Below are 45,667 nucleotides of genomic sequence, written 5' to 3' on the forward strand. Positions count from 1 at the left end.
TGATGTATGCCAGATTGAGGAACTGGTGAGACTTGGAGAACTTACGAAAAGAGCTTGGGAGAAGGATGTGCAAGTTATGGTTGAAGGCCCCGGACACATGCCTATGGACCAGATAGAGGCCAATATGAAAATGCAGCAGACTATCTGTATGGGAGCACCTTTCTATGTTCTTGGCCCCCTTGTCACGGACATCGCACCCGGTTACGATCACATAACTTCAGCTATAGGCGGAGCTATCGCAGGCGCGGCAGGTGCAGCTTTCCTCTGCTACGTTACTCCCGCAGAACACCTTGCACTTCCTAATGTAGATGATGTTAAGCAGGGAATTATTGCTTCAAGAATAGCTGCTCACGCAGCGGATATAGCTAAGAAAATACCGCATGCCATGGATATTGATAACAAGATGGCCGATGCACGAAAAGAGTTCGATTGGGATGGCCAGTGGGAGTGCGCAATTGACCCTGAAACTGCAAAATCCATACGTGAGGATAGGGCTCCCGAATTTGATGATACCTGTTCTATGTGCGGGAAATTCTGCGCAGTTAGAAGCATGAATAAGGCACTTGCAGGAGAACATATAGATATTCTGTAAGTAATCTACACAACAAAAAGCAATCATAATTCCGTGATACAGTTTGACATAAGAAAGAAACGGAAATATAATCAGTTTGATTTAAGCAATGGCTAACAAGAAATTTGGAATCGATTATAAAAATGCTGCAAAATAAGAATCAGAAAAACCGTATACGGAATCTGATAGTCGCATACTTTGCGTTTGCGATGCTTTTTGTTGTGCTTTTTTCAGCGGTGTTTGTATCCGTTGAGACTTTCCATAACTGTGACGGAGACAGCTGCCCTGTCTGTGCGCTGCTGCAGCAGTGTGAAAATAATCTGAATCAGCTCGGAGATGGCAGCGCTAATCTTTACGCAGCTTTTTTGGCTGTAATCCTTTTTGTAGCTATTCTTGAATTAAAAGACAATGTCCTGGTGTATTCAACACCTGTAAGTTCCATGGTTCGAATGAACGATTAAATAGTCTGTCCCACTATAATTCTGTAATTTTTCAACATAATAAAAGTGAATAGAGAGGACATTACTATGAAAAAATTTTCGATTGCGGCGGCTGCAATGGCAGCGGTGCTTTGTTTTTGTGCGTGCGGAAAGAGTACTGACGAGAGTGTGATTACTTCCGCGACAGATAATGTTGCTGAATCTCCGGAGAGTGAAAATGTGGAGATAACTGACGAAGAAACTGCTACAAGCAGCGAAGTAGATGAAGACGATGGTGCTGCCAAAAATGACGGGATGAAAATCGTCTGCACTATTTTTCCGGAGTACGACTGGGTAAAAGAGGTTCTCGGAGAAAAGGCTGAGGATGCGGATATCACCATGCTCCTCGATAACGGCGTAGACCTTCACAGCTATCAGCCAACAGCTGAGGATATCATGAAAATCTCGGAGTGCGATCTGTTCGTATATGTCGGCGGCGAGTCCGACGAGTGGGTGGATGATGCCCTTGCTGAGCGAACAAATGATGATATGGTGGTTATAAATCTGATGGACGCTCTCGGAGATACGGTCAAGGAAGAAGAGGTTGTAGAAGGCATGCAGGCTGAGGAAGAGGAAAGCGAGGATGCAGATGAGAACGCTGCCGATTCTACAGAAACCGAGGAAGAGGTTGAATACGACGAACATGTCTGGCTTTCTCTGAAAAATGCGCAGGTTATCACTGAGAAGATCGCCGATGCTCTTGCAACCATCGATCCTGAGAATGCAGATACCTACAAGGCTAACGCAGATGAATATATGGGAAAACTTGATTCTCTTGATTCTGCCTACGAAAGCGCGGTATCCGGAGCATCCATAAAGACGGTTCTGTTCGGAGACAGATTTCCCTTCAGATATATGACTGATGACTACGGTCTCGACTACTATGCAGCCTTTGTCGGATGCTCTGCGGAGACTGAGGCGAGCTTTGAGACTATAGCTTTCTTATCGGGAAAAGTGGATGAGCTCGGACTTAAGAGCGTGCTTACGATTGAGGGACAAAATCACAAGATTGCGGAAACAATAATAAGCAATACAAAAGATAAAAACCAGCAGATTTTGACAATGGATTCCATGCAGAGCACAACCTCTGAGGATGTTGAGGGCGGCGTGTCCTACCTCGAAATCATGGAGCAGAATCTTGAAGTATTAAAGGAAGCGCTCGAGTAACGAAGCACATTCAGAAAGTGAGAATTATTATGAAGTTATTATCTGTCAGCAACCTGACTCTTGGTTATGACCACGCAGTAGTGGCAAGGAATTTGCATTTTGAGGTTAATGAGGGTGACTATCTTTGTATTGTCGGGGAAAACGGCTCCGGAAAAACGACTCTCATGAAAACACTCCTTGGCATTTGCGACAAGGTCTCCGGTGATGTAATTTTTGGAAACGGAATAACAAAAAATGAAATAGGATATCTTCCACAGCAGACGATCGTTCAGAGGGACTTTCCTGCGTCAGTAAAGGAAATCGTAATCTCCGGATGCCAGGCTAGGCTTGGGTTTCGACCTTTTTACACAAAGAAAGAAAAAGAGCTTGCGGCTAAGAATATGGAAAAGCTGGGGATTACAGAGCTTGCTGACAGATGCTACAGAGAACTCTCCGGCGGACAACAGCAGCGAGTCCTTCTGGCCAGAGCTCTCTGTGCTGCAGGGAAAATTCTTCTTCTGGATGAACCTGTGTCGGGACTTGATCCGCAGATTACAGGGGAGATGTACGAGCTTATAAGCAAGCTGAATGTTGACGGAATGACGATAATCATGATATCCCATGATATTCAGGCTGCGATAAGATATGCAAGCCATATTCTGTATATGTCGGATGATATCTTCTTTGGAACCGCAGGGGAATTCATGGCGAGCGAAAAAGGTAAACTTTTTATCGAATATGAAAAACTTAACACAAGGAGGGCAGTGTGACATGGAAAAGCTTTTGTTTTATATGCAATATCCCTTTGTAAGATACGCACTGATTGTCGGTGTTCTGATAGCCCTGTGTTCATCGCTTCTCGGAGTGACGTTGGTTCTGAAAAGATATTCCTATATCGGAGACGGTCTTTCACATGTGGCTTTTGGCGGAATTGCGGTAGCAAGCGTAGTGAATCTCACAAACAGAATGACGCTGGTCCTTCCAATAACAATAATTAGCGCGATTTTACTGCTAAGGACAGGCCATAATGCGAAGGTAAAGGGAGACGCTGCAATCGCCATGATATCGGTTGGGGCTTTGGCTTTCGGATATCTCATCATGAACGTGTTCGGGACGAGCTCCAATCTGACCGGGGATGTCTGCACAACACTTTTCGGGTCAACTTCAATACTCACCCTTACCATGACTGATGTATGGCTGTGTGTGATTATGTCGGTGTTTGTTGTGGCTGCGTATGTGCTTCTGTATAACAGAATTTTCGCAGTGACTTTTGATGAAAACTTCGCCAGGGCTGTCGGAACCAAAGTGGATTTTTACAACCTTCTTATCGCGGTGGTTACTGCAATTATCATTGTTCTTGCGATGAACCTTGTGGGTTCGCTTTTGATATCGGCACTTATTATTTTTCCGGCACTATCGGCGATGAGACTGTTTACCAGTTTTAAAAATGTGACTGTTTTTTCTGCAGTATTTTCCGTAGTGTGTGCTCTTGTGGGAATCATTGTTTCCATACTTGCCGGTACACCTGTAGGCTCAACCATTGTTGCTATCGACGCGGTTGGCTTTGCAATCTGCTGTGGCGGATCGCTAGCAGGGAGGAAGCTTGCATGAATAAAAATGTGAAAAGAAACCTGTTGTTAGTCTGCTGTATGCTTGTGCTTGCGACAGCGTGCGGAAGTAAAAACGAAGCAGTTGAAATAACGGAAGATTTAACTTCAGACGTATACGATACATCAACAGAGACAACTACCGTAGATGAAGTCGACACACCCATAGAAAGTACTTCTCCAGACGAGGTCGACACATCAACAGAAGCCACTGCTACAACCGCATCAGACGCATCAACACAAACCACTGGCACAGATTCAACCGACACCTCAGAGGTTGATCTCACAGCGATGTCATCCACCATGATCTACGCGGAGGTATATCAGATGATGATGACTCCGGGCATGTATGTCGGAAGAAAGGTGAAGATGCAAGGCCTTTATGACATCTACCACGACGATACCACCGGGAAGGACTATCATTCTTGCATAATAACGGATGCGACCGCCTGCTGCGCCCAGGGAATTGAGTTTGAGCTTGCAGATGGGAACTACCCGGGGACAGATATTTCGGAAGTGACAGTGGAGGGAATTTTCAATACCTATGAGGAGAACGGTGCGATGTACTGCACACTCACAGACGCAAAACTCCTAAATTAAACCAGGCTTCGCTGAGAGAAAAGGGCTTGTAATTTTTCTGATATGGATTAAAATAACAGTTAAATGCTAAGAACAGAAATAGTAGGTATCTTGAGACCTTCAGAGAGGAGCCGGTTGGTGAGAGGCTTCGGTTTTCGGATATTGAACCCGTCTGGGAGCAGCAGAAGGGAAAACTGATTTTATTCCAAAGATCAGAAACTTCTGACGGAGGTCACCGTGATCATAGACATGCAAGTGTCAGCTTGCAATGAGGTGCAGGTTTTCAGGCCTGAATTTAGGTGGTAACGCGGATAAAAACATTATTCGTCCTAAGTGTACAAATAAAGTATGCTTAGGACTTTTCTTTTGCGTGCGAAGCATTTTCGAGTCCGTGTCTGCTTCACATGCAAAGTGAAGAAAGGAGTTGTTATTATGAAACTTAGCAAATTAGTAGGAGTGAGATTCAAGGAAAAGCCCGCCTTCTGTGTGATTGACAGCCACACCTACAGCCTTCGCGGCGGTTATGTGAAGCGTGTATCAAACGGTATTTTTTCACTTTACACTCCCATGAAGAAAGTTACTCAGAACATCGAGAAGATCCTGAGAGAGGAAATGGACGGTGTGGATTGTCAGGAAGTTATGTTTCCTGTGGTTCTTCCGGGAGCTCTTTGGGAGGAATCAGGACGCTATGAGAGCGTTGGTGAAGAACTTTTGAGATTCAAGGATCGTAATGATACTCCCATGGTACTTGGTATGACTCATGAGGAGGCGGCTGTTCATCTTGCAAGAGAGTACGGAAGCACTTATGCAAATTATCCCTTCGCTTTTTATCAGATACAGACTAAGTATCGCGACGAGGCCCGTCCCAGAGCCGGACTTATAAGAGTACGTGAGTTTACAATGAAGGATGCTTATTCTTTCCATACTTCTCAGGAAGATCTTGAGAAATACTATGACAGAATGGCAAATGCTTATGACAGAATTTTCGAGAGAGCAGGAATTCCTGATGTTATCTCGGTTAAGTCTGATTCAGGTATGATCGGAGGAAGTGTATCTCACGAGTACATGCTGCTTACGGATGCAGGTGAGGATTCCATTGCACTGTGTGATGACTGCGGTTACAGCGCAAACATGGAAGCTGCGGAAACAACTGTGGATAATTCCGGATGCACGCCTGCTGGTGAGCTGAAGAAGGTTTACACTCCTGACTGCAAGACCATCGAAGATGTATGCACTTTCTTAAAGAGCAAGGTTGAGGAGTCCTGTAAAGCCGTTGTTTATCAGATAAATGCAACCGATGAGTATGTAGTTGTTTTCATTCGCGGAGACTACGAGGTCAATGAGACGAAGCTTGTAAACTACCTCCATGAGGAGGTTCACCCCGCTGAGATCACTGAGGAATCAGGACTTGTTGCCGGCTTCTGCGGACCTTACGAGCAGCACGGCAATTGCAGGATTGTTTATGATAAGTCACTTGAAGGCATCGAGAACCTGTGTTGCGGCGGCAACGAGACAAACTATCACTACACAGGCCTTAACATCAAAAGAGACATCGGAGATGTGGAGTACGTTGATGTCAGCAAAATTCGTGATGGTGACATCTGTCCCTGCTGCGGTAAGAAAACCATCAGAATCAGCAGAGGTATTGAGGTCGGTAATATTTTCCAGCTCGGTACCAAATACTCAGACAGCATGAAGATGACCTATACGGATGAGGACGGTAGTTCCAAGACACCCATCATGGGATGCTACGGAATCGGTGTTGGCCGCCTTGCAGCAAGTATCATGGAAGCCCGCCACGATGACAAGGGGCCTATCTGGCCCATCACTGTTGCACCCTGGAAGGTGCATGTTTGCTGCATGAGAAGAGATGACGATGCCTGCAGAGAAGCAGCTGACAAGATCTATGAGGAACTCACAAACATGGGCGTAGAGGTTATCTATGATGACAGAGATGTCCGTGCCGGCGTCATGTTTGCCGATGCAGATCTCCTCGGCGTTCCGGTTCGCGTGATTGTTGGTCCCAAGGCTCTTGCTAACGGCGAGATTGAGCTCTGCACAAGAGATAAGAGCGTACAGCTCTCTGTGAAAAAAGAGGACATTATCACTGAAACCAAGAAGCTCATGGACTCTCTTTATGAAGAGATTAATTCCAAGGTGAAGAGCAGAATATAATAAAATGCCCCTTTTACAGGATGAAAATAGTCCTGTAAAAGGGGTATTTTTATGCCCTGAATTATTTTTGACTAAAAATATAAAATTAGTCAGAAAAGTATTGACATCGATTTATGAGGAGGGTTATTATGACTAAAAATACTAATCTAGTCAAAAAGAGGACGAGTATATGCCAAAAACCTACACAGAAAGTGAAAGAGAGCAGATCATTATCCGTTTAAAGAAAGGAGCCAATGAGATGCTGATGAAAAAAGGTGTCAAGAAGACTACCGTGGATGAGTTGGTAAAGCTTGCCGGAATTCCAAAGGGAACCTTCTACCTTTTTTATCCATGTAAAGAGGTACTGTTTTTCGATGCGGCCCAGGATTTTCATGAAAAGGTTGATGAGTATATCACAAAGGGTTTTCTTGCAATAATCGCAAGTCACAATATTGATCCCGAGGAGGAGGGAGCCTTTTCCGAATGTATCGATGAGATCGCTGAAGTGATCCTCGGAGCAATGGAGATCACAACCACATCCTGTCTCAAGGTGCTGCTTGAGCCTGAGGCGATGAACCAGGTTCTTTCGAAGCTTCCGGAAGATCTGCTTCAAAACCACAGGGATCAGGACACCCGTATGGGAGCAGGTATTATAGCAAAAGTGGCTGCAAGGAAGGGGCTCGACGTCGAGGCAGTTGTTGGATCCTTTTCAATGATTTTATTCGGTTCTATGTACAAGCATGTCATTGGAGAGGAGAACCTCAGAGAGAGCATGCGCATGCTGGTAAAAGGACTGGTTATACAGATTTTGGAATAAAACTCAGGATTCAAATAACTGTACGATTTTTAGGACAGCATAAAAAAGAGGAGATCAGGCTATGACAGACAACAAGGTGATTGATGTTAGAAATGTTTATTTCAGCTACAGTAAAACTCCCTTTCTGAAGGACATTACTTTTTCTGTAGATAAGGGAGAAATCTTCGGATTCCTCGGACCCTCCGGTGCAGGTAAGAGCACCCTGCAGAAGGTGCTTACCGGAATATGCACAAACTATGAGGGGAGCGCCAGCATTCTAGGTACCGAGAGCAAAAATCACGGCAAGGATTTTTATGAGAAAATCGGTGTCGATTTTGAATTCCCGAGCCTTTTTGATAAGCTCTCCGCCAGGGAAAATCTCAAATACTTCGCGTCACTTTACAGCGGAAACAAAAGGAATATAGATGAACTTTTAAAGGAAGTCGGACTTTATGAGCACGCAGATAAGAAGGTTTCCGCCTTTTCCAAGGGCATGAAATCCAGACTGAACTTCATCAAGTCGCTGATCCACGATCCGGACGTGCTGTTTCTGGATGAGCCCACCAGCGGCCTTGATCCCAATAACGCCAAGATTATGAAGGACCTTATCCGGAAAGAGAAGGAGAAGGGTAAGACCATCATTCTCACTACGCACGACATGCAGGATGCGACCGAGCTCTGCGACAGAGTGGTGTTTATTGTGGACGGCCAGATGAAGGCGATGGATACTCCGCATAATTTCATTATGAGTCGCGGTGCAGCCAGAGTGACCTACACCTATATGGAGAACGGACAGGAGCGAATGGTGAGCACGATTCTTTCGGACATCAGTGGCGACGAGACTTTAAAGCAACTTATTGATGAAAACCGGATAACCTCGATTCACAGCGGGGAGCCCACACTCAATGATATTTTTATTGAGATAACCGGCACACATTTGGACTAACGGGTGATAACTATGAGACAAGCGAATGTAATAAAAGGTGACATTATCTTTCAGTGGAAGTACGGCTTCTATTTTCTGTACGTCCTTGTGATTCTGGTGTACATGATAATCTTCTCGTTTTTCGAAGGGAATATCAGGAACATCATTGTGTCCTGCTGCGTATATTCGGATCCGGCGGCAATGGGAATGTTCTTTATGGGAGCGCTGATCCTGCTCGAAAAGAGCCAGCATATCACAAGCTCAATAGTAATTTCGCCGGTTACACCCACAGAGTATATCTTCGGAAAAGTGATTTCCTTTGCGATAATCTCTCTGGTTGTGGGGCTTGTGCTGATCCTTTTTGGGTCTACCGATAACCTGTTTTTATGCATGGCGGGGATACTTGCAGGATCGATTCTTTTTAGCCTGTGCGGAGTTATAGTCGGAACAAAGGTCAGTAACCTCAATCAATACATACTGGGTACCGTGCCCTTTGAAGTTATAGGTTTCGCGCCTGTTATCGTGTATAGAGCAGGTATTATGTGGGACAATCCGATGATGCTGATTCATCCCGGATGCGCAGCTATGAGGCTGATTGAGGGAAATACCGATATGCTGCCATTTTCACTGATAAGCCTTGCTGCGTGGATTGGAGTTCTGTATCTTATCGCACAAAGATGCGTCATTAGAATGTATAAGAATGTTGGAGAATAAACTATGAGTGCTACATGTAAGATGTTCGGCTTTATGGTAAAACAGATAACCCGCGATATGATGATGATCATGCTGGTCATCGCACCCTTTTTTGTGGGGAGTATCTTCAGATTCGGAGTACCGATTTTTGAGGAAAAGATTCTTGCAGGGTTTGGCTATGGCAGCTTTCTTGTGCCTTACTATGATTTTTTCAGTTGGCTCCTTGCAATTCTCACAGGTATGATGTTTGCCTTCATAGGAGGACTTGTGGTTCTTGGAGAAATCGACGACGGGATCGCAAAATATATACTGGTGACGCCGCCAGGTGAGAACGGGTATCTTCTATCAAGAATCCTTCTTCCAGGAGTGATATCGGGAGCCATGATAGCGGTTATTCTTCCTATATTTGCCCTTACAAAGTTGAGTATTCCCGTAATCTTTGTTATGGTTATTTCATCAACACTTTGCGGAATAATCACATCCTTTCTTGTTGTGGCCATATCTTCCAACAAGGTAGAGGGCATGGCAGTTGGCAAGCTGTCCGGACTGTTTGGAATCACTTTCTTTGTTCCGTTTTTTATAAAGGGAGCAGTCAGATATGTGTTTATCCCATTTCCCATGTATCATGTGGGTGTGTGGTCGAAGGATGAGACGCCCGTAAGTCTTGTTATTGCAACTGTACTTTTTGCAATATGGGGCGCGGTGTTGCTTAAGCTTTTCAGAAGAAAATTTCAATAATGCCTTCCCCCCTTACATAAGGGGGGGAAGGTGTCATCGTAGCTGACGGATGAGGGGAAAAAGGAGATAATTATGTACAGCAAAGAACCGCTGAAAATTTACGTAGATTTTGATGATTGTCTATGCGAGACGGCACTATCTTTTGTCGAGATCGCATCCAGACTTTTTGGAAAAAATGTCCCCTACGAAGAGCTCCATTCCTTTAATCTTCAGGAGTCCTTTTCACTGAATGATGAAGAATACGCTGAGCTGATGAAGGAGGGACATCGCCCCGAGATTCTTCTTTCCTATGAAGAGACGCCCGGAGCATCAAGGGTTCTTAATGAACTAATTGATGAGGGACATGAAGTTTTTGTAATTACAGGCCGTCCTTTCGCAGCTTATGAGGCATCAAAACAGTGGCTTGAGGAGCATGATTTAAGTCGCCCGAAGTTGTTTTTCCTTAATAAATACGGAAGAGACTTTTTCTATAAAGGCGGTGAGTTCAATCTGGAACTCGAGGACTATTACAAGATGCATTTTGATTATGCGGTGGAGGATTCACCCATGGCTTTCGGATTCTTCGATCATCTGCCGGATCTAAATGTCCTGGTGTTTGACAGACCCTGGAACAGCAAAGCAGAATTTCCCGGTGCAAACTATCATCGCTGCACCGACTGGGATATAATTCGTGACTGGATCAGAAAAGGAGGAATAAAATGATTCTTTACATTGATGCGTGTGTTCGTGAAAATTCCAGAACAAAGAGGCTTGCGGATGCTCTTTTGGAAAAGCTCTCGGGGGAGGTTAGATATGTAAAGCTGGAAGATATCAGTTTTGAGACCACAAGCGAAGAATATCTGACTAAGAGAGAAAACCTCATTGAGCAGTGCGCCTTTGATGATAAGATGTTTGAGCTTGCAAGACAGTTTGCCAAGGCGGATACGATAGTTATTGCTGCGCCTTATTGGGATCTGTCTTTTCCTGCAAAATTGAAGCAGTATATTGAAGCCATAAATGTACTTGGAATCACCTTTTTATATACCCCGGAGGGCATGCCCAAGGGAATGTGTAAGGCTGACAAACTATACTATGTTACGACAGCCGGCGGCCCTGTGGTTCCCGATGAATACGGCTATGGCTATATAAAAGCGCTCGCTGAGAGTTACTACGGAATTAAGGACGTGAGCCTTATAAAGGCCAGCGGACTCGACGTTTTGGGAGCAGACGCCGATGCAATTATGAACGAAGCGATTGCTTCCATTTCAGTGTGAAAAGTTTGAACTATACTAATAAGAATGCCGTAAGGTTGAGAAAAAGGTTTTGATGTGGAGGTAATAAAGTGGGGGAAATTGAACTCGCAACAAAGAACGACAGAGAGCAGATACTGGCATTATATGAGATGCAAAAGGGCAGGGAGTTTTGTGCGTGGGATGAGGATTATCCGTCGAATGAAACGATTGACTTTGATCTGTCCAGAGATGCTCTGTTTATTATAAAGGAAGATGATAAGGTAATTGCTGCAATTTCTCTTGAAGTAGACGAAGCTGTGGATAGCCTGGAATGTTGGAATAAAGATCTTTTTCCCGGGGGAGAGCTTGCACGTGTTGCGGTGGATCCGTCCATGCAGGGTAAGGGAATTGCAAGAAAGCTGATGCAGCGCGGTATGGATGAACTCAAGGCGCGTGGCTACAAGAGCATCCATTTTCTTGTGAATAAGTACAATGTAAAAGCTATACGTTGCTACTCGGTTTTTGATTTTAATGTTGTCGGCGAATGCTTCATGTACGACCAGGATTTCCTGTGCTACGAGAAGGCACTGTAATGTGGATGTTCATAGATCAATGATATAGGAGGAAAAAGTTATGCCATTTATTTCAACAAAAACAAATGTAACAGTATCAAAAGAAAAAGAAGTTCAGCTCAAAGAACGCCTCGGAAAGGCAATCTCAATCATCCCCGGAAAGAGCGAGAGCTGGCTCATGCTGGCCATCGAAGGTGATATTCCGATGTACTTCAGGGGAGATGATTCTGCGCCTACCGCATTCATTGAAGTTAAGATTTACGGAAATGCATCTCCGGATACCTATGGGAAGATGACAAAGGAACTGACCGGAATATACGGCGACATTCTTGGGGTAGCGCCTGATCACATGTATATCCGCTATTTCGGATCTGATGATTGGGGATGGAACGGAAACAATTTCTGATAGATAGTGAGGATGCTTAAGGAGCGCATTGTGCATGCGCTCCTTTTATTTTATTATAGTATCTATGTGAAAAAAGACTTTTGCGGAGGAGATGAAATGGGCGATATTGCAGCTATGAAAAAATTTGATGCGGTAGTTTTTGATATGGACGGAGTCATCTTCGACTCCGAGAGAGCAACAATGTATTGTTGGATAGAGCTGGCTGAGAAGTACGGGATTGAAGGGATTGAGAAGCCTTATCTTGAGTGCACCGGCACAAATGATGCAAAGACAAGAGAAATCATGATGAACGCCTATGGACCGGATTTTCCTTATGATGAGTACGCGAAGGAAGCTTCGAAGATGTATCATGAAAAATATGATGGCGGAAGACTTCCGATGAAAATTGGAGTTTTTGAAATCCTGGATTTTTTGAAGAATAATGGGAAAAAGATTGCCCTTGCATCATCAACCAGAAGGCAGACCGTTGTTAACCAGCTAAGGGATGCGAAAATTCTGGACTATTTTGATGAGATAGTTACAGGAGACATGGTTTCAAAGAGTAAGCCTGAGCCTGACATTTTTCTGCTCGCCTGTGAGAAAATAGGCGTCGCACCGGAAAATGCCTATGCGATCGAGGACTCATTCAACGGCATAAGAGCCGCTCACAGAGGCGGCCTTCATCCGATAATGGTTCCGGATCTTCTGCCTGCGGATGATGAGATGAAACAGCTTTCGGAAGCAGTGCTCGATAGTTTGAACGACGTGGTTATTTATTTAAATTAGGAGGTTCCCATGAAAATCGGAATCCTATCCGATATACACAGCAATATAGTGGCCTTCAGGGAATGCATAAAGTATTTGGAGAAGGAAGGCTGCGATGAATATATTTTCCTTGGCGACTATGTGTCCGACACACCCTACACCAGGGAAACAATGGACTGTCTTTACGAGTTCACCAGTTCGCATACATGCCACCTTTTAAGGGGGAACAGAGAAGAGTACATGCTCGGGCAGCAGAAGGTACTAAAGGAAGGCAGGCGAGATCAGTTTTGGAGATACAATTCTGCAAGCGGGAATCTACTTTTTACTTACGAGCAATTGACAGATGAGGACCTGGATTTTTTCAGTAAATTACCGATTACCTTCGACTATGAGAAAACCGGTTATCCCACGATTAAGTGCTGTCACGGATCACCTGTAAGTTCACGCGAACTTATTCAGCTTGGAAGTGATGAAGCAAGATCCTGGCTCGATAAGATTCCGTGCGATTACATGATATGCGCACACACCCATTTTCCCGGAGAATATGTCTACAAAGATAAGCATTATATGAACTCGGGGTGCATTGGAATATCCATAAATGATGCCGGTTTTGCTCAGTGCATGATCCTGGAGGATGAGCTATCTGATGGCAAAGTTGTATGGAAGCCGACATTTCTGAAGATACCTTATGACAATAAAAAAGTGGTTCGCGACATGGTTTCATTTGGACTTCTTGAGAAAGGAAAATGGTTCATCAATTGCAACATCAAGATCCTTTTAACCGGAGAGGACCGCGCAGCGGAGATGGTAGCGCTGGCAGCAAAGCTCTCGGAGGAAGCCGGAGAACGGACCGTGTGGCCGGAGATTGAAGAGAAGTATTTTGCAATTGCGGCAGAGGAATTTAATATTCCGGATTACCGGGAGGAGGCTTTATGAAAATAGTGACAGCCATAGATTCCTTCAAGGGAAGCATGTCCTCAATTGAGGCGGGAAATGCCTTCGCAAAAGGAGCGCGGAAAGCAGATCCCGACATAGAAGTTATTGTCAGACCTCTTGCGGATGGCGGCGAAGGAACTGTGGACGCCCTCATTGAAGGTATGAACGGACAGCGGATATCAGTAACTGTGACAGGACCTTTAGGTAAACCAGTCATTTGCGATTACGGAATTATAAGTGAGAAAAAGCTGGCAGTAATTGAAATGAGCGGAGCAGCAGGTATTACGCTGCTTTCAGGGAGTGAGCTGAGTCCGCTTGATACTACGACCTACGGTGTCGGAGAAGTGATAAGAGATGCAATCGGCAAGGGCTGCAGGAGATTCATAGTCGGAATCGGCGGAAGCGCCACAAACGACGGAGGAACAGGAATGCTTTCAGCCATTGGCTACGAATTTCTTGATAAAAAAGGAGAGCCGATAGCTCTCGGAGCAAAAGGACTTAAAGACATTGCAGAAATTTCGGATGAGCATGTACTTCCGGAGCTTGAGGACTGCGAATTCCTGGTTGCCTGTGATGTGAAAAATCCTCTCTGTGGACCAACCGGTTGCAGTGCGATATATGGCCCTCAGAAAGGCGCGACACCGGAGATGATCGCGGATATGGACAAGTGGCTTGAGAACTATGCAAGGTTGGCTATGGCAAAATACCCTGCAGATGCTAAGTGTCAGGGGACTAGTGCAGATGCTGAATATCCCGGGACCGGAGCGGCCGGCGGAATGGGCTTTGCTTTTCTTGTTTTTACAAATGCTACGCTGAAGCCCGGAATTGAGCTTGTTCTGGAGGAGACGAAGCTTGCGGAATATATAAAAGATGCAGACCTCGTCGTAACAGGTGAGGGCATGCTGGATGCTCAGACAGCGATGGGGAAGGCACCTGTCGGTGTTGCAGCGCTTGCAAAAAAGTACGGCAAAACCGTAATCGCCTTTGCGGGCAGTGTTACAGAGGACGCCGCTGCCTGCAATAAAGCCGGAATTGATGCCTATTTTCCTATAGTCAGAGGTGTCACGACGCTTGAAGAAGCAATGCAGAAAGAGACTGCCATGAAGAATATGGAAGCTGCGGCTAAGCAGGTGATATCACTTTATGAGGTAAGTACGCGTTGCAAGGTGATTTCGCGTTAGGTTTGATGGTGACTTTGAGGTATACTTCTGCGAAATCGAGATAAATGTAAAAAGCACAGAAGGTGATTTGATGATTATTATGAGTGTATCTGTGTTTTGAAGGAAAATAAGGAAAACACAGATGATAATTTTGGCTGTATCTGTGTCTTGAAGGAAAATTAAGAAAACACAGACGATTATATGGGGTGATATCTGTGCTTAGATGAAAAATAGAAAAAACACAGATGACAACTTGGAAATCATCTGTGTTTTGAAGAAAACTGGGAAAAACATAGACGTTGCTCTAGAGGACTATCTGTGAAACAGAAAGAAATTTTAAAAACACAGAAGCTGTCCTATAAAGCATCTGTGAAATGGAAAGAAAAGTAAAAAACACAGATACTATCCCCAAAACGCATCTGTGAAATGAAAAGAAAAGCTAAAAGCACAGAAAACACCACTAAAGAAGAATAAGCACGCAAGGTGGGGAGGACATGAAAGCATCAGCATTTTGGCCGCTTATGCGGTTTGGAGTAAAGACAGTATTATTTAAGAAAAAGGATCCAATCCTGGGGACGGTTATAGTTACAGATAAGTGCAACTTAAAGTGCAAGCACTGCTCGGTAAACAACATAACGGCGGTGATGCATCCCTATGAACAGATAAAAGGTGAGATGAAGCAGCTCTTTGATATGGGCGTAAAAATTCTCTTTTTCTGCGGAGGCGAGACCTTCATATGGAGAGATGGCGGTCAATCAGATAAATAAGGATGCTATTCGAGACGTCTGCTATACAGCAAGAGACATGAAAAATGTCCGTGCAGTGTCCTTCAATTTCCATACGCCCTATCCCGATACGAGGGAGCTTGCGCTGTCTAAGGAAGAGAAGGCTCAGTGCTGCGAGGTTATATCGCAGATGATGGATGAGGGAGTTCCGGTCTTTAATTTAAAGAGCGCATTTCCGTACCTCATAAACAACAGCTTTCCCACACCCTGTGCGCAGTGCCTTGTAATCGAAAACGGCAAGATATCAGTGTGCGGACGATGCATCGATGTGCCCGGACTTTGCGATGAGTGCGGCTACTTCTTCGTTGCCGAGTACACACTTTTGTTTGGCGGCAACTTAAGAGTTATTTTTGAGATGTTTAGAACTTACTTGAAATACGTGTAATAGGATTTTATATGAGCTTTAAAACTGAACTTACAAGGATGTGGTTTACCAGAAGTCTTGAACCATTTACTTTTACCAATGAATACGACAACGAACTGGATTACGAAAAAGCTGAGCAATTGGGGCTCTACGTGCACATTCCGTTTTGCAGATCCATTTGCAACTTCTGTCCCTACTGCAAAGAGATTTATGATGAGAACAAAATGAGTGAGTACATAGATGCTCTCATCAAAGAGATACATCTTGTGGGCAGCAGGTATAAGGAAAAGAAGACAGTGACCAGCCTCTATTTCGGAGGTGGAACACCCGCGCTCGCAGCAGACAGAATTGGCGACATAGTAGCTGCTCTTAAGGAGCACTTCGTAATAACTGACGGAATTGGCTTAGAACTTCATCCGGATAATGTAGAACCTCAAACGCTAAGAAAATTGAAGGAAGCCGGTGTTACAAGAATCAGCATAGGCATACAATCTTTTCTGGAAAAATATGGCAGCGTACTTGGAAGGAAATGCATTGATATAGATGCAATGAACAGGGCTTTGGCCGAGGTACCTTTTGACACGGTTTCCATGGACCTTATTTTTGCGTTACCGGATCAAACAATAGATGATCTAAAGGCAGATATCGACAAGGCTTTTGAGACCGGAGCCAATCACGTGGCGGTCTATCCCTTCATAGATTTTACTTTTACAAAAAGTCCCGTGAAGGCAATGCCCAAGCGGCAAAAGCGTGAACTCATGGATGAGATGACTGAGTATTTTGAGGAAAAGGGATTTTACAGGAGCTCTATCTGGACCTTTTCCACTAAGGAGGAAGCGAAGTATTCATCTATGACCAGGGAGAATTTCCTTGGCTTTGGATGCTCTGCAACAACTCTTCTAAAGGACAGCTTCAAGGTTAATACTTTTTCAACTAAAGAGTACTGCAAGCGCATAACAGAGGGAAAACTTCCGACTTCATTGACAATCCGTTTCAGGAAAAGGCAGCGAATGGTCTATTACCTATTCTGGACGGCCTACAGTACAAGAGTGAATATACAGGATTTCGAGGACTTCTTCGGAGTGCCTTTAAAGAAAATGTATGGCTTTGAAATTTTCATGGCGAAGCTATTCGGATATATTACTGAGGAAAATGGTATGCTGACGCTGACAAAAAAAGGCGCCTTCTATTTCCATTATTATGAAAACTACTACACGCTTTCCTACATCGATAAGATGTGGGGACTTATGCGAAAAGAGGCATTCCCTACGGGGATGAAGTTGTAAGCACTGATAAAATGCCGGGCAGGCTGTGCTTCCACAAAGAATAAATGAGGACAACAATATGGAACAACATAAGAGAAGAGTTCATTACTCCGGGAAGTATCCCAGGAAATTCGAAGAAAAATATAAGGAGCAAAATCCGGAGAAGTATGCGGATACGGTTGCTCATGTAATTTCAAAGGGTTCGACTCCCGCGGGGATGCATATCTCCATCATGGTGAAGGAGATTCTTGAGGTGCTGAACATTCAGCCGGGTGAGCAGGGACTTGACTGCACGCTCGGGTATGGCGGTCACACCAGGAAGATGCTGGAGCAGCTCCAAGGAAAAGGCTGTGTCTACGGACTTGATGTCGATCCTATTGAGTCGAAGAAGACAGTGGAGAGACTTCGCACAGCAGGCTTTGATGAAAAACTGTTTAAATTCAAACTCACCAATTTTGCCAACATTGAGGAAGTCTGCAAAGAAGCCGGGAAGTTTGACTTTGTACTGGCGGACCTCGGCGTTTCTTCCATGCAGATAGATGACCCCAAGAGGGGATTTTCCTACAAGATTGAAGGCCCGCTTGACCTGCGACTCGATCCGGATCACGGACAATCCGCAGCAGAGAGACTTCACAGCATAACAAGAGATGAATTTGTGGGCATGCTTGCCACGAACTCCGACGAACCTTACGCGGAGGAGATTGCTGACAAGGTCTTTAACCTTATGAAAAAAGGCGATCCCATGGATACAACTTCAGCCCTCAAAGCTGCGATAGAATCCGCTCTGTGGAAGGTACCAAAGGAAGAGAAAAACGATGCGATAAAAAAGAGCTGTGCCAGAGTATTTCAGGCGCTTCGAATAGATGTGAATTCGGAATTTGAGGTGCTCTATGCATTCCTGGAAAAGCTTCCGAATATCCTTAATCCCGGTGGAAGAGTGGCGGTTCTGACTTTTCACTCAGGAGAGGACAGACTTGTGAAGCAGTCCTTCAAAGCTCTCTTCAAGGAAGGAGTCTACAGCGATATCTCCAGGGATGTCACAAGACCTTCACCGGAGGAACAAAGACTCAATCCACGCAGTAAATCCACAAAACTGAGGTGGGCTGTTAAGGCCTGAATTATTTTCCCCTGAACTCAATCGGGGTTACACCGAAACTCTTCTTGAACAGTCTCGTGAAATAAGAGTAGTTGTCGTAGCCGACGTACTGGGCGATGTCGTGGATAGGATAGTCTGATTCGGTTAGCAGCTCCTTTGCAAGGGACAGGCGCTTTTCAATCACATAATTTTTGTAGCTCATGCCGGTCTCCTTCTTGAAAATTTTTGTTATGTAATCAGGATCGAAGAAGAACATGACTGAGAGCTGCTCGCGGCTTATTTCCTCACGAAAATGATCATCGACATACTTAAGAAGCGCCTTGATATTGGATTCGTTTTCGGAGGCATCGGTAGGAATCTCGGGAATAGTGGAACCGGCTTCGGAAAAAGCTTCCCGGAGATCCCTGGTTTCCTGCAAGGATTCGGCTTCCTTCAGAGCCTTCTTAATAATTCTTGTTAGCTCTGCGTAGTCGATGGGCTTAAGGAAATAGTGAAAGCTCTTCAGTTCGATGGCTTTTTGCGCATAAGTAAAATCGGCATAATTTGTCAGGAAAATTGTGGGCACGGGATTTCCCTGCTCGCGAAGAAAATTCAGCAGATCAAGACCTGAACCGTGTGGCATATCTATGTCACTAAGGAGCAGGTCTATATTATTATTCGCCATAATTTCTTTGGCGGTATTTATGTTGCCGGCGGTGAAAACCTCGGTTATTCCAAGGCTTTCCCAGGCTATTCCTTTTTGCAATGCCGCAATAACAAAGCGGTCATCGTCTACCAGCAGAACTTGCATTATTCATAATTCCTTTCAAAAAACGGAAGCTTCATTATCCCAAAGAATATATTTTGTAGAGCTTAGAGCAATACTTTCCCAATCTTTCACTGTTTATGCTCATCCTTCGGAAGACCAACTTTCACGACACCTCCGCCTAATTCATCATTTTCCAAAGTGAACTCAAATCTATCCTCATAGAGAAGCTTAAGTCTTCTGATGCAGTTGGAGATTCCTATATGGGTGCCGTCTTCTGTAGTCAGGTACTCACCTGCTCTGATTTTTTCTATAACTTCCGAAGGGAATCCCTGACCGTTATCTCTTATACAGATCTCAATGTAATCCTCATCGTTTCTGACATAGTCATGTCCCGTGATGGATATCTTCAGAGAGTCGCCGGAGGGCTCCGCGTACTTGATGATATTTTCCACAAAAGTGATCAGAAGGAGCGGCGGAATCATCACGTCCATATCCTTTTCATCAATGTCGCAGCTATAATCGATGTCCTCCGAAAGGCGCATCATCTGGATATCAAGATAATCCTCAGCGTGCGCAATCTCACTGCTAAGCGGCACATAATCCTTGTCCGCCTGGAATAAATACCTGAAGTACTTAGATGTGAACTGCAGCATTTTTCTGGCTGCAGAGGTATCTCCCAGACTCAGCATACTGTCTATCGTCGTCAGGCAGTTTAAATAAAAGTGCGGTTTTATCTGTTGCTGCAGGAAAAGAATCCTGAATTTATTCTGATCCAGCTCAGCTTCGTAGATGTTTATTCGAAGTCTTGTTATCTCGCGAACCAGGCTCTTAAACTGGTCATTTATCTGGTTGAGCTCCTGCATCTTGCTGTCTGTCAGATCGAGATTTGCGGACTCTGCGTCGGAGAGGGAATCCATTTTTGACAGATTACTTGAAAAAATCTTGATCGGAAGAATCACCCTCTTATAGGTTACAAGTATGTAGCCTCCCATAATTAAACTAAGAGCCAGAGCGGTCAGGACGACCAGGAACTGAAGGAGGAATATCTTACCGTAGTTGCCAAGCATGTCCGAATCGATAACCAGCGTGAAGGGAAGACCGGCGTCCTCGCCTCGAAAATAGAGCCTGTTGTAGTAATAACCGATAAGCCCTTCGGGGCTCTTTGCGCTCTGATAGTAAGTATTTCCCGCAAGATCCTGGAAGGTGATATTGCCGTGTGATCCAAGATTGATTGTGAAGAGCGGAGACAATATATCATCAATGGAAACCAGCGAGATGAAGGTCCTATGTTTATAGGTGACCAGATAGTACAGATAAGTCTTTCCGTCTATAACACTTGGAATCCATGAAAAGCGGTCGCCGCTGACCGGTTTTTCGACATCATCAATTACCTTCTTTTTTATCTTCTTATAGGTCTCATAGTTCACTGTAAGTTCCGAGGCATTTATGAAAATATTGCCCTCATCCCAGTAGAAAAAGTACATATATTCCGAGCCTGTGGAATATTGCATATCACTTACACGAAGGCGCAGATCATTACCCGCCTGCCTGAAGTCGCCCATGTGCTTCTCCGAAGAGAAGGCATCAAGAATGGGATCGTGCACGACTGTCCATTGGACGAAGTGCGCGATGGCATCAAGCCGGTGGCTTAGATCATTCTGATAAATTGTTATGGCATTTTCCAGTGCGAGATTGTTCTGTCTTCTTATTTCCCAAAAAGAGTAGCCGCTTATGAACACAAAAATAATGACTACAGGGATAGCTGTCCAAAGCGTTTTCCTTAAAATCTGCACCACCGGATAGCCCATATTTCTTCTTTTCGTTTTCATAGCTTAATTATAAGTAAAAGATTTAGATTGCACCACATTAAATCGTTTCCTGTTCGGAAAAGTGCTATCCATAAAACTGAAAAGTGCTATTTTTTGATTTTTGAAAAATATAAGATTTAGCACGTAAGGAGAAACGACATGAAAGAAAAAACACTTAAGAATTTCAAAAAATACTATCAACTTTATCTGTTACTTGTGCCATCGGCGATTTTGCTTTTTTGCTTTGCTTACCTTCCGATGGTCGGAATTGTAATTGCTTTTCAGAACTACTCGCCGGCACTCGGAATTTTGCACAGCCCCTTCGTGGGAATGAAAAATTTCATACAGTACTTTAAGTCCTATCAGTTTGGGGTGACTATAAAGAACACGCTGTTGCTAAGTCTGTACAGCATAGCGGTGGGCTTCCCGCTTCCGATTCTTCTGGCACTTATGTGTAACCAGATGAAGACAAAGATGTTTAAGAAGGTCTTCCAGGTAATCACCTACCTGCCGCACTTTATATCAACTATGGTTATGTGCGGATTGGTGCTGATCTTCTTATCACCCAGCAGCGGACTGTTCGCCAATCTGTGGAGGCTCTTCGGTCAGGAATTTCCGAATGTGATGTCGAGCGCGGCAAGCTTCAAACACGTATATGTGTGGAGTGATATCTGGCAGCATCTCGGATGGGACAGCATCATATATCTGGCAGCTCTCGCGGGCATTGATCCCACTTATTACGAAGCTGCAACCGTGGATGGTGCGAGCACCCTTCAGAAAATCAGATACATCGACATTCCGATGATCATGCCGACAGCGATGGTGCTCCTTATCATGAGAGCCGGCAGCATCTTAGGTATAGGCTTTGAAAAGGTGTTCCTTCTTCAGAATGTTCAGAACATCATGAGCAGTGAGATCATCTCAACTTACGTATATAAGATGGGTATGCAGAGCATGCAGTACAGTCTCTCCACAGCGATCGGCCTGTTCAATACGGTAGTTAATGTGATAGTTCTTCTGCTCGTGAACTTCATGGCAAGGAAGCTGACAGAAAGTAGTTTGTTTTGACAATGCCTTCTCCCAATGGGAGAAGGTGGCGCGAAGCGCCGGATGAGGGGAATGAAAAGGAGAAATAAATCTATGGAAAACATACTTAAATTCGAGACCTCCAGGATGGAAATAAAAAAGCGAAGCAAATTTTCCGGAGACAACATGGTAAACGTCATTTTTCATCTGATTGCGCTTCTCATGATAATCGCGGTAATATATCCGCTCTGGTTTGTAATAATCGCATCCTTCAGTAATCCCGCGGATGTGGCAAACGGTAAGGTCTGGTTATGGCCAAAAGTTATAGATGTAAGGGGATACCAAAAGCTTTTCGAACAGAGCCAGATTTGGAAAAGTTATTGGAACACCATTATATATACCCTCACCGGTACTTTGGTTTCGTTGTTCGTTAATATAACGGCCGGTTACGCTATGTCAAGAAAAGACCTGCCCGGTAGAAAATGGATAAATACTTTCTACCTGATCCCTATGTTTGTAAGCGGCGGTCTGATTCCAACCTACCTTGTAGTGAAGCAGTTTGGACTTCTTGATTCATTCTTCGTAATGGTGATTCCATTTGCGGTATCCACTTACAACATAATAGTTGCGAGAACTTTCTTTCAAAACTCGTTGCCGGAATCCCTCTGGGAAGCGGCACAAATAGATGGCTGCAGCACCATGAGATATTTTGTTCAGTTTGCAGTGCCCCTTTCAAAAGCAGTGATTGCCGTAGTCGGACTTTGGACCGCGGTAGGACTTTGGAACTCATGGTTTAATGCACTGATTTATCTGCAAAATGAAGATCTCATACCGCTGCAGCTCCTCCTTCGAAGAATTCTCATTTCCAATGAGTCCTTGCTGGGAGCGGCGACGGGAACAATGGCTCAGGAGCTGAGGCAGCTCTCTGACATGATGAAATATGCTTCAATTGTGGTTTCTACATTGCCTATCATGGCCCTTTATCCTTTCTTGCAGAAATACTTCAACCAGGGCGTGATGATAGGAGCAGTGAAGGGATAAATAACTAATTACTTTAGCGACATTTGTTCAGCAAAGTAATAAAATATTTTTAAGGAAAAAAGGAGAGAAATATGAAAAAGACGGCATTGATGACAGCAGGCATTCTTGCACTTAGTGCACTTGTATCGGCATGCGGACAGAGCAAGGCTGCAACTGACACTGCGGACATTGCACAGACTGAAACACCCAAGAGCGCAGAGGCCGGCTCTTATGAGGTTGCTACAGTAAGATGGGCAGACTGGGGAGAGGACTACCATACAGGTTTTCCGGATGAGGCTGCCAAAGAGGCAGGAATTTCCATAACCTGGGATACAATCCTCAATTCTGACTGGGCTGATAAGAAGGCTGTACTTCTTGCAGGCGGCGACCTTCCGGATGCGTTTATGGGATCCATCTGCTTTTCAGAGTCTGATGTCCTGACAAATACAGGATCCTTCATCGCACTTGACGACTATATCGATGAGTATATGCCTAACTTCAAGAGCATCATCGAGAGTGATCCTACCATGAAAGCTCTTGCAACTTCAGCAGACGGACATATCTACGGACTTCCTTCCAAGAAGCCCTGCAGACCTACTGTCGCAAACCAGATGTTTATAAATAAGAAGTGGCTTGATAACCTTGGACTCGAGGTTCCCACAACCTATGAGGAGTTTGAAAAGGTTCTTACAGCATTCAAGGAGCAGGATGCCAACGGTAACGGAGACCCTAACGATGAGATTCCTTTCGGTCAGGGTTATGCTGATTCGGTGATGTTCTTCTGCCTTCCCTTCGGAACAACAATCGGAGCAGACGGCACATACATGATGGCAATTCAGGACGGCGAGCCTGTATATCTTCCTGTGACAGAAGGCTACAAGGAAGGCATCGAGTGGATGCACAGCTGCTTTGAAAAAGGGCTAATCGACCCTGAGCTTTTCACCGAGGATTCTTCCATGCGTGACGCGAAGCTCATGAATGAGACACCCATCGTAGGTGCAGCTCCCGGCTGGACAGCTGACTCTACCTTCGGAGCAAATTCCGACCAGTATGTTGCACTTCCCGCTCTTAAGGGACCTTCAGGTGAAAGCTACATCTCTGCTGATCCCGAGCACTGGAACTACAGCAGATACGAGTTTGTTGTGACATCATCCTGTGAAAATCCCGGAGCACTCCTTTCATGGGTGGATAAGTTCTACACAGAGGACGCTTCAATCCAGAACTTCTACGGCTCCTTTGGAGTTGGTGTTGAGAAGAATGACGCCGATGGGACATACACTGTTCTTGAGCCTCAGGACGGAAACTCTGCAGACACCTTCGCATGGATTCAGTCACTTCGCGACTTCGGTCCCAAGTATGTAGCAGACGGTTTCAACGATAAGGTTTCCTACGCAGCAGAAAACGGCGATGCAAGTAAGCTTGCACTTGATAAGGAACTCGGAAAATATGCTAAGGAAGCATTCCCTAACGTGAGCTACACAAATGACCAGCTCACCACACTTGCAACTCTTTTCACAGACCTTGATTCTTATGTTACATCCAACCAGGCAACCTGGGTAACAGAAGGCGGAATTGAAGAGCAGTGGGATAGTTACATAAAGACGCTTGAGACCATGGGCTATAACGACTTCATTCAGATTCAGAAGGACGCCTATAACACATATAACGCAAACAAATAAAAAGCAAGAAGGACAAGTATGAAAACATTTAATTTTAATCCACTTTGTCCGACCGAAAACATACTTCTTGGAGCAAGCTATCGCATAAGCATTTTGACGGATAGCTTGCTCCGTCTTGAGTATGAAAAAGACGGACATTTTACAGACAATGCAACGCAGGTTGTACTTAACAGAGACTTCCCGAAGGCAGAATACGAAGTTCTTGAAGACAACGAAGATAAGCTGATCTTCACAACGAAGAAATTGAAAGTCACCTACGACAAAAAGGATTTCACACCAAGAGGTCTTCAGATAGAGCTCCTTGGCACTACGAATTCTGAACGAGAAAATAACGTCATCTGGAATTACGGGGAAAACGGCAGAAATCTTTTCGGAACCGTGAGAACGTTAGATGAAACCAATGGAGTGGTTCTGTATGAAAAGGGCCTTTTTTCAAGAGAAGGCTACGCCTGGTTCGATGACGGCGAAAGCTGCGAACTGTCCGGCGAGGACATTTTCGACAGAGAGCATCCGGAGAAGGATGTCTACTTCTGGGGCTACGGCACGAGATTCAAGAAAGCTCTGAAGGACTTCTATCACCTTTGTGGAAAGGCGCCCATGATCCCCAGATATGCGCTTGGAAACTGGTGGAGCAAATACGAGAAGTATACGGAGCAGAGCTACCTGGATCTCATGGATAAGTTCGATGAGGAGAACGTTCCGATCACAGTGGCCGTAATCGACATGGACTGGCATCTAACCGAGATTGATCCTAAGTACGGAACCGGCTGGACGGGCTACACCTGGAACAAGGAGTACTTCCCGGATTACAGGAGATTCCTGTCAGAACTTCACAGAAGAGGAAAAGCTGTTACCTTAAACTTACATCCCGCGGATGGAATAAGAGCTTTCGAGTCGATGTACGAGAAGGTGGCAACTCGCATGGGCATTGATCCGGAATCAGAAAAACCGGTGGAGTTTGATCTAATGAACAAGGACTTCGTGGACGCCTATTTTGAGGATGTTATGCAGCCCTATGAAGAGGACGGCGTGGACTTCTGGTGGATTGACTGGCAGCAGGGTACCAAGGCTAAGTCGGGAAGTGTGGATCCTTTGTGGATTCTCAATCACTACCATTATCTTGATCAGCTCCGCAGAGATAAAAGAGCAATGATATTTTCGCGCTTTGCGGGAATCGGAAGCCACAGATATCCCATAGGATTCTCGGGAGATACCTGCGCAACCTGGGTCAGCCTTGATATTCAGCCGTTTTTCACATCGACTGCTTCAAACGTGGGCTATGGCTGGTGGAGTCATGATATAGGCGGACACATGCACGGCGAGGAGGACACGGAAAGGACCTGCAGATGGATTCAGTTCGGAGTCTTTTCACCAATAATGAGACTTCACAGCTCATGTAATCCGTTCTTCTTCAAGGAGCCCTGGAATCTTCCTCAGCCCATGAGGAGCGTAGTCGGGGACTTCATGAGACTAAGGCACAGGATGATTCCGTATCTTTATACGGCGAACTACAACGCATATAAAAATGACGAACCGCTGATGCAGCCACTTTACTACGGAAGTCCTGAGAATGATAAGGCTTATCGTTCCAGAAATGGTTACTATTTTGGAAGTGAGCTGGCTGTTTATCCCGTCACGAGTCCACTTGACGACGAGCTTCAGATGGCTGAGGTTCTTGCCTTTATTCCTGAGGGAAGATGGATTGATATATTTAATGGTAATGTCTACGAAGGTGACAAGCTAAGAAAGCTCTACAGACCTATCGAGCAGATTCCGGTTCTTGTTAAGGCAGGTGGTGTTGTTCCGATGGCGGATGAGATCACTTCGGATGTAAATGAGCTTCCAGGTAAGCTTAGAATTTACCTTGGAGTCGGCGTAGACGGAAGCTATACACTTTTTGAAGATGATGGACTCACTAACGGATACATGAAGGATGAGGGTGTTTTCACAAAGATAACTCAGACCTATGACCATGAAAAGAGAGAGCTCTGCGTTGAAATCAGCGGAGCTGAAGGGATGACAAGCCTCCTTCCCGGGCAGAGAGAATTTACGCTTGTGCTCTGCGGGGTAGAGGATGGCGTAACGCTTGAAAGCTCTGAAGAGAATAGTGGAAGAGTAGGAAGTGATGGGCAGCAGACTGTGGACTATGATGAAGACAGCAAGCAGGCGATTGTTTCGCTCGGAAAAGTCGCTGCCAAAGAGGGCACAAAGCTTGTTCTGAAAAATGTTGCGTTAAGCTCCAACGCCAGAGAAAAAGAAGTGTTTAAGCTTCTTAAGAGATGCAAGTTCAGCTATGACATGAAGCAGCGAATCTACGACAGCTTCATGCAGGGCGGCCTTAGATCCGAGGAAGAGATAAGAAATCTTGATATCTCTGAAAAGATGAAGGATGCACTTATAGAGATAATTGTTTAAGGTATTTATAGAGATAATTGTTTAAGGCACTTATAGGAGAAGATTTGTTGTAGTAGAGGTCAAATATAATATAGGTCAAATATAACAGATGGCCTTACAAGATAAGAAAAAAATGTAGGATACAACAAATCAAGTTTCATGTAGGGCGTTTGTTGCATGATATTTTTATGTATGCAATAAATCTAATTGAATTGATGAGATTTGTTGTTTGGGATTTTTTGTTGAACAACAAAAGAATAATAAAATGTCTGTTTTGTTGTCTGGGAATTTTAGGTAAACAATAAAAGTGCAAAAAGTTAGCTGATTTGTTGTGAGGATAATTTCAGAAGACAACAAATATAGCAGAATTCACAGGATTTGTTGCAAGGATTAATTCTACGTACAATAAAATAAAAAGATTCCCAAGAATTTGTTGCAATACAATGCATCCCCAAACAACAAAAATAGTAGATCATGTAGAATTTATTGTATAGATATGTAATAGACATGTTTTAAGGCCGCTGCAAAACGCAGCGGCCTCAATATTATTATGCAGAAATCTCTGTAGCTTCAACCTGCTCATCCTTTACAGCAAGCTTTTTGTAAGTGAAAACAGTAAGTGCCATAAATATTGCACAAACAACTACAGCTTCAACCATGCTGAGAGGTCTTCCGAGAACAGAAGGAACTACGATAGCAACTGTATTGTTGATAATGTGAATAACAATTGCAGGAATTACTGAATTAAACTTATAACCAACGAAAGCAAGTGCAAGGCCGATGGGAAGTGCATATAAGCTCTGCATGGGATTCATGTGCATGATAGCGAACATAAGCGCAGAGAGGATGACACATCCTACAATTGCAAAGGCCTTTTTGGAACTCTTAAGCATCACTCCTCTGAAGGCCAATTCCTCGGCGATAGGTGCAAACAGTGCGACTGTGAGTACTGCTACAATTTGATTTCCGCCTGTTACAAGACCCATAAGCTGGCTGAATAACTCAGAACTTCCGGGAATAAGAACTGTAGTAATTTTGGAAATGATTAAATCAAATGTATAGAAACCAAGTGAGATGCATACAAGGAATGCGATAGCATTTACATTTGAGATCTTTTTAAGACCTGACTCATAGGTTCCAAGCTTTTGATCTTTCTTTACGGATCCGAGGTAATACCAGAGACCGAATACTACGATGCATGCAATCTCGCCAACGAACTGTAATACTGTTAAGATTCCGGAAATGTATTCCATGTATTCTTCATTAGTTGCAAAGGCTTCGCCGGTCTGTGCATAATGTAATGCAGATGCTCCAACAGTTCCGACAGCACCTATAATTGCCTGGATTCCCAGGAACAGCAGCATAATTCCGATTGCTGCAAATATTGCTTTAGCTTTACTACCTTTTGTTGTTTTCATACTCTTTCTCCTTTTCCATATAAAAATATTGTTTCAAAAAATACATAAAAAAACTTCAATCGTACGGGCGATTCCGTATCGCGTTTTCTGTCGTTCCCTTGCCCGATGAAAACATGATAATTCGGAATCATTTCCGCAGATTGAAGTAAATCTTAACGTAACCTTATTTTTACATTATTTGTTTATTTATCAGATAATTCTATTCGCTTTGAGAAGGAATATCTGACTCATCCTTATGTGAAAAAGGCAATCTTCTGTAAAAGAAAATTGAAAGCCCAAGGAATATTACAACAAAGCATGCACTTATAGCAGGAGGAAGCTCCTTTTTTAGGATTTCATTCAGTATTACCGCGCCTGCATTGTTTATAATACCTATCATCATACCGGGGATTGCCGAACTGAATTTGTAGGAAACAAACATCATAACAAGGCTAAAGGGAATTCCATATATCGATTGCACAGGGTTGAGCATTATAATTGCAAGCAGTATGGAAGGTATGATTATGCATCCGGCTATTCCAAAAGTTTTCTTTAAATTCTGCATCATAATGCCCGGGAAGGCAAACGCAGTTCCCATAGAGGATAATAAAATCATTGAAATCAGATTTATGGGGGTTGGGTCAGAAACACCTGCCATTATACGGTAGAAATATTCACCGCTTTCGGGAGAAAGCATCATTACCAGATCAGCAACATGTCTGTCAAAAAGACCGATTGTAAGCGCTGAAAAAACAATAAAACCTATGGCATTGATATTGCAGATTTTATCAAGGCAAGGCACATAAGTTCCGGCAAGTTGATCTTTTTTTACATATCCCAGATAGTACCAAATTCCAAAAAGAATTGTACCTATCAGATTGGAAACAAATACCATTATTGGCTGATATGACATCACAAAAGCAGTCAGGGCTTCATTATCCATACTCTCACGTGGGACAGAAACGGAGATAATTATACTGGCAATTATTGATACCACCAATTGAATCAACAGATAAAGGAGCGCTATACCTACTGCTCCAAATACTGTTTTTACCTTGTTTTCCTTTTTTGTTTCCATAATTCTTTTACCTCTCTAAATCCTTTTCCAAGGGTAAAGTTACTACAAAGCTTTTGTAGCCATCATCCGTGTTTTCAATGTATTCAAGACTTCCGCCATGAAGCTCGGCAATTCTTTTTGCTACTGATAATCCGAGTCCGCTGCCACCGCTTTTCCCCTTCTTGTAGGGTTCAAAGATATGGTCCTTTAAGTCATCCTGCAGAAACGGACCATTATCTGAAAAGCTGATAACAACATCGTTTTCTTCCTTTACCGATATCTTAAGGGTAGTATTCTCAGGGTTGTGTCTGATGGCGTTATTTATCAGATTTGTAAAGATACGTTTCATCTGTTCTGTGTCATAGCTGCAGATAACCTTGTCCGGAATATCGGGCTCAAGAATGATTTTTCTGTCCTCAAATCTGTAGAACATATCTGCAAGAATCCCGCGAAGGAGCCCTGAGATATTGCCTTCTTCGGGAAAAATCTTATAGTCGGTACTTCCGTATTTTGCGTACTCAAGCATGTCCTCCAATTGGACATTGGCTGCCTTTATTTGCTGCTCGATGATAGTCAGATAATGGTTTCGCTCATCCTCTGGAATATCCTTTTCCTTGAGGAGCCTGGCATAGCCCATTACCATAGTCATGGGAGTCTTCAGATCGTGAGCGATACCTGCATATAACTGCCTGTTTTGTTCCTCGTTTTGCTCTCTGATGTTCTGAGCCTCTTTTAATTTCAAAACCATATGATTGAAGGCTTCTTCCATCTCCGCAAATTCGAAGCTGTCCTTTACTTCCATCTGAACATCGAGATTCCCTGAACTTACCAGATTCATGTTGTCCGCAATTTTGCTGGCGGGATCCGAAATGTTTTTCTCCAGAATATTGGAGAGAAACCAGAAGAGAAGATAGGTCACAATCATACTGGCTAGAGTGATCTGAGTACTCAGATCATTAGGAACTCCCTGGTTATCGTATATATTGTTTATGACCCCTGTCAGGAAATCCTTGATCTTATCCAGAAATAATATAAGTAAAAAAACGTAAGCCAGAATAAGTATCAGAAATGTTTGCAGCTTTCTTTTGTATTTCAGTCTCATTTTTCTTCCATCCGATATCCAAGTCCTCTGATGGTGTGAATATAATCATTTTCCCCGTCAGAGATCTTAGCTCTAAGTTTACTTATGGCGACCATGATGCTGTTATCATCCGGGAACTTATCACTGTCCCATGCTGCCTCATATATCTGATCCTTGGTGAGAACCTGCCCGATATTACTCATGAAAAATTCGGTCATCCTGTATTCAAGAGCTGTAAGCTCCACGGATTCATCATTTTTATAAAGGCGTTTCAGACCGGGATTCAGTCTCAGAGATCCGCAAATAAGCTCTTTTCCTTCCTCCTGACGATCGTAGCCGTAGCATCTTCTGAGCGTAGACAGCACTCTTGCAGCAACCTCCATGGGATCGAAGGGCTTTACGATATAATCATCCGCTCCAAGATTAAGGCCCTTTATTCTGTCAAGAACATCGCCCTTGGCAGTGAGAAACAGAACCGGCACGTTGCTTTCTTTTCTGATCTTCTCAACCAGTTCATAGCCGTCCATAACGGGCATCATTATATCTGTGATAACAAGGTCAAACTGTTCTGATTTAAATAAATCAAAAGCTTTGCTGCCATCATATTCTTCCTTTACAGTCATTCCGTGCATTTCAAGGCAGACCTTGAGAAGACCTGCGATCTGCGGCTCGTCATCAACGACCAGCACTTTGTACTTTTTATCCGCCATAATAACTCCCTCTAACCCACTTTTTGTTTTTAAAATATAATAGTAAACCACGTTTATTTCTGCAAATTGAAGTGAATCTTAACGCAACCTTAACACTCCCTGATATCTTTATACAATCTTAATACGAGAGAGCAATGTTTAATATAGTCTTATTTGATTCGGAGTTAATATCTAGATAAGTAATAAGACCTCACAGAAATTTTATGTAAAAAACAGAGGTCAACAGGAGTTTATATATGACATTAATAAAAAGTGTAAAGGAGAGACTTACTTCCTTTCAGATTATTATTATAGGATTTGCCGGCGTTATTTTGCTGGGTGCCTTTATGCTTATGCTGCCGATCGCTTCAAGAATTGGAGTGCTTACACCTTTTGATAAGGCTCTTTTTACATCCGTATCAGCAGTTTGTGTAACGGGACTTGTTGTAGTTGATACAGCCACCTATTGGTCGTTTTTTGGGCAGCTTGTGATATTGATTCTTATTCAGATCGGAGGGCTGGGGGTTATTACAGTTGCATCTTTGATGGTGATGCTCGCAGGAAGAAAAATCAGTCTTATGCAGAGACAAACTATGCAGAATGCAATCTCTGCTCCGCAGGTAGGTGGAATTGTAAAGCTTACCAGATTTATTTTTAAGATATCTTTCCTGATTGAAATGGCAGGAACAGTTCTTCTGCTTCCGGTATTTGTGCCTGCGTATGGCATAAAAGGAATATGGATGTCGCTGTTTCATGCAGTTTCTGCCTTTTGTAATGCCGGCTTCGATCTGATGGGAAATAAAACGGGCGAATTTAGTTCTTTGACATCTTTTTCCGCTAACGGATATCTTAGTTTAGTTATTTCAATGCTGATAGTAATAGGTGGTATCGGTTTTGTTACTTGGAAGGATGTTATATCCAAAAAAAATGCTTTTAATGAATACAGAATGCAGACAAAGGTGGTTATAGTGACTACCGCGATCCTTATAATTATTCCATCTATCATTTTCTTCTTTACGGAATTTTCAAGTGCTCCTATGGATGAGCGCATATATATGTCTGTTTTTCAGGCAATAACGCCCAGAACAGCCGGATTTAACACAGCTGATCTTACTAAAATGACAGATGTGGGGCAGGGGATAACAATGATTCTCATGTTGATCGGAGGAGCCCCGGGATCAACTGCCGGAGGCATGAAAACAACTACGGTGGCTATTCTTTATGCCAATGCCATTGCTGTATTTGGAAGTAAACCAAATGCAAACATTTTTGGCAGAAGAATTGAGGACTGCATTGTAAAAAGTGCATCTACTATTCTTTTTATGTATGCGACCTTTTCAATCGGTGCTGCAACAATTATTAGCATGACAGAAAATCTTCCTATGGAAACCTGCATGTTTGAGGCTTTTTCAGCTATCGGAACAGTAGGCCTCACACTTGGGGTTACACCGTCACTCTCGTTTTTTTCGCACATTTTGCTGATGTCACTTATGTTTTTTGGGAGAGTCGGGGGGTTGACCATTGTATTTGCCGCCTTTTCACACAAGGATAAGAGTATTCTCAGATATCCTACTGAGAACATAATGGCGGGATAAGGAGTAAGAAATGAAATCTATACTAATAATCGGGGTAGGCAATTTCGGAATGCTTATTGCCAAACAGGTTCATGAGCTTGGACATCAGGTCATGGCAATTGATAAGGATGAAGAGCGAATTAACGAGGTTCTTCCTTACGTTACAAATGCTCTTATAGGAGATAGTACAAATGAGAACTTTCTACGGTCTATAGGAATAAATAATTTTGATGTGTGTATCGAAACTATAGGAAATGATTTTCAGAGTTCACTTGAGACAACTTCACTCTTAAAGGAGCTTGGAGGGAAAAAAGTTGTTTCAAGAGCAAACAGGGAGGTTCAGGCAAAGTTCCTACTAAGGAACGGAGCGGATGAAGTGGTTAATCCGGAAAAGGAGATAGCTAAGTGGACTGCCATAAGGTACACATCAAATCATATTCTGGATTATGTCAAACTGGACGATAATCACGCTATCTTTGAAGTGAAACTTCCAAGAGACTGGATAGGGAAAAGTATAAAAGAAATAAACATCAGACAAAAATTCGGAATAAATATTATGGCTATCAAAGAGAATGGTGACATGAATCTGACTATTTCGCCTGATGATGTAATTAAGGAGGGACAGACTTTACTGGTACTGGGAGAACATAAAGCGATACAAAGATGTTTTCACATCTGAGTGGAGGGTTATAATTATGATAGATGTTATAGCTTTTTTGGCAATGATTCCATTTTTCCTCGGGGCCTTTTATATTACAAATAAGGTTTTTTCCTATATTTGGGGTATTGAAGGGTCTAAGGGTGAACGAAAAAAGAAAGGGATAGTTCATGACTTACGAAACAAGAACAGAAGGCACAATCCCTACTGAGCATGTACTTGTCTGCCTATCACCTTCACCAACAAACAGAAAAATCATTGATGAGGCATCAAAACTGGCAAAAGCATTTCATGCAAATTTTACGGCACTTTATGTCTCCAAAACACAGGAGGATAATCTGCCTGATGAGGATTCCGTCCGACTTCAAAATAATATAAGGCATGCTGAGGATATAGGTGCGACGATAACCACAGTAATTGCAGAGAGTATACCCTTTGCAATTGCTGAGTTTGCCAGGGTTTCGGGAGTTACTAAAATTGTTATAGGACGAAGCAATACCAAGAGATACCATTTTTGGGAGAGACAGACTGTCACGGAGCAGCTTATTTCAATTGCTCCGGGTATCGATATATATATTATTCCCGATTCAAAGACTAACAGTAAAATTGAGCAAAGCAGCAGGTTTGCAGAACATATTGCTCCTACGGGAAAAGATTTTCTGATCACAACTGCTCTTTTGGTAGGAATGACCCTGGTGGGAATATGCTTCCGCAAGCTTGGGTTCACCGAATCCAATATTATAACGGTATACATCTTTGGGGCTCTGCTCAGTGCCATCCTTACGAGGAGCCATTTTTGCAGTCTGATCAGTTCATTCTGCAGTGTCCTTTTGTTTAATTTCTTTTTCACTGAACCAAGGCTCACTTTCCATGTATTTGAACCCGGATATTTTGTCACTTTCGTAATTATGCTGGTAGCTGCTTTGTTGACCGGATCGCTTGCTTACAGATTAAAGGATGTGGCCAGAGAATCTGCACAGTCTGCTTTTCATACCAAAGTGCTATTTGATACTAACCAACTTCTTCAAAAAAGGAGAACTGCTGATGATATTTTAAATGTTATGGCAAATCAGGTGATTCTGCTTCTTGATAAGGACGTAATCATATATCCTGTGGAAAACAACGAACTTGGGGAGGGGTACATTTATCTTAGCGATGGTGACGGTAATGGGACACCTTTCCGGAATCATGATGAAGACGAGGTTATAAAATGGGTTCTTGCAAATAAGAAAAGAGCCGGGGCTACGACCAAGGTTTTCAATAGCGCAAAATGCCTGTATCTTGCTATCAGAATAAATGGAACTGTTTATGGAATAATGGGAATACGTGTCGGGAAAAAGGTCCTGAGTTCGTTTGAATACAGTATTCTTCTATCTATACTTGGCGAATGCTCACTTGCTTTGGAAAATCTCAACAACGAGAAAGCTAAGGAAGAAGCAGCACTAATGGCTCAGAATGAAAAGCTGCGGGCAAATATATTAAGGACAATATCGCATGATCTACGGACTCCGCTGACATCAATATCCGGAAATGCAAGTAATCTCTGTAGCCATTATAAGTACCTTGATGATGAGACCAGAGAACAGATTTTTTCTGACATCTATGATGACTCCGAGTGGCTTATACAGCTGGTTGAGAATCTTTTATCCGTAACAAGGATAGAAAATGGCGAGATGCAGCTGAATAAATCACTGGAAGTTCTTGATGATATTGTTGATGAGGCTATTAAACACATTGACAGGAACAGGGTAGATCATGAGATAGAGATAAGTCGCGCTGAGGAGCTTGTCGTTGCGGAAATGGATGCAAAACTAATTACGCAGGTTATAATTAATCTCGTAAACAATGCAATAAAGTATACCCAGAAAGGCTCCGAGATAGATATTTCATATGGAGTTAAGGACGATCTTGTTTATGTGAATGTTATAGATAATGGTCCCGGTATGGATGATAATATGAAGGAGCATGCCTATGACATGTTTTATACCGGGCATAACACTGTTGCGGATGGTAAGAGAAGTATGGGTCTTGGACTTGCCTTGTGCAGATCAATAGTGGAGGCTCATGGAGGAACTATTGAAATCAGGGATAACTATCCTTCGGGGTGTATTATAACTTTTTATCTGAAAAAGAAAGATGTGTGTATAAATGAATAAATTTCAGATTCTGGTTGTGGAGGATGATCCTCCGATCAGAAACCTAATAGCTACAACTTTAAAAACCCATGAGTATAAATACTTGTTGGCGAAGGACGCAGAAGAAGCAATTCTTCAAGCCTCAACACATAATCCTGACGTTGTTTTTCTTGACTTGGGACTTCCGGATTTTGATGGGGTTGAGGTGATAAAACGAATTCGTGAATGGTCAAATATGCCAATTATAGTGATCAGCGCAAGGAGTGAGGACGAAGATAAAATAGAAGCTCTTGATGCTGGCGCAGATGATTATCTCACAAAGCCTTTTTCTGTGGAGGAACTTCTGGCAAGACTTCGTGTAATGCAAAGAAGAATAGCCATGCTACAGCCGGATAATGATGCTTCCGAGAGCTCTGTCTATGAAAACGGAAAACTGAAAATTGATCTGGCGGCAGGCTGCGCTTATAAAAACGGAGAAGAACTGAAGCTTACTCCTATTGAGTATAAACTTCTCTGTCTTCTTGCAAAGAACACCGGAAAAGTTCTTACGCACAAATATATAACACAAAAAATATGGGGTAGTGCCTGGGACAGTAATGTAGCATCGCTTCGTGTGTTTATGGCCACTCTCCGAAAAAAGCTTGAGGATAAAAATGATTCTTCTGCTTATATTCAGACACATGTCGGAATAGGCTATCGAATGCTTAAGGTGGATGGGAAGGAAGTAATTTAAAAGCTTTAGTGCGCAATGTTGTTGCAAAAAAATGTATTTCACCTAATGAAAAGTGCAACTCACCGCAGTTGCACTTTTTTTCTGTCAAAAATGCGTTAATATCGTTTTCAGAAAGAACACAGAAATAAATTTGAAAGAAAAAATATAAGCTTTGACGAAAGGGGTACGGTATGCAAAATGCAATTGAAGTAAAAGGACTGCAGAAAAAGTACGGAGCTATGACAGCTGTAAATAATATTTCTTTTTCGGTAAAACAGGGTGAGCTGTTCGCCTTCCTCGGAGAGAACGGCGCAGGAAAATCAACAACGATAAACATGCTAAGTACAATTCTTCCGAGAACTTCAGGACAGGCGATCCTCATGGGACATGAACTTGGAAAAGAGGATGATCTTATCAGAAAAGAAATCGGAATCGTTTTTCAGAATTCGGTTCTCGATGATAAGCTCACGGTAAAGCAGAATCTTATGACTAGGGGAGCCCACCACCGGACTTGATCCGATGTCCCGCAAGATGGTTTGGGACTACATCAATCACTTAAGAAAGCATGAGAATCTAACAATTTTCCTCACAACTCATTACATGGAGGAGACGGCGGAAGCTGACAACGTGGTGATCATGGATAAGGGAAACATCATTGCCGAGGGGACACCTGCTGAACTTAAGAGCAGATACACAGGCAAAAAGCTCATCTGGTACGCCGAGGAATGCGAAGAGAATAAGAGAATCCTGGAGAATCCGAAGGTACAGAAATATCGTTACGAAGCGGATCATTACAACATAGCGATGGATGATGGAATATCCGAATTTGTCTGGAGAAACAAAGATTATATCAAGGATTTTGAAGTTATCAAGGGAACAATGGACGACGTATTTTTAACACTTACAGGAAAGGAAATGGTGGAGTGCAATGGCTAAATTCAGAGGACTTTTAGGACTTACAAAGAGAAATATGATGGTATTTTTTAATGATAAAGGAGCGATATTTTTCTCGATGCTGACACCTATTATTATACTTGCGCTTTACCTGCTTTTCCTTAAAAACTCTTTCATTTCATCACTTGAAGGAGCTGCGGCAGGGCTTTCGAATTTCATAAGCGCAGCGGATATGGATCAGTTTGTAAACGGACTTCTGCTCACGGGAATAATAAGCACCGCGCTTCTTACAATCCCTTATAACGCACTGGAAATCATCGTTAAGGACAGAGAGGATAAGGTTGACCTCGATATGATTTCAACTCCCGTTAAAAGGTGGGAGATCATCCTTTCTTATTTTCTTGCAGCAGTGACGGCCGCTTTTTTACAGACAATGATAGTTCTGGCGTGCGGAATAGGAATCCTTGCGGTAAATGGTTCCATGTATCTTGTGGCATCCGACATCGTTAAGCTTGTGGGAGTTATCTTCCTCGGAACGGTTTCTTCAACGGCAATTTTCATGCTGTTTATGATGTTCTTCAGAAATATGGGAACCTGCAGCGCTTTCATGGGAATTCTGTCTGCGGTATCGGGCTTTGTGATCGGTGCGTACATCCCGCTTTCGGAGTTTAATAAAACTATCCAAAACGTATGCAACCTTGTACCTGCTACAGGCATCTCAATCCTTATCAGAAATTATTTGACCGGAGGCGTGCTTCGTCACATGGATGAGAGCATAGGTGGAGTAGATAACGGTGCATTCATGGATGCCATGCTCGAAGTCTTTTCTTTTAATCAATGCACTTTCGGAAAAACCTTTTCATTGAATCAGTCGTGCATATATATAATAATAGTAACAGTTATATTCATTGCAGCCATAAGGCTCATATATCCCAAGGTTTACAACAAGAGATAAAGGGGAAAAGTTTTGAGGGTTACTTTTAATAAGATTCCGCAAGGGGAAACTGAATACGCGGTGATCAACGCTCACGAGCGCACATCTTCCATAGATACCGTGATAGGACTTCTTGAAAACGGAGAGCAGATGATTCTGGGGTACAAGGACGGCGAAAGTGTACCCTGTGCCATTTCGAAGATTTACTATTTTGAAACGGTTGATGACAAGTGCTTTGCCTACACAAAGGACGACTGTCTTGAGATAAAGAGCAGACTATATGAGGTGGAGGGACAGTTGGATTACAGATTTTTCAGGTGCTCCAAATCCATGATCTGCAATATCAGGAAGATCAAAAGTGTGAAGGCTGAATCCAATGCGAGGATGCGCGCAACACTGCTAAACGGTGAGCCCGTCATTATCACCAGAAGCTACGTCAAAGAGATGAAGAACAGATTGGGGTTATGATATGAAAAAGGTGAAAACTATAATTGAACAGACTATGATGGTAAGCTTCATGGTACTGTGCTATGTCGGTATCTACGGCCTTCTGGTAATGAGACCGCTTGATTATCATTTTGACTGGTATATTCCTGGATCCATTGTGGTTGCCAGCTTTATGAGCAGTCTCGTAACCGTGATGTTTTATTATGGCGACAACGACAGCGACAAGAATGAAAATGCGGATTTGAAATTTAAACTGAAAACGGTGGCGCATTTTATTCTGCTCTACGCGGTTATCATGTCGTTCGGGCGTATCTGCTACTGGTATCACGGAACCTTCGGCTTTATCGTTACCTCAATAATTTATGTAATCATCTACATAGGCTCCTGGTTTGGAACCTATCTGATTTTCAGACATGATGAAAAGGTTATATCTGAAGCTCTTGATAAAATCAGGGATGAGGACTAAGAGATTTTTTAGGGCTCACAGCATGAGAGAGCTGTGGGCACTTTTTTATTTAATACGAGGAAAAAACTATGGCACTTCTGGAAATGAAAGGTATACGTAAGTCCTTCAGTGGTGTGCAGGTACTAAAGGGCGTGGATCTTACAGTAGAGAAGGGTGAGATTCATGCCCTTCTTGGTGAGAACGGAGCAGGTAAATCTACCCTGATGAATGTCCTCACCGGAACCATTCCATGCGATGGCGGCAGCATCACTTTTGACGGACAAAGCCTTAAGAACATCACCGTGAAAAAAAGTGAACAACTGGGAATTGCATTTGTTCACCAGGAACTGAATCTCTTTAACGACCTTAGAGTTTTTGAAAATATTTTCATAAACAGAGAGATCACCGGAGCATTTGGAAAACTGAATAAGAAAGAAATGATCAGGGAATCTGAGGAACTTTTTACCAGACTAATATACGTTTACCCTGCTGCATCGATAATACTGATGATCATAGGATTAGTGGGTCTTATTAAGAATAAAGTACAGGCAGAAAAACAAAAGTCATGAACAATCCCGGATGAAAATTCAGACTATTATCTCTATAGACAAACTGAATCTAATACATTAAAAAATGTCGGTTTGTCAATAATAAAAACTGTTCAGTAATTATTTCCCAAATAATAGAATCATAATCATGAAATTGTTTAAGCGAGGCAAAATGCATAAGCATAGCAATAATGCCGAAAGATAGGAGCATGATTATGATCAATTACAAAGACAAACCCTTTAACTTAAGCGATGAGAAAATCAAATGGGTTGAGGATACATATGAAAAAATGACGCTTGATGAAAAAATCGGACAGCTTTTCTGTCCGGTTATTTTCAGCAAGGATGAGAACGAATTAAAGGAGACCCTCGATAAATATAAGATAGGTGGACTACTTTACAGAGAAGGACCGGGCGAGGAAATATGGAAGGCTCAGAGCTTTTTACAAAAGGAGAGCAAGATACCACTCCTCATTGCTGCAAACCTCGAGTATGGCGGAAATGGTTCGGCAGTTGAAGGAACCTACTATGGCAGAGAGATGCTTGTTGGTGCTACAGGAAATGCCAGACGCGGTTATGAGCTGGGGAAGGTTAGCTGCTCAGAAGGCGCAGCTGTAGGAGATAACTGGTCCTTTGCACCTGTAGTTGATCTTGACAGAAACTACCATAATCCAATTATAAATGTCAGGGCATTTTCAGATGATGTGCAGACAGTCATCGATATGGGAAGAGGCTATCTTAAGGCAGCAGCCGAAGAGGGCGTTGCTACAGCAGTAAAGCACTTCCCGGGTGACGGAATAGACGAGAGAGACCAGCACCTTCTCACAAGTGTCAATTCACTCTCTGTTGAAGAGTGGGACGAAACCTACGGAAAAATCTACGAGGCAATGATCGATGCCGGAACACTTAGCGTGATGGCGGGACATATCGCAATGCCTGCCTATGAGGAACTCTTTGATGGAAAAGCACCTGAAAAGATTATTCCTGCTACGCTGTCTAAAAATCTTCTCGGTAAACTTCTCAGGGAAAAGCTCGGGTTTAACGGTCTTATTGTGTCTGATGCCACGCCTATGGTGGGCTTTTGCAGTGCAATGGACAGAGAACATGCTGTTCCACTTTGCATAGAAAACGGCTGCGACATGTTCCTGTTTAACAGAAACATCGATGAAGATTACGAATACATGCACAAGGGCTATGAAAAGGGCATCCTGTCCGAAGAGAGATTAGAGGAGGCCGTTAAGCGAATTCTTGCGACCAAGGCAGCTCTTAATCTTCCTGAAAAGAAGGCAAACGGTACTCTGGTTCCTGCTAAGGAAGGGCTTAACATTCTCTCATCAGAGGAGCATGTGACCTGGGCAAAGGAGTGTGCTGATGAAGGAATTACCCTTGTAAAGGATACACAGAAGCTCCTTCCCATAAAGCCTGAAAATCATAAAAGAGTTCTTCTTGAAATGATGGGAGGTTTTGAGTCTGACGAGCGCGTAACAAAATTTGTAATGGATAGACTTAAGGCTGAAGGTTTTGATGTGACGCTGTATGAAAAAGAAGGCTTTGAAGTAATGACCGACTCCGTGTCAAAGCTAAAATCCAGATACGATCTAATCATCTATGTTGGAAATGTGGAAACTGCATCCAACAAAACCACAGCAAGAATGAACTGGCACACAATGTTCGGACTTGGAAATAACATGCCCTGGATGGTACATGAGCTCCCGGTTATGTTTATAAGCTTCGGTAATCCGTATCATCTTCTCGATGCACCGATGATAAAGACCTTTATCAACTGTTACTGTAATTCTGAATTCGTTATGGATGCAGCAATTGACAAAATTTTAGGCAGAAGTGAATTTAAGGGAAAATCACCTGTTGATCCTTTCTGCGGAAAAATGGATTTGAGATTTTAAAGCGGGAGGATGACATATTATGAAAGCTTTTATATTTGATCTTGACGGGGTTCTTGTTTTTACTGATAAATATCACTATCAGGGATGGAAAATGATAGCGAATAAGCTGGGAATAGGCTTTGATGAAAAGAAGAATTCAAGACTTCGCGGTGTCAGCAGAATGGAATCTCTGGATATTATTCTGGAAGACAGTGTCAGAAAGTTTTCCGAAGAAGAAAAGGAAGATCTTGCTGCTGAGAAAAATGAATATTACAGGGAACTTCTGGGAACAATGACACCGGAAGACGTATCACCTGAAGTAAGGAATACACTTGCGGAACTTAGAAACAGAGGGCACAAGCTTGCGATAGGTTCTTCAAGTAAAAATACAAAGTACATCCTGGAAAGGGTGGGACTTACAGATTATTTTGACGCTATATCTGACGGAACAAATATTACAAAATCCAAGCCTGATCCGGAGGTGTTCTCAAAGGCAGCAGAATTTTTAAGTGAAAATCCCGATAACTGCGTAGTTGTTGAGGATGCTGTTGCCGGAGTTATCGCAGGTAAAAGAGCCGGCATGAGAGTTGCGGGAATAGGCGACGCAGCAGCATACGAAAAGACAGACTACAAAATAAGCGGATTTTGCGAACTTCTTAATATTTCTGTAAAGTGATGGCCCTTTTGCAGGCTGTCTAAACAAGGGGTCTGATTCATCAAGCATACTCAGATATGCAGTTGGAGGAAGGATGTGGTCAGACTGGCTACATCCTTTTTGATATTAAAAAATGCCGGATTATCAAAAATAAAAACTGTTCAGTAATTATTCCCCAAATAATAGAATTTATAAAAAGAGAGCAGGATACCGCTTCTAATCGCTGCAAATATCAAGTCTTCCTCTTGAGGGGATAATTACTAAGGAGAATAACGTGAAAAAAATACTTTGCAATCCCATAAACATAGATTACCATTACCAATTCATAAAGGACGGAATGTCTGGCGAGCAGCACATTTCCAGAGAAGCAGCTGATCCCACATTTTTATTTTATAAGGGGAAATACTATATTTTTGCATCCATGAATATGTCAGTGTGGGTATCTGATGATCTCATCAATTGGAAGAGCGTGCGTCTTCCCGACAACCTTCCGCTTCTTGACTATGCTCCGGATGTAAGAGTCATCGGAGACTATGTATATTTTAGTGCATCAAAAAGGGGAGAAATCTGCAACTTCTATCGCACCAGAGATATTGAGAACGGACCATATGAGGAGATAGAGGGAACCTTTGACTTCTGGGATCCCAACCTTTTTCAGGATGATGACGGAAGAGTTTATTTCTATTGGGGATGCTCTAATATGACACCAATCTGGGGAGTGGAGCTTGACACTGAGACCATGAAGCCTCTTTCAGAGAGAATAGAGCTTATTAATGGACGTCCAAAGGAACTTGGATATGAGAGATGCGGTGAGAATCATTCAAAGAGACTTATTGAAGGCGAGGAGCTGGACAGAGTATTTGAGGGATTTAAAAAGAATATGGGAGAAGAGGCATTTAGTAAGGCCTCTGATACAGACAAGGCTTTCTTTAGGAGTATGCTCAGCAACAATCCTTTCATTGAAGGTGCATACATGAATAAGCATGATGGAAAATATTATCTTCAGTATGCAGCGACAGGTGCTGAATATAATGTTTACAACGATGGGGTATATGTATCCGATTCACCCCTTGGACCTTTTGAGCTTGCAAAGAACAATCCCTATTCCTATCAGCCCGGAGGATTTATGCCTGGGGCAGGACATGGCTCAACTATGGAGGATAAAAACGGTAATTTCTGGCATACATCAACCATGAGAATAAGCCTTAATGATCCCATGGAGCGAAGAGTCGGTATATGGCCTGCAGGCTTTGATAATGATGGTGAGCTGTTCTGTAATACTGGCTACGGAGACTGGCCAAGGAGCATAAATGACGGGAAACCGGATCCATGGGCTGAGCCTGAATGGTTCCTTCTTAGCAGGAATGCAAAGATGAGTGCATCATCTGTAAGTAAAGAGGATACGGTTTCACCTGTAGGTGATAACAATCCTGAGAGAGCCTGTGAAGAGGATACCAGAACCTGGTGGAGAGCAGCAGACAACAAGCCCGGCGAATGGCTTCTCATGGATATGCGCGAAGTTAAGGACGTCAGATTTATTCAGATCAATTTCGCGGATGACAGTATTGAAGCTCTTCCGCCCGGAGAGATACCTGAAAACGGATTCGGCGCAAGACTCATTGATGAGAGAAAATATGTGACAAGATATGTGCTGGAAGGATCATCTGATGGCGAAAACTATGAGATTCTGAGCGATAAATCCAAGGCTGATACCAATCTTCCTCATGATACTTTGCTTATAGAAAATGGAAAAAGGTTACGTTTTATAAAGCTCACAATTCTGGAGCTTCCAATGAATCAAAAGGCAGCAGTATCAGGTATTCGCGTATTTGGAAAAGGTAACGGAAGGGCTCCCGGAGAGGTTACATTTACTGCTACTATTGAGAGCGAATTGGATATGAGTATAACAATGTCTTCCGAGGGCGCGGATGGTTATAACATTAAGTGGGGACATGCAGAGAATAAGCTCTATCACAGTTGCATGTACTACCCGGAGAAAGGCTCATCTAAGGGTACGAGATCTATCGGTGCACTTATAAAAGGTCAGGAGGTATACCTTCAGGTTGATGCCTTTAATGAGAACGGAATTACTCACGGGGAAGTACAGAGGCTGAGATAAGTTCAATATTATTGGATATTATCGAGGCTATTTAAATGATGATATAAAGCGAGGTTAAAAATGAGATTTAGTCCTGAAAAAGAGAAAGAAATAATTAAAATCTGGGGTGAAAAAATACCGGGAAATACCGGAGAGTCCAAGCATGACAGAATGAACTGGGATGATTCACTCTCTCCCGAGGATATGTTTGTTAAATATCCGGGAATATGGGATAAAACCACAGATAAAATCGGAGATATGCGCGGCAATGACACTATGGTGTACAGGCAGGAAATACAGGATGGTTATGCGAATGAAACATATGTTGATGAGCCTTTCATTGTTCCATATCTTGTACCCGGAAGTAAGAAATGCGTGATTTCCTGTCCGGGAGGTGCATATCTTACCAAGAGTATTGATAGCGAGGGAGCAGATATAGCCGAGTTTTTAAATGCAGCAGGAATAAGCTGTTTTGTTCTCTGGTACAGATCATATCCATACAAGGCTCCTTACATGTTTCTTGATCTTCAGCGTGCAATCAGATATGTAAGATTCCATGCAGATAAATATGGGATTGATCCTGACAAGATAGCTACAGTAGGCTTTTCAGCAGGAGGAAATCTTGTTGGTGTTCAGGCAGTTATCACTCAGAACAGGACAGTAGGAATTAGCGATTATGTGGAAGATGAGATCGATAAGGTGGACGGAAAGCCCAATGCAGCAGGATTGATATATCCGGCTGTTAGTGTTGCAAATGACAAAATCCAGGTGGTTATGGCTGATGCTGAAACCTATAATGATGCCGGGAGGAGAGCTGATTTTGCTGCCAGATACGAATTAAAGGATCATGTAAATGATGAGGTATGCCCAATATTTATGTGTAACGCAGCTGATGATGATGTGATTGATGCATATCATATGGTGGATTTTGCAAAGGCGCTCAGGGATAAGAAAATTCCTCATGAGCTGCATGTTTTCCCCTATGGAGGGCATGGCTTTGGTGGCTGTAAGCCGAATGATACAATATATTATCCCGGCTTTGTACCTCCGGATCTTACAGCCGTTTCACAGTGGAAAGATCTGTTTGTGACCTGGCTGAATAAAGTGCTGTGATGAAATGACATAAAAATAGAAGAGGTATTTATGAAAATAACAAGAGCAAAACTTAATGGAATAATTAACCCAATCGGATATGATTTGTTACTATTCACGGTCTAAATACTTTTGGACATGACAAATCAGCGTACTTAATCAGCACGCTGATTCGCTATTAAGTTTCAGTATGATTATTTCTGTGAAGAGAAGATTTCCTCCACAGTATAAGGTTTACCATTGCATAGCCTGGACAGAGCTTCTATTTCATTTATCCCGTTACGACGGCATGTTTCGATATATGTCCTTATAAGGGCGTAATTATCCGCGGTATCAGTAGATGCAAACTGACCTGATACCTTCATTTTGGTTTTGATTCCTCTGAGTGATCTTTCCGACAGATTATTCGTTGTAGGTATTGAAAAATCGTAAATCCATGCGAAAAAGTTTTCTCTGTATTCAATTA

47 protein-coding genes, 1 pseudogene and 1 other annotated feature (1 of these 49 only partly in view) are annotated in these 45,667 nt (G+C 43.0%); of the genes and pseudogenes, 41 read left to right on the plus strand and 7 right to left on the minus strand.

Annotated features, from left to right (window positions below; all coding sequences use genetic code 11):
- The 22 genes from thiC to rsmH form a co-directional block, all read left to right on the plus strand.
- Positions 1-592, plus strand: partial view of a phosphomethylpyrimidine synthase ThiC gene (thiC, locus tag BLR42_RS01745; protein ID WP_091866115.1) — the 3' portion only. It extends 713 nt beyond the left edge of the window; 592 of the gene's 1,305 nt are visible here — the last part of the coding sequence; the start codon falls outside the window, past its left edge; it ends in the stop codon at positions 590-592.
- Positions 593-714: 122 nt separating this feature from the next.
- Positions 715-1,032, plus strand: a complete 318-nt coding sequence (locus BLR42_RS01750) for a hypothetical protein (protein WP_022762173.1) — start codon at positions 715-717, stop codon at positions 1,030-1,032.
- A gap of 66 nt (positions 1,033-1,098) precedes the next feature.
- Entirely contained in the window at positions 1,099-2,217 is a 1,119-nt protein-coding gene (locus BLR42_RS01755) for a metal ABC transporter substrate-binding protein (protein ID WP_091866117.1), read from the plus strand.
- A gap of 29 nt (positions 2,218-2,246) precedes the next feature.
- Positions 2,247-2,966, plus strand: a complete 720-nt coding sequence (locus BLR42_RS01760; protein ID WP_091866119.1) for a metal ABC transporter ATP-binding protein — start codon at positions 2,247-2,249, stop codon at positions 2,964-2,966.
- Position 2,967: 1 nt separating this feature from the next.
- Positions 2,968-3,807: a metal ABC transporter permease gene (locus tag BLR42_RS01765; RefSeq protein ID WP_091866121.1), complete on the plus strand. Its 840-nt coding sequence runs from the start codon at positions 2,968-2,970 to the stop codon at positions 3,805-3,807.
- A complete protein-coding gene (locus tag BLR42_RS01770) occupies positions 3,804-4,403 on the plus strand; it encodes a hypothetical protein (RefSeq protein ID WP_091866123.1) in 600 nt (199 codons plus the stop codon). The genes BLR42_RS01765 and BLR42_RS01770 overlap by 4 nt, the downstream gene beginning before the upstream one ends.
- A 59-nt stretch (positions 4,404-4,462) precedes the next feature.
- Positions 4,463-4,717, plus strand: a binding site (T-box leader).
- A 97-nt stretch (positions 4,718-4,814) separates the two neighbouring features.
- Entirely contained in the window at positions 4,815-6,557 is a 1,743-nt protein-coding gene (locus BLR42_RS01775; protein ID WP_091866125.1) for a proline--tRNA ligase, read from the plus strand.
- Between the two features lie 169 nt (positions 6,558-6,726).
- Positions 6,727-7,353, plus strand: coding sequence for a TetR/AcrR family transcriptional regulator (locus BLR42_RS01780; RefSeq protein ID WP_091866129.1), 627 nt, complete (start codon positions 6,727-6,729; stop codon positions 7,351-7,353).
- A gap of 76 nt (positions 7,354-7,429) precedes the next feature.
- Positions 7,430-8,278 (plus strand): ABC transporter ATP-binding protein, encoded by an 849-nt coding sequence (locus tag BLR42_RS01785; protein WP_091866179.1) that lies wholly within the window; start codon positions 7,430-7,432, stop codon positions 8,276-8,278.
- Positions 8,279-8,290: 12 nt separating this feature from the next.
- Positions 8,291-8,971: a fluoroquinolone export ABC transporter permease subunit gene (locus BLR42_RS01790; protein WP_091866131.1), complete on the plus strand. Its 681-nt coding sequence runs from the start codon at positions 8,291-8,293 to the stop codon at positions 8,969-8,971.
- 3 nt (positions 8,972-8,974) lie between these two features.
- Positions 8,975-9,688 carry a hypothetical protein gene (locus tag BLR42_RS01795; protein ID WP_091866133.1) on the plus strand — a complete coding sequence of 238 codons (714 nt, stop codon included), beginning with the start codon at positions 8,975-8,977 and terminating at the stop codon, positions 9,686-9,688.
- A 72-nt stretch (positions 9,689-9,760) separates the two neighbouring features.
- Positions 9,761-10,390, plus strand: coding sequence for a 5' nucleotidase, NT5C type (locus tag BLR42_RS01800; RefSeq protein ID WP_242879156.1), 630 nt, complete (start codon positions 9,761-9,763; stop codon positions 10,388-10,390).
- A complete protein-coding gene (locus tag BLR42_RS01805; RefSeq protein ID WP_091866135.1) occupies positions 10,387-10,941 on the plus strand; it encodes an NAD(P)H-dependent oxidoreductase in 555 nt (184 codons plus the stop codon). Before BLR42_RS01800 ends, BLR42_RS01805 begins: the two co-directional genes overlap by 4 nt.
- A 68-nt stretch (positions 10,942-11,009) precedes the next feature.
- On the plus strand, positions 11,010-11,492 hold the full coding sequence (locus BLR42_RS01810) for a GNAT family N-acetyltransferase (protein WP_242879157.1): 483 nt from the start codon (positions 11,010-11,012) through the stop codon (positions 11,490-11,492).
- Positions 11,493-11,532: 40 nt separating this feature from the next.
- Positions 11,533-11,877, plus strand: coding sequence for a phenylpyruvate tautomerase MIF-related protein (locus BLR42_RS01815; RefSeq protein WP_022762158.1), 345 nt, complete (start codon positions 11,533-11,535; stop codon positions 11,875-11,877).
- A gap of 96 nt (positions 11,878-11,973) precedes the next feature.
- The gene (locus BLR42_RS01820) at positions 11,974-12,642 is read left to right on the plus strand and encodes an HAD family hydrolase (protein ID WP_242879158.1); all 669 of its coding nucleotides are present in this window, start codon (positions 11,974-11,976) and stop codon (positions 12,640-12,642) included.
- Between the two features lie 9 nt (positions 12,643-12,651).
- Positions 12,652-13,557: a metallophosphoesterase family protein gene (locus BLR42_RS01825; RefSeq protein ID WP_091866137.1), complete on the plus strand. Its 906-nt coding sequence runs from the start codon at positions 12,652-12,654 to the stop codon at positions 13,555-13,557.
- On the plus strand, positions 13,554-14,738 hold the full coding sequence (locus tag BLR42_RS01830) for a glycerate kinase family protein (protein ID WP_091866139.1): 1,185 nt from the start codon (positions 13,554-13,556) through the stop codon (positions 14,736-14,738). The genes BLR42_RS01825 and BLR42_RS01830 overlap by 4 nt, the downstream gene beginning before the upstream one ends.
- 473 nt (positions 14,739-15,211) lie before the next feature.
- Positions 15,212-15,484 carry a radical SAM family protein gene (locus BLR42_RS23865; protein ID WP_330387245.1) on the plus strand — a complete coding sequence of 91 codons (273 nt, stop codon included), beginning with the start codon at positions 15,212-15,214 and terminating at the stop codon, positions 15,482-15,484.
- Positions 15,462-15,887 carry a hypothetical protein gene (locus tag BLR42_RS23870; protein WP_330387246.1) on the plus strand — a complete coding sequence of 142 codons (426 nt, stop codon included), beginning with the start codon at positions 15,462-15,464 and terminating at the stop codon, positions 15,885-15,887. The genes BLR42_RS23865 and BLR42_RS23870 overlap by 23 nt, the downstream gene beginning before the upstream one ends.
- A gap of 11 nt (positions 15,888-15,898) precedes the next feature.
- Positions 15,899-17,152: a coproporphyrinogen-III oxidase family protein gene (locus BLR42_RS01840; protein ID WP_091866141.1), complete on the plus strand. Its 1,254-nt coding sequence runs from the start codon at positions 15,899-15,901 to the stop codon at positions 17,150-17,152.
- Positions 17,153-17,210: 58 nt separating this feature from the next.
- Positions 17,211-18,248 carry a 16S rRNA (cytosine(1402)-N(4))-methyltransferase RsmH gene (rsmH, locus tag BLR42_RS01845; protein WP_091866143.1) on the plus strand — a complete coding sequence of 346 codons (1,038 nt, stop codon included), beginning with the start codon at positions 17,211-17,213 and terminating at the stop codon, positions 18,246-18,248.
- 1 nt (position 18,249) lies between these two features.
- On the opposite strand, the gene BLR42_RS01850 is transcribed toward rsmH, so the two are convergent.
- Complete coding sequence (locus BLR42_RS01850; RefSeq protein WP_091866145.1) at positions 18,250-19,017, minus strand: response regulator transcription factor; 768 nt, start codon at positions 19,015-19,017, stop codon at positions 18,250-18,252.
- An 86-nt stretch (positions 19,018-19,103) separates the two neighbouring features.
- Positions 19,104-20,804 carry a sensor histidine kinase gene (locus BLR42_RS01855; RefSeq protein ID WP_091866147.1) on the minus strand — a complete coding sequence of 567 codons (1,701 nt, stop codon included), beginning with the start codon at positions 20,802-20,804 and terminating at the stop codon, positions 19,104-19,106.
- A gap of 138 nt (positions 20,805-20,942) precedes the next feature.
- Between BLR42_RS01855 and BLR42_RS01860 the strand changes: the two genes are divergently transcribed.
- From BLR42_RS01860 to BLR42_RS01875, 4 genes are all read left to right on the plus strand, one after another.
- Positions 20,943-21,851: an ABC transporter permease gene (locus BLR42_RS01860; protein WP_091866149.1), complete on the plus strand. Its 909-nt coding sequence runs from the start codon at positions 20,943-20,945 to the stop codon at positions 21,849-21,851.
- 72 nt (positions 21,852-21,923) lie between these two features.
- Positions 21,924-22,850 carry a carbohydrate ABC transporter permease gene (locus BLR42_RS01865; RefSeq protein ID WP_207648504.1) on the plus strand — a complete coding sequence of 309 codons (927 nt, stop codon included), beginning with the start codon at positions 21,924-21,926 and terminating at the stop codon, positions 22,848-22,850.
- A 71-nt stretch (positions 22,851-22,921) separates the two neighbouring features.
- On the plus strand, positions 22,922-24,508 hold the full coding sequence (locus tag BLR42_RS01870) for a type 2 periplasmic-binding domain-containing protein (RefSeq protein ID WP_022762147.1): 1,587 nt from the start codon (positions 22,922-22,924) through the stop codon (positions 24,506-24,508).
- Between the two features lie 18 nt (positions 24,509-24,526).
- Positions 24,527-26,923, plus strand: coding sequence for a glycoside hydrolase family 31 protein (locus BLR42_RS01875; RefSeq protein ID WP_091866151.1), 2,397 nt, complete (start codon positions 24,527-24,529; stop codon positions 26,921-26,923).
- 527 nt (positions 26,924-27,450) lie between these two features.
- Here the strand turns inward: BLR42_RS01875 and BLR42_RS01880 are convergent.
- The 4 genes from BLR42_RS01880 to BLR42_RS01895 form a co-directional block, all read right to left on the minus strand.
- Complete coding sequence (locus BLR42_RS01880) at positions 27,451-28,320, minus strand: CPBP family intramembrane glutamic endopeptidase (protein ID WP_091866153.1); 870 nt, start codon at positions 28,318-28,320, stop codon at positions 27,451-27,453.
- A 199-nt stretch (positions 28,321-28,519) separates the two neighbouring features.
- On the minus strand, positions 28,520-29,377 hold the full coding sequence (locus BLR42_RS01885; protein WP_091866155.1) for a hypothetical protein: 858 nt from the start codon (positions 29,375-29,377) through the stop codon (positions 28,520-28,522).
- Between the two features lie 7 nt (positions 29,378-29,384).
- Positions 29,385-30,458 carry a HAMP domain-containing sensor histidine kinase gene (locus tag BLR42_RS01890; protein ID WP_091866157.1) on the minus strand — a complete coding sequence of 358 codons (1,074 nt, stop codon included), beginning with the start codon at positions 30,456-30,458 and terminating at the stop codon, positions 29,385-29,387.
- Positions 30,455-31,147 carry a response regulator transcription factor gene (locus BLR42_RS01895; protein ID WP_022762142.1) on the minus strand — a complete coding sequence of 231 codons (693 nt, stop codon included), beginning with the start codon at positions 31,145-31,147 and terminating at the stop codon, positions 30,455-30,457. Before BLR42_RS01895 ends, BLR42_RS01890 begins: the two co-directional genes overlap by 4 nt.
- Positions 31,148-31,383: 236 nt before the next feature.
- On the opposite strand from BLR42_RS01895, the gene BLR42_RS01900 reads away from it, so the two are divergent.
- From BLR42_RS01900 to BLR42_RS01960, 15 genes are all read left to right on the plus strand, one after another.
- Positions 31,384-32,721, plus strand: a complete 1,338-nt coding sequence (locus BLR42_RS01900) for a TrkH family potassium uptake protein (protein WP_091866159.1) — start codon at positions 31,384-31,386, stop codon at positions 32,719-32,721.
- Between the two features lie 10 nt (positions 32,722-32,731).
- Complete coding sequence (locus tag BLR42_RS01905) at positions 32,732-33,379, plus strand: potassium channel family protein (protein WP_022762140.1); 648 nt, start codon at positions 32,732-32,734, stop codon at positions 33,377-33,379.
- Positions 33,380-33,395: 16 nt separating this feature from the next.
- Complete coding sequence (locus BLR42_RS22580; protein WP_170832602.1) at positions 33,396-33,569, plus strand: hypothetical protein; 174 nt, start codon at positions 33,396-33,398, stop codon at positions 33,567-33,569.
- The gene (locus BLR42_RS01910; RefSeq protein ID WP_091866161.1) at positions 33,529-35,514 is read left to right on the plus strand and encodes an ATP-binding protein; all 1,986 of its coding nucleotides are present in this window, start codon (positions 33,529-33,531) and stop codon (positions 35,512-35,514) included. Before BLR42_RS22580 ends, BLR42_RS01910 begins: the two co-directional genes overlap by 41 nt.
- Positions 35,507-36,226 (plus strand): response regulator transcription factor, encoded by a 720-nt coding sequence (locus tag BLR42_RS01915; RefSeq protein ID WP_022762138.1) that lies wholly within the window; start codon positions 35,507-35,509, stop codon positions 36,224-36,226. The genes BLR42_RS01910 and BLR42_RS01915 overlap by 8 nt, the downstream gene beginning before the upstream one ends.
- 170 nt (positions 36,227-36,396) lie before the next feature.
- Complete coding sequence (locus tag BLR42_RS23875; protein ID WP_330387248.1) at positions 36,397-36,720, plus strand: ATP-binding cassette domain-containing protein; 324 nt, start codon at positions 36,397-36,399, stop codon at positions 36,718-36,720.
- 4 nt (positions 36,721-36,724) lie between these two features.
- On the plus strand, positions 36,725-37,141 hold the full coding sequence (locus tag BLR42_RS23880) for an ATP-binding protein DrrA1-3 family domain-containing protein (protein WP_330387249.1): 417 nt from the start codon (positions 36,725-36,727) through the stop codon (positions 37,139-37,141).
- Positions 37,134-38,054 (plus strand): ABC transporter permease, encoded by a 921-nt coding sequence (locus BLR42_RS01925; RefSeq protein ID WP_091866163.1) that lies wholly within the window; start codon positions 37,134-37,136, stop codon positions 38,052-38,054. Before BLR42_RS23880 ends, BLR42_RS01925 begins: the two co-directional genes overlap by 8 nt.
- Before the next feature lie 12 nt (positions 38,055-38,066).
- Positions 38,067-38,501, plus strand: a complete 435-nt coding sequence (locus BLR42_RS01930) for a LytTR family DNA-binding domain-containing protein (protein ID WP_022762135.1) — start codon at positions 38,067-38,069, stop codon at positions 38,499-38,501.
- Between the two features lies 1 nt (position 38,502).
- Positions 38,503-38,946, plus strand: coding sequence for a DUF3021 family protein (locus BLR42_RS01935; protein ID WP_091866165.1), 444 nt, complete (start codon positions 38,503-38,505; stop codon positions 38,944-38,946).
- A gap of 68 nt (positions 38,947-39,014) precedes the next feature.
- Positions 39,015-39,494 carry an ATP-binding cassette domain-containing protein gene (locus BLR42_RS01940; RefSeq protein ID WP_091866167.1) on the plus strand — a complete coding sequence of 160 codons (480 nt, stop codon included), beginning with the start codon at positions 39,015-39,017 and terminating at the stop codon, positions 39,492-39,494.
- Positions 39,495-39,688: 194 nt separating this feature from the next.
- Positions 39,689-41,377, plus strand: coding sequence for a glycoside hydrolase family 3 protein (locus tag BLR42_RS01945; protein ID WP_091866169.1), 1,689 nt, complete (start codon positions 39,689-39,691; stop codon positions 41,375-41,377).
- A gap of 19 nt (positions 41,378-41,396) precedes the next feature.
- A complete protein-coding gene (gene pgmB, locus BLR42_RS01950; RefSeq protein ID WP_022762132.1) occupies positions 41,397-42,032 on the plus strand; it encodes a beta-phosphoglucomutase in 636 nt (211 codons plus the stop codon).
- 253 nt (positions 42,033-42,285) lie between these two features.
- Positions 42,286-44,130 carry a family 43 glycosylhydrolase gene (locus BLR42_RS01955; RefSeq protein ID WP_242879159.1) on the plus strand — a complete coding sequence of 615 codons (1,845 nt, stop codon included), beginning with the start codon at positions 42,286-42,288 and terminating at the stop codon, positions 44,128-44,130.
- Between the two features lie 60 nt (positions 44,131-44,190).
- Positions 44,191-45,222: an alpha/beta hydrolase gene (locus BLR42_RS01960; protein ID WP_091866171.1), complete on the plus strand. Its 1,032-nt coding sequence runs from the start codon at positions 44,191-44,193 to the stop codon at positions 45,220-45,222.
- Between the two features lie 173 nt (positions 45,223-45,395).
- On the opposite strand, the pseudogene BLR42_RS01965 reads toward BLR42_RS01960, so the two are convergent.
- Positions 45,396-45,667 (minus strand): annotated as a pseudogene (locus tag BLR42_RS01965) (hypothetical protein); the annotation flags it as partial.

This window comes from Butyrivibrio sp. INlla16, from assembly GCF_900104155.1.
In the GTDB taxonomy this organism is placed as follows: Bacteria; Bacillota; Clostridia; order Lachnospirales; family Lachnospiraceae; genus Butyrivibrio.

Excerpts from the sequence above, each read along its gene's own strand:
- BLR42_RS01910 (WP_091866161.1), top strand. The coding sequence starts at position 33,529 with ATGACTTACGAAACAAGAACAGAAGGCACAATCCCTACTGAGCATGTA.
- BLR42_RS01895 (WP_022762142.1), bottom strand. The coding sequence starts at position 31,147 with ATGGCGGATAAAAAGTACAAAGTGCTGGTCGTTGATGACGAGCCGCAG.
- BLR42_RS01850 (WP_091866145.1), bottom strand. The coding sequence starts at position 19,017 with ATGCAAGTTCTGCTGGTAGACGATGACCGCTTTGTTATTGCGGCATTG.
- BLR42_RS01935 (WP_091866165.1), top strand. The coding sequence starts at position 38,503 with ATGAAAAAGGTGAAAACTATAATTGAACAGACTATGATGGTAAGCTTC.
- BLR42_RS01750 (WP_022762173.1), top strand. The coding sequence starts at position 715 with ATGCTGCAAAATAAGAATCAGAAAAACCGTATACGGAATCTGATAGTC.
- BLR42_RS01840 (WP_091866141.1), top strand. The coding sequence starts at position 15,899 with ATGAGCTTTAAAACTGAACTTACAAGGATGTGGTTTACCAGAAGTCTT.
- BLR42_RS01915 (WP_022762138.1), top strand. The coding sequence starts at position 35,507 with ATGAATAAATTTCAGATTCTGGTTGTGGAGGATGATCCTCCGATCAGA.
- BLR42_RS01755 (WP_091866117.1), top strand. The coding sequence starts at position 1,099 with ATGAAAAAATTTTCGATTGCGGCGGCTGCAATGGCAGCGGTGCTTTGT.
- BLR42_RS01890 (WP_091866157.1), bottom strand. The coding sequence starts at position 30,458 with ATGAGACTGAAATACAAAAGAAAGCTGCAAACATTTCTGATACTTATT.
- BLR42_RS23865 (WP_330387245.1), top strand. The coding sequence starts at position 15,212 with ATGAAAGCATCAGCATTTTGGCCGCTTATGCGGTTTGGAGTAAAGACA.
- BLR42_RS01815 (WP_022762158.1), top strand. The coding sequence starts at position 11,533 with ATGCCATTTATTTCAACAAAAACAAATGTAACAGTATCAAAAGAAAAA.
- BLR42_RS01770 (WP_091866123.1), top strand. The coding sequence starts at position 3,804 with ATGAATAAAAATGTGAAAAGAAACCTGTTGTTAGTCTGCTGTATGCTT.
- BLR42_RS01885 (WP_091866155.1), bottom strand. The coding sequence starts at position 29,377 with ATGGAAACAAAAAAGGAAAACAAGGTAAAAACAGTATTTGGAGCAGTA.
- BLR42_RS01940 (WP_091866167.1), top strand. The coding sequence starts at position 39,015 with ATGGCACTTCTGGAAATGAAAGGTATACGTAAGTCCTTCAGTGGTGTG.
- BLR42_RS01870 (WP_022762147.1), top strand. The coding sequence starts at position 22,922 with ATGAAAAAGACGGCATTGATGACAGCAGGCATTCTTGCACTTAGTGCA.
- pgmB (WP_022762132.1), top strand. The coding sequence starts at position 41,397 with ATGAAAGCTTTTATATTTGATCTTGACGGGGTTCTTGTTTTTACTGAT.
- BLR42_RS01925 (WP_091866163.1), top strand. The coding sequence starts at position 37,134 with ATGGCTAAATTCAGAGGACTTTTAGGACTTACAAAGAGAAATATGATG.
- BLR42_RS01760 (WP_091866119.1), top strand. The coding sequence starts at position 2,247 with ATGAAGTTATTATCTGTCAGCAACCTGACTCTTGGTTATGACCACGCA.
- BLR42_RS01860 (WP_091866149.1), top strand. The coding sequence starts at position 20,943 with ATGAAAGAAAAAACACTTAAGAATTTCAAAAAATACTATCAACTTTAT.
- BLR42_RS01830 (WP_091866139.1), top strand. The coding sequence starts at position 13,554 with ATGAAAATAGTGACAGCCATAGATTCCTTCAAGGGAAGCATGTCCTCA.
- BLR42_RS01805 (WP_091866135.1), top strand. The coding sequence starts at position 10,387 with ATGATTCTTTACATTGATGCGTGTGTTCGTGAAAATTCCAGAACAAAG.
- BLR42_RS01880 (WP_091866153.1), bottom strand. The coding sequence starts at position 28,320 with ATGAAAACAACAAAAGGTAGTAAAGCTAAAGCAATATTTGCAGCAATC.
- BLR42_RS01855 (WP_091866147.1), bottom strand. The coding sequence starts at position 20,804 with ATGAAAACGAAAAGAAGAAATATGGGCTATCCGGTGGTGCAGATTTTA.
- BLR42_RS23870 (WP_330387246.1), top strand. The coding sequence starts at position 15,462 with ATGGCGGTCAATCAGATAAATAAGGATGCTATTCGAGACGTCTGCTAT.
- BLR42_RS01775 (WP_091866125.1), top strand. The coding sequence starts at position 4,815 with ATGAAACTTAGCAAATTAGTAGGAGTGAGATTCAAGGAAAAGCCCGCC.
- BLR42_RS01800 (WP_242879156.1), top strand. The coding sequence starts at position 9,761 with ATGTACAGCAAAGAACCGCTGAAAATTTACGTAGATTTTGATGATTGT.
- BLR42_RS01865 (WP_207648504.1), top strand. The coding sequence starts at position 21,924 with ATGGAAAACATACTTAAATTCGAGACCTCCAGGATGGAAATAAAAAAG.
- BLR42_RS01905 (WP_022762140.1), top strand. The coding sequence starts at position 32,732 with ATGAAATCTATACTAATAATCGGGGTAGGCAATTTCGGAATGCTTATT.
- BLR42_RS23880 (WP_330387249.1), top strand. The coding sequence starts at position 36,725 with ATGTCCCGCAAGATGGTTTGGGACTACATCAATCACTTAAGAAAGCAT.
- BLR42_RS01875 (WP_091866151.1), top strand. The coding sequence starts at position 24,527 with ATGAAAACATTTAATTTTAATCCACTTTGTCCGACCGAAAACATACTT.
- BLR42_RS23875 (WP_330387248.1), top strand. The coding sequence starts at position 36,397 with ATGCAAAATGCAATTGAAGTAAAAGGACTGCAGAAAAAGTACGGAGCT.
- BLR42_RS01795 (WP_091866133.1), top strand. The coding sequence starts at position 8,975 with ATGAGTGCTACATGTAAGATGTTCGGCTTTATGGTAAAACAGATAACC.
- BLR42_RS01780 (WP_091866129.1), top strand. The coding sequence starts at position 6,727 with ATGCCAAAAACCTACACAGAAAGTGAAAGAGAGCAGATCATTATCCGT.
- BLR42_RS22580 (WP_170832602.1), top strand. The coding sequence starts at position 33,396 with ATGATAGATGTTATAGCTTTTTTGGCAATGATTCCATTTTTCCTCGGG.
- BLR42_RS01765 (WP_091866121.1), top strand. The coding sequence starts at position 2,968 with ATGGAAAAGCTTTTGTTTTATATGCAATATCCCTTTGTAAGATACGCA.
- BLR42_RS01825 (WP_091866137.1), top strand. The coding sequence starts at position 12,652 with ATGAAAATCGGAATCCTATCCGATATACACAGCAATATAGTGGCCTTC.
- rsmH (WP_091866143.1), top strand. The coding sequence starts at position 17,211 with ATGGAACAACATAAGAGAAGAGTTCATTACTCCGGGAAGTATCCCAGG.
- BLR42_RS01900 (WP_091866159.1), top strand. The coding sequence starts at position 31,384 with ATGACATTAATAAAAAGTGTAAAGGAGAGACTTACTTCCTTTCAGATT.
- BLR42_RS01820 (WP_242879158.1), top strand. The coding sequence starts at position 11,974 with ATGGGCGATATTGCAGCTATGAAAAAATTTGATGCGGTAGTTTTTGAT.
- BLR42_RS01960 (WP_091866171.1), top strand. The coding sequence starts at position 44,191 with ATGAGATTTAGTCCTGAAAAAGAGAAAGAAATAATTAAAATCTGGGGT.
- BLR42_RS01790 (WP_091866131.1), top strand. The coding sequence starts at position 8,291 with ATGAGACAAGCGAATGTAATAAAAGGTGACATTATCTTTCAGTGGAAG.
- BLR42_RS01945 (WP_091866169.1), top strand. The coding sequence starts at position 39,689 with ATGATCAATTACAAAGACAAACCCTTTAACTTAAGCGATGAGAAAATC.